At 30.5% G+C, this 56,564-nt stretch carries 65 protein-coding genes (1 of these 65 running past the window's edge); 29 read left to right on the top strand and 36 right to left on the bottom strand.

All coding sequences use genetic code 11. From position 1 onward, the window contains the following. The 4 genes from hemJ to AJ930_RS05980 form a co-directional block, all read right to left on the bottom strand. Positions 1-176, bottom strand: partial view of a protoporphyrinogen oxidase HemJ gene (hemJ, locus tag AJ930_RS05995; protein WP_002870768.1) — the beginning only. The gene continues 277 nt to the left of window position 1, outside the view; only the first 176 of its 453 coding nucleotides appear in the window; it begins with the start codon at positions 174-176; its stop codon lies beyond the left edge, outside the window. Next, positions 160-630 (bottom strand): signal peptidase II, encoded by a 471-nt coding sequence (gene lspA, locus AJ930_RS05990; RefSeq protein WP_052858530.1) that lies wholly within the window; start codon positions 628-630, stop codon positions 160-162. The genes hemJ and lspA overlap by 17 nt, the downstream gene beginning before the upstream one ends. Then, the gene (glmM, locus tag AJ930_RS05985) at positions 623-1,960 is read right to left on the bottom strand and encodes a phosphoglucosamine mutase (RefSeq protein WP_044793898.1); all 1,338 of its coding nucleotides are present in this window, start codon (positions 1,958-1,960) and stop codon (positions 623-625) included. Before glmM ends, lspA begins: the two co-directional genes overlap by 8 nt. A 93-nt stretch (positions 1,961-2,053) precedes the next feature. Continuing rightward, positions 2,054-3,079, bottom strand: a complete 1,026-nt coding sequence (locus tag AJ930_RS05980; protein ID WP_002870765.1) for a cytochrome-c peroxidase — start codon at positions 3,077-3,079, stop codon at positions 2,054-2,056. Positions 3,080-3,279: 200 nt separating this feature from the next. Here AJ930_RS05980 and plsY point away from each other — a divergent pair, with 200 nt between their 5' ends. The 5 genes from plsY (at position 3,280) to AJ930_RS05955 (ending at position 6,758) form a co-directional block, all read left to right on the top strand. After that, a complete protein-coding gene (gene plsY / locus AJ930_RS05975) occupies positions 3,280-3,888 on the top strand; it encodes a glycerol-3-phosphate 1-O-acyltransferase PlsY (RefSeq protein WP_070252428.1) in 609 nt (202 codons plus the stop codon). Then, positions 3,873-4,190: a dihydroneopterin aldolase gene (locus tag AJ930_RS05970; protein WP_002857609.1), complete on the top strand. Its 318-nt coding sequence runs from the start codon at positions 3,873-3,875 to the stop codon at positions 4,188-4,190. The genes plsY and AJ930_RS05970 overlap by 16 nt, the downstream gene beginning before the upstream one ends. A gap of 78 nt (positions 4,191-4,268) precedes the next feature. After that, positions 4,269-4,940: a homeostatic response regulator transcription factor HsrA gene (gene hsrA, locus AJ930_RS05965; protein WP_002857553.1), complete on the top strand. Its 672-nt coding sequence runs from the start codon at positions 4,269-4,271 to the stop codon at positions 4,938-4,940. Between the two features lie 112 nt (positions 4,941-5,052). Next, a complete protein-coding gene (locus AJ930_RS05960; protein ID WP_002854647.1) occupies positions 5,053-5,298 on the top strand; it encodes a YfhL family 4Fe-4S dicluster ferredoxin in 246 nt (81 codons plus the stop codon). Then, entirely contained in the window at positions 5,298-6,758 is a 1,461-nt protein-coding gene (locus AJ930_RS05955; RefSeq protein WP_070252429.1) for a Ppx/GppA phosphatase family protein, read from the top strand. The genes AJ930_RS05960 and AJ930_RS05955 overlap by 1 nt, the downstream gene beginning before the upstream one ends. On the opposite strand, the gene AJ930_RS05950 is transcribed toward AJ930_RS05955, so the two are convergent. The 9 genes from AJ930_RS05950 to AJ930_RS05910 form a co-directional block, all read right to left on the bottom strand. Further along, positions 6,755-7,552, bottom strand: a complete 798-nt coding sequence (locus AJ930_RS05950; RefSeq protein WP_070252430.1) for a hypothetical protein — start codon at positions 7,550-7,552, stop codon at positions 6,755-6,757. The two genes, AJ930_RS05955 and AJ930_RS05950, sit on opposite strands and share 4 nt — an antisense overlap. Then, on the bottom strand, positions 7,553-7,861 hold the full coding sequence (gene fliN / locus AJ930_RS05945; protein ID WP_002824739.1) for a flagellar motor switch protein FliN: 309 nt from the start codon (positions 7,859-7,861) through the stop codon (positions 7,553-7,555). Continuing rightward, positions 7,861-8,283 (bottom strand): chemotaxis protein CheX, encoded by a 423-nt coding sequence (locus tag AJ930_RS05940; RefSeq protein WP_002854524.1) that lies wholly within the window; start codon positions 8,281-8,283, stop codon positions 7,861-7,863. Before AJ930_RS05940 ends, fliN begins: the two co-directional genes overlap by 1 nt. A gap of 70 nt (positions 8,284-8,353) precedes the next feature. Beyond that, positions 8,354-9,103, bottom strand: coding sequence for a tryptophan synthase subunit alpha (gene trpA / locus AJ930_RS05935; RefSeq protein WP_053872660.1), 750 nt, complete (start codon positions 9,101-9,103; stop codon positions 8,354-8,356). Continuing rightward, positions 9,096-10,274, bottom strand: coding sequence for a tryptophan synthase subunit beta (trpB, locus tag AJ930_RS05930; protein ID WP_070274996.1), 1,179 nt, complete (start codon positions 10,272-10,274; stop codon positions 9,096-9,098). Before trpB ends, trpA begins: the two co-directional genes overlap by 8 nt. Beyond that, positions 10,271-10,870: a phosphoribosylanthranilate isomerase gene (locus tag AJ930_RS05925; RefSeq protein ID WP_002861117.1), complete on the bottom strand. Its 600-nt coding sequence runs from the start codon at positions 10,868-10,870 to the stop codon at positions 10,271-10,273. Before AJ930_RS05925 ends, trpB begins: the two co-directional genes overlap by 4 nt. After that, a complete protein-coding gene (trpD, locus tag AJ930_RS05920) occupies positions 10,857-12,458 on the bottom strand; it encodes an anthranilate phosphoribosyltransferase (RefSeq protein ID WP_070274995.1) in 1,602 nt (533 codons plus the stop codon). The genes AJ930_RS05925 and trpD overlap by 14 nt, the downstream gene beginning before the upstream one ends. After that, positions 12,455-13,705 (bottom strand): anthranilate synthase component I family protein, encoded by a 1,251-nt coding sequence (locus AJ930_RS05915; RefSeq protein WP_070239990.1) that lies wholly within the window; start codon positions 13,703-13,705, stop codon positions 12,455-12,457. The genes trpD and AJ930_RS05915 overlap by 4 nt, the downstream gene beginning before the upstream one ends. 167 nt (positions 13,706-13,872) lie before the next feature. Next, on the bottom strand, positions 13,873-13,998 hold the full coding sequence (locus tag AJ930_RS05910; RefSeq protein ID WP_044778484.1) for a hypothetical protein: 126 nt from the start codon (positions 13,996-13,998) through the stop codon (positions 13,873-13,875). Positions 13,999-14,120: 122 nt separating this feature from the next. On the opposite strand from AJ930_RS05910, the gene AJ930_RS05905 reads away from it, so the two are divergent. The 3 genes from AJ930_RS05905 to AJ930_RS05895 all read left to right on the top strand — a co-directional run bounded on the left by AJ930_RS05905 (position 14,121) and on the right by AJ930_RS05895 (position 18,252). Continuing rightward, complete coding sequence (locus AJ930_RS05905; RefSeq protein WP_002854334.1) at positions 14,121-14,906, top strand: sulfite exporter TauE/SafE family protein; 786 nt, start codon at positions 14,121-14,123, stop codon at positions 14,904-14,906. Between the two features lie 72 nt (positions 14,907-14,978). After that, on the top strand, positions 14,979-17,804 hold the full coding sequence (gene uvrA, locus AJ930_RS05900; protein WP_002854378.1) for an excinuclease ABC subunit UvrA: 2,826 nt from the start codon (positions 14,979-14,981) through the stop codon (positions 17,802-17,804). Positions 17,805-17,808: 4 nt separating this feature from the next. Continuing rightward, on the top strand, positions 17,809-18,252 hold the full coding sequence (locus AJ930_RS05895) for a YqaA family protein (RefSeq protein WP_002854339.1): 444 nt from the start codon (positions 17,809-17,811) through the stop codon (positions 18,250-18,252). Here AJ930_RS05895 and AJ930_RS05890 read toward each other — a convergent pair. After that, a complete protein-coding gene (locus AJ930_RS05890) occupies positions 18,208-19,215 on the bottom strand; it encodes a nucleoside hydrolase (protein WP_002854630.1) in 1,008 nt (335 codons plus the stop codon). The two genes, AJ930_RS05895 and AJ930_RS05890, sit on opposite strands and share 45 nt — an antisense overlap. Next, the gene (locus AJ930_RS05885; protein ID WP_044780425.1) at positions 19,212-20,573 is read right to left on the bottom strand and encodes an MFS transporter; all 1,362 of its coding nucleotides are present in this window, start codon (positions 20,571-20,573) and stop codon (positions 19,212-19,214) included. Before AJ930_RS05885 ends, AJ930_RS05890 begins: the two co-directional genes overlap by 4 nt. A 160-nt stretch (positions 20,574-20,733) precedes the next feature. On the opposite strand from AJ930_RS05885, the gene polA reads away from it, so the two are divergent. The 3 genes from polA to motB are packed head-to-tail and all read left to right on the top strand — an operon-like array spanning position 20,734 to position 24,912. Continuing rightward, positions 20,734-23,373 carry a DNA polymerase I gene (gene polA / locus AJ930_RS05880; protein WP_044780424.1) on the top strand — a complete coding sequence of 880 codons (2,640 nt, stop codon included), beginning with the start codon at positions 20,734-20,736 and terminating at the stop codon, positions 23,371-23,373. A gap of 16 nt (positions 23,374-23,389) precedes the next feature. Next, a complete protein-coding gene (gene motA, locus AJ930_RS05875; RefSeq protein ID WP_002880492.1) occupies positions 23,390-24,166 on the top strand; it encodes a flagellar motor stator protein MotA in 777 nt (258 codons plus the stop codon). A gap of 2 nt (positions 24,167-24,168) precedes the next feature. Next, positions 24,169-24,912 carry a flagellar motor protein MotB gene (gene motB, locus AJ930_RS05870; protein ID WP_044780423.1) on the top strand — a complete coding sequence of 248 codons (744 nt, stop codon included), beginning with the start codon at positions 24,169-24,171 and terminating at the stop codon, positions 24,910-24,912. A gap of 5 nt (positions 24,913-24,917) precedes the next feature. Here motB and flhB read toward each other — a convergent pair whose 3' ends face one another. Beyond that, on the bottom strand, positions 24,918-26,006 hold the full coding sequence (gene flhB / locus AJ930_RS05865; protein ID WP_044780422.1) for a flagellar biosynthesis protein FlhB: 1,089 nt from the start codon (positions 26,004-26,006) through the stop codon (positions 24,918-24,920). Positions 26,007-26,124: 118 nt separating this feature from the next. Then, positions 26,125-26,721 carry a peroxiredoxin gene (locus AJ930_RS05860; protein WP_002854219.1) on the bottom strand — a complete coding sequence of 199 codons (597 nt, stop codon included), beginning with the start codon at positions 26,719-26,721 and terminating at the stop codon, positions 26,125-26,127. 206 nt (positions 26,722-26,927) lie between these two features. Here AJ930_RS05860 and AJ930_RS05855 point away from each other — a divergent pair, with 206 nt between their 5' ends. The 6 genes from AJ930_RS05855 (at position 26,928) to AJ930_RS05830 (ending at position 30,222) form a co-directional block, all read left to right on the top strand. Then, positions 26,928-27,212, top strand: coding sequence for a DUF362 domain-containing protein (locus AJ930_RS05855; RefSeq protein ID WP_002854354.1), 285 nt, complete (start codon positions 26,928-26,930; stop codon positions 27,210-27,212). Positions 27,213-27,324: 112 nt separating this feature from the next. Then, a complete protein-coding gene (ndk, locus tag AJ930_RS05850) occupies positions 27,325-27,738 on the top strand; it encodes a nucleoside-diphosphate kinase (protein WP_044780421.1) in 414 nt (137 codons plus the stop codon). Then, positions 27,739-28,092 carry a hypothetical protein gene (locus tag AJ930_RS05845; RefSeq protein ID WP_044780420.1) on the top strand — a complete coding sequence of 118 codons (354 nt, stop codon included), beginning with the start codon at positions 27,739-27,741 and terminating at the stop codon, positions 28,090-28,092. 23 nt (positions 28,093-28,115) lie between these two features. Beyond that, positions 28,116-28,262 (top strand): 50S ribosomal protein L32, encoded by a 147-nt coding sequence (rpmF, locus tag AJ930_RS05840; RefSeq protein ID WP_002858674.1) that lies wholly within the window; start codon positions 28,116-28,118, stop codon positions 28,260-28,262. 5 nt (positions 28,263-28,267) lie between these two features. Continuing rightward, the gene (gene plsX / locus AJ930_RS05835; RefSeq protein ID WP_070274994.1) at positions 28,268-29,275 is read left to right on the top strand and encodes a phosphate acyltransferase PlsX; all 1,008 of its coding nucleotides are present in this window, start codon (positions 28,268-28,270) and stop codon (positions 29,273-29,275) included. Next, complete coding sequence (locus AJ930_RS05830; protein WP_044780418.1) at positions 29,248-30,222, top strand: beta-ketoacyl-ACP synthase III; 975 nt, start codon at positions 29,248-29,250, stop codon at positions 30,220-30,222. The genes plsX and AJ930_RS05830 overlap by 28 nt, the downstream gene beginning before the upstream one ends. Here AJ930_RS05830 and AJ930_RS05825 read toward each other — a convergent pair. The 17 genes from AJ930_RS05825 to AJ930_RS05745 form a co-directional block, all read right to left on the bottom strand. Next, positions 30,219-30,569 (bottom strand): RidA family protein, encoded by a 351-nt coding sequence (locus tag AJ930_RS05825; RefSeq protein ID WP_002854323.1) that lies wholly within the window; start codon positions 30,567-30,569, stop codon positions 30,219-30,221. The genes AJ930_RS05830 and AJ930_RS05825 overlap by 4 nt on opposite strands. Then, positions 30,566-31,642, bottom strand: coding sequence for a phosphoserine transaminase (serC, locus tag AJ930_RS05820; RefSeq protein WP_002880497.1), 1,077 nt, complete (start codon positions 31,640-31,642; stop codon positions 30,566-30,568). The genes AJ930_RS05825 and serC overlap by 4 nt, the downstream gene beginning before the upstream one ends. Positions 31,643-31,651: 9 nt before the next feature. Beyond that, positions 31,652-32,815, bottom strand: coding sequence for an exodeoxyribonuclease VII large subunit (xseA, locus tag AJ930_RS05815; RefSeq protein ID WP_044778464.1), 1,164 nt, complete (start codon positions 32,813-32,815; stop codon positions 31,652-31,654). Further along, positions 32,812-33,519: a bifunctional demethylmenaquinone methyltransferase/2-methoxy-6-polyprenyl-1,4-benzoquinol methylase UbiE gene (gene ubiE, locus AJ930_RS05810; protein ID WP_002872421.1), complete on the bottom strand. Its 708-nt coding sequence runs from the start codon at positions 33,517-33,519 to the stop codon at positions 32,812-32,814. Before ubiE ends, xseA begins: the two co-directional genes overlap by 4 nt. A gap of 2 nt (positions 33,520-33,521) precedes the next feature. After that, positions 33,522-34,718: a hypothetical protein gene (locus AJ930_RS05805; protein ID WP_002880500.1), complete on the bottom strand. Its 1,197-nt coding sequence runs from the start codon at positions 34,716-34,718 to the stop codon at positions 33,522-33,524. 45 nt (positions 34,719-34,763) lie between these two features. Then, positions 34,764-35,174 (bottom strand): peroxide-responsive transcriptional repressor PerR, encoded by a 411-nt coding sequence (perR, locus tag AJ930_RS05800; RefSeq protein WP_002861102.1) that lies wholly within the window; start codon positions 35,172-35,174, stop codon positions 34,764-34,766. Positions 35,175-35,259: 85 nt separating this feature from the next. After that, positions 35,260-37,107, bottom strand: coding sequence for a 1-deoxy-D-xylulose-5-phosphate synthase (gene dxs / locus AJ930_RS05795; protein WP_044780390.1), 1,848 nt, complete (start codon positions 37,105-37,107; stop codon positions 35,260-35,262). Then, positions 37,100-37,930 carry a flagellar assembly protein FliH gene (gene fliH / locus AJ930_RS05790; protein ID WP_002922256.1) on the bottom strand — a complete coding sequence of 277 codons (831 nt, stop codon included), beginning with the start codon at positions 37,928-37,930 and terminating at the stop codon, positions 37,100-37,102. The genes dxs and fliH overlap by 8 nt, the downstream gene beginning before the upstream one ends. Before the next feature lie 7 nt (positions 37,931-37,937). Next, on the bottom strand, positions 37,938-38,966 hold the full coding sequence (gene fliG, locus AJ930_RS05785) for a flagellar motor switch protein FliG (protein ID WP_002854670.1): 1,029 nt from the start codon (positions 38,964-38,966) through the stop codon (positions 37,938-37,940). After that, positions 38,966-40,648, bottom strand: coding sequence for a flagellar basal-body MS-ring/collar protein FliF (gene fliF, locus AJ930_RS05780; RefSeq protein WP_002861099.1), 1,683 nt, complete (start codon positions 40,646-40,648; stop codon positions 38,966-38,968). Before fliF ends, fliG begins: the two co-directional genes overlap by 1 nt. Before the next feature lie 53 nt (positions 40,649-40,701). Then, a complete protein-coding gene (gene hisC, locus AJ930_RS05775) occupies positions 40,702-41,796 on the bottom strand; it encodes a histidinol-phosphate transaminase (RefSeq protein WP_002922251.1) in 1,095 nt (364 codons plus the stop codon). Next, a complete protein-coding gene (gene pheA / locus AJ930_RS05770) occupies positions 41,786-42,859 on the bottom strand; it encodes a prephenate dehydratase (protein WP_070239982.1) in 1,074 nt (357 codons plus the stop codon). Before pheA ends, hisC begins: the two co-directional genes overlap by 11 nt. Next, positions 42,853-43,614: an HAD-IIA family hydrolase gene (locus tag AJ930_RS05765; protein ID WP_002861096.1), complete on the bottom strand. Its 762-nt coding sequence runs from the start codon at positions 43,612-43,614 to the stop codon at positions 42,853-42,855. Before AJ930_RS05765 ends, pheA begins: the two co-directional genes overlap by 7 nt. A 1-nt stretch (position 43,615) precedes the next feature. Further along, positions 43,616-44,824, bottom strand: coding sequence for a diaminopimelate decarboxylase (gene lysA / locus AJ930_RS05760; RefSeq protein WP_070274993.1), 1,209 nt, complete (start codon positions 44,822-44,824; stop codon positions 43,616-43,618). 43 nt (positions 44,825-44,867) lie between these two features. After that, positions 44,868-45,926 carry an LptF/LptG family permease gene (locus AJ930_RS05755; protein WP_044780385.1) on the bottom strand — a complete coding sequence of 353 codons (1,059 nt, stop codon included), beginning with the start codon at positions 45,924-45,926 and terminating at the stop codon, positions 44,868-44,870. A gap of 1 nt (position 45,927) precedes the next feature. After that, a complete protein-coding gene (gene pth / locus AJ930_RS05750) occupies positions 45,928-46,473 on the bottom strand; it encodes an aminoacyl-tRNA hydrolase (protein ID WP_002892865.1) in 546 nt (181 codons plus the stop codon). After that, entirely contained in the window at positions 46,470-47,006 is a 537-nt protein-coding gene (locus AJ930_RS05745; RefSeq protein WP_002791314.1) for a 50S ribosomal protein L25/general stress protein Ctc, read from the bottom strand. The genes pth and AJ930_RS05745 overlap by 4 nt, the downstream gene beginning before the upstream one ends. 131 nt (positions 47,007-47,137) lie before the next feature. Here AJ930_RS05745 and AJ930_RS05740 point away from each other — a divergent pair, with 131 nt between their 5' ends. From AJ930_RS05740 to AJ930_RS05730, 3 genes are read left to right on the top strand one after another with little or no spacing between them, the layout of a single operon-like run. After that, on the top strand, positions 47,138-47,476 hold the full coding sequence (locus tag AJ930_RS05740; RefSeq protein WP_002892867.1) for a DMT family transporter: 339 nt from the start codon (positions 47,138-47,140) through the stop codon (positions 47,474-47,476). A gap of 2 nt (positions 47,477-47,478) precedes the next feature. Continuing rightward, entirely contained in the window at positions 47,479-47,793 is a 315-nt protein-coding gene (locus AJ930_RS05735) for a DMT family transporter (RefSeq protein WP_002794052.1), read from the top strand. A 9-nt stretch (positions 47,794-47,802) separates the two neighbouring features. Continuing rightward, positions 47,803-48,408, top strand: a complete 606-nt coding sequence (locus AJ930_RS05730; RefSeq protein WP_070233671.1) for a dethiobiotin synthase — start codon at positions 47,803-47,805, stop codon at positions 48,406-48,408. Here the strand turns inward: AJ930_RS05730 and AJ930_RS05725 are convergent. Then, positions 48,395-49,678 carry an adenosylmethionine--8-amino-7-oxononanoate transaminase gene (locus AJ930_RS05725; protein ID WP_070233672.1) on the bottom strand — a complete coding sequence of 428 codons (1,284 nt, stop codon included), beginning with the start codon at positions 49,676-49,678 and terminating at the stop codon, positions 48,395-48,397. The genes AJ930_RS05730 and AJ930_RS05725 overlap by 14 nt on opposite strands. A gap of 67 nt (positions 49,679-49,745) precedes the next feature. On the opposite strand from AJ930_RS05725, the gene AJ930_RS05720 reads away from it, so the two are divergent. The 7 genes from AJ930_RS05720 to AJ930_RS05690 are packed head-to-tail and all read left to right on the top strand — an operon-like array spanning position 49,746 to position 54,919. Then, entirely contained in the window at positions 49,746-50,888 is a 1,143-nt protein-coding gene (locus AJ930_RS05720) for an aminotransferase class I/II-fold pyridoxal phosphate-dependent enzyme (RefSeq protein WP_070274992.1), read from the top strand. Next, a complete protein-coding gene (locus AJ930_RS05715) occupies positions 50,885-51,496 on the top strand; it encodes a pimeloyl-ACP methyl esterase BioG family protein (protein WP_070274991.1) in 612 nt (203 codons plus the stop codon). The genes AJ930_RS05720 and AJ930_RS05715 overlap by 4 nt, the downstream gene beginning before the upstream one ends. After that, positions 51,493-52,179 carry a malonyl-ACP O-methyltransferase BioC gene (gene bioC / locus AJ930_RS05710; RefSeq protein WP_052834192.1) on the top strand — a complete coding sequence of 229 codons (687 nt, stop codon included), beginning with the start codon at positions 51,493-51,495 and terminating at the stop codon, positions 52,177-52,179. Before AJ930_RS05715 ends, bioC begins: the two co-directional genes overlap by 4 nt. Positions 52,180-52,229: 50 nt before the next feature. After that, positions 52,230-52,979, top strand: coding sequence for a molybdate ABC transporter substrate-binding protein (gene modA, locus AJ930_RS05705; RefSeq protein WP_070274990.1), 750 nt, complete (start codon positions 52,230-52,232; stop codon positions 52,977-52,979). Next, positions 52,976-53,377 carry a TOBE domain-containing protein gene (locus AJ930_RS05700; RefSeq protein WP_070274989.1) on the top strand — a complete coding sequence of 134 codons (402 nt, stop codon included), beginning with the start codon at positions 52,976-52,978 and terminating at the stop codon, positions 53,375-53,377. Before modA ends, AJ930_RS05700 begins: the two co-directional genes overlap by 4 nt. Continuing rightward, the gene (modB, locus tag AJ930_RS05695) at positions 53,370-54,044 is read left to right on the top strand and encodes a molybdate ABC transporter permease subunit (RefSeq protein ID WP_070243313.1); all 675 of its coding nucleotides are present in this window, start codon (positions 53,370-53,372) and stop codon (positions 54,042-54,044) included. Before AJ930_RS05700 ends, modB begins: the two co-directional genes overlap by 8 nt. Beyond that, positions 54,041-54,919: a sulfate/molybdate ABC transporter ATP-binding protein gene (locus tag AJ930_RS05690; RefSeq protein WP_070243314.1), complete on the top strand. Its 879-nt coding sequence runs from the start codon at positions 54,041-54,043 to the stop codon at positions 54,917-54,919. The genes modB and AJ930_RS05690 overlap by 4 nt, the downstream gene beginning before the upstream one ends. Here AJ930_RS05690 and AJ930_RS05685 read toward each other — a convergent pair. Next, positions 54,916-55,143, bottom strand: coding sequence for a helix-turn-helix domain-containing protein (locus AJ930_RS05685; protein WP_002870726.1), 228 nt, complete (start codon positions 55,141-55,143; stop codon positions 54,916-54,918). The genes AJ930_RS05690 and AJ930_RS05685 overlap by 4 nt on opposite strands. A gap of 126 nt (positions 55,144-55,269) precedes the next feature. Here AJ930_RS05685 and AJ930_RS05680 point away from each other — a divergent pair, with 126 nt between their 5' ends. Then, positions 55,270-55,782, top strand: coding sequence for a hypothetical protein (locus AJ930_RS05680; protein WP_002861080.1), 513 nt, complete (start codon positions 55,270-55,272; stop codon positions 55,780-55,782). A 9-nt stretch (positions 55,783-55,791) separates the two neighbouring features. Further along, on the top strand, positions 55,792-56,564 hold a 773-nt coding region (traT, locus tag AJ930_RS05675; protein ID WP_070274988.1), incomplete at its 3' end, for a complement resistance protein TraT.

Here is a 56,564-nt window from a genome sequence, read left to right as displayed (position 1 = left end):
AAATAAAGTTTTCTTTCTTGAATTTTTACAATCTCGACAAAACCTTTATTGTCTTTATGTTCAGCATGATACACAAAAAGACGAGGTAAATAAAAAAGACCCGCCATCCAAGAAACAAATGCCAAATAATGCACCCATTTAATCCAAAAATAATAATCATTAATCCATTCTGTCATCTTTTTTCCTTTTTTTAAATATTTCTTGTATTAAAATCAAAGCCACACTTATATTTATCATGACATCTGCAACATTAAAAATAGCAAAATTAAACCATTTATGCCAAAAAAACATATCCACTACACCTCCATGTATAAAACGATCCAATAAATTTGAAACACCAGCACCAAGCATCATTCCAAAAGCTATACTATGAGTTTTTAAAAGTGTTTTTTGCCAAAAAAGATAAATAAAAAGCACGCCAATTAAAACAAGATGTAAATATTTTAAATTATGTTCTAAAAAACTCAACATTGAAAAAGCTACGCCTGTATTTAGAGCATAAGTTAAATCTAAGTATTCACTCTGCCATCTAAGTCCTGCTAAAGTTAAGGATTTTACCCATTGATCAAGAGTAAAAACCAAAACAAAGGCACCCCAAAAATAAAAAATAAATTTAAAAGTTTTAGCCATTTAAAGCTTTCTTAAAAAACTCCACAACATTTTTCATTTCTTTTTCTAAGAGCTTAATATCTTTAGCTTCTAGCAAAAGTCTTATCAAATTTTCTGTTCCAGAATAGCGAAATAAGGTATTAATATTTTTATTTTCTAAATCTTTTTTTAATTCTTTTAAACCTTTAATTTTATCTAAATCTTTTTTTTCTGCAATTTTAAGATTGATTAAAAGCTGAGGATAAGGTTTAACTTGACCCAAAATAGAGCTTGCAGATTTTTTCTTAGAAAGCATTAAAGCGCTAAATTGCAAAGCAGCTATCAAACCATCTCCAGTTTTTGCATAATCGCTAAAAATAATATGTCCGCTTTGCTCTCCGCCAAAATTTCCACCATTAGCTTTTAATTTTTCAAGCACATATTTATCGCCCACATTACAAGTATCAAGTTCTATGCCATGTTTATTTAAAAACTCTTTTAAAGCACCATTACTCATTATAGTAGCCACAACACTTGATTGTAATTTACCTTGTTCTTTAAGATAAAGCGCTAAAACCCCTAATAAACTATCTCCATTAGCCACTTCTCCTTTTTCATCTACAACCACCAAACGATCTGCATCACCATCAAAAGCAAAGCCCACATCTGCACGCAAACGCTTTACCTCAGCAGCTAAATTTGCAGGATGTAAAGCTCCACAATTTTCATTGATATTAAGTCCATTAGGTTTATCGCTCATTACTATAACTTCAGCACCTAATTCCTTAAAAACAGTAGGTGCTACCTTATAAGCTGCCCCATGAGCCACATCTAAAACCACACGCAAAGACTTTAAAGTAAGATCTTTTGGAAAAGAATTTTTAATAGAAACAATATACCTTCCTATAACATCATCAATTCTTTTTGCTTGACCAATTTTTTCCATATCCACCTTAGAGGCTTGTATAAGCTTATCATCAAAATAAATTTCTTCTATTCTTTTCTCTATATCTTCACTGAGTTTATTTCCATGAGCATCAAAAAATTTAATACCATTATCATAATAAGGATTGTGAGAAGCTGAAATCATAATCCCTGCATCACAACGCATATCTTCAGTTAAGAATGCAATCGCAGGAGTTGGCATAGGACCAATTTGTATAACATTATATCCTATAGAAGTAAGCCCTGAAACAATAGCATTTTCTATCATATAGCCGCTTCTTCTTGTATCTTTTCCTACTAAGATATTATTAGTAATACTTTTATCTTTAAAATAAATACCCGCAGCCATTGCTAAACGCATAGCCAAAAAACTATCTAAAAATTCACCCGCTTTTCCACGAACTCCATCGGTTCCAAAAAGTTTCATTGCAAACCTTTCTAGCAAAATTTAAAGACAATTATAACAAAGCTAAGATAAAGAAATTTAAACAAGCTCTAAAAATAGAGCTTGTTTGGAACCTTATAGTTCAGGTTTAGGAGTTTTTTCAGTAGAAATAGGAAGTTGTGGATAAACAATTGCTGGTTTTGTTCCTGTTAAAGATTTTAAGAAAGTTTCAATACTTTTTGCTTCTTTATCAGAAATTTTAATGCCAAGTTGCACACTACCCATTTCCTTAATAGCATCTTTTAGATTCCAAATAGCGCCATTATGAAAATATGGAGCAGTTTCAGCAACATTTCTTAAAGTTGGAGTTTTTACCATGCCATTTGCATCACCTTTAAAATCACCTAAATTTGCAAATTTATATTTACCAGCAACTTCAAACGCTTGCATATTGCCACCTAAATTCACACCATTATGACAAGCTACACAACCCTTGTCTATAAAAAGCTTTAAGCCTTTTTGTTCTTCTTTTGTTAAAGCTTTTTCATCGCCTTCTAAAAATTTATCAAAACGAGATGGAGTGATCAAAGTTCTTTCAAAATTTGCAATTGCATCAGCAATATTGTCAAAATTTACACCGCTTTTACCATAGATTTTTTTAAACTCACTAACGTATTCAGGCAAAGATGAAATTTTTTCTACTGCAAGTTTAGCAGGAGTTGCCATTTCAGGATCAGCTTGGATTGGACCTTTAGCTTGATCGGCTAATGTTCCTGCACGACCATCCCAAAATTGAGTATTATTTAAAACTGCATTATAAACTGTTGGTGAATTTAAATGATGAGGATTTGCTGTCCATTTATGACCTATTGCAGTACTGACTCCATCTGTTCCACCAAGTCCTACATTATGACAGGTATTACAAGAAATGATACCACTTTTTGAAAGGCGTGGTTCAAAATAAAGCTTTTTACCAAGCTCTGCTTTTTCAAGAGTAAATTCACTAGCCTTTACTCCATTTTGTTTTAAAATTTCATCAACGCCTTTTTGATCTTTTGGTAAGGCAACAAGACCTGAATTTTTAGCTTCATCTATAAGACTTGCAGCATTTAAGCTTGAAAAAGCAACTAAGGATGCAATTAGCAATGATTTTACTTTCATTTACAAACTCCTATTAAAGATAAATTAAAATAAAATAATAATCATTTAGAGCTTAAATAAAAATAAATATTATTAAAAAATATTTATAATTAATTAATACTATTTTTATCTTAAAAAATTATTTTTTGTTTATTTATTTTCACAAGATATAATTTTTAGTTATAAATCTTAAAATTTTAAGATGATTTGAAAAGGATATTATGGAAAATTTAATAATTTACGCTTTTATATATCTTTTAGGTTCAATCCCTTTTGGGCTAATCCTAGCTAAATTTTTTGCTAAAACTGATATCAAAAAAGAAGGTTCAAAAAGTATAGGGGCAACCAATGTTTTAAGAGTAGTAAAAGAAAAAAATCCCAAACTAGCAAAAAAACTTGCCATTGCTACAATAATTTTAGATTTTGCAAAAGCAGCTATTCCTTTACTAATCTTAAAATTTCTTCATTATGATCAAGCTTTGCTTTGGAGCGTGGCAGTTTTGGCTATTTTTGGACACTGTTTTTCAATTTACTTGTTATTTGAAGGAGGGAAAGGCATAGCAACAGGAGCAGGTGCTATGATAGTTTTGCTTCCATTGGAAGTGCTTACAGCATTTATTGTGTGGGCAGTTATTGGAAAAATTTTCAAAATATCTTCGCTAGCTTCTTTAGCAGCGTTACTTGCTTTTGTTGCAAGTTCTTTTATATTTAATTATGACTTAGAAATTCATACACATGCACCCGTTTTCATTATCGCTTTTATTATAGTATATAAACATCTACCTAATATTAAAAGATTGATTTTTAAAGAAGAATGCAAAGTCATATAAAAATAAAATTTCACTTTAAGTGTATCATCGGTATATTAGATTTCGAAAGAAGGAAAAAACAAAAAATTATTATCAAGCTTAAAGCTAAAGCAAATGAATTTTTAAATTATGCAGAGGTAATTACCAAAATTAAAAAATGGTATAAAAAAGAAGAATTTTACACCCTTGAAGAGTCTTTAGACTTTGTAAGCTTAAATTTAAAAAAAGATTTTCCTAATTTAACTAATCTTAACATAAAAATTTTCAAACCCCATATAATAAAAAATGCTACAGTTGGGGTTAAATTGAAAAAAAAATATTAATTTTTTTTTAAAGATATCTAAACATTTACTTAAGCTATGATATAATTCTTTAAATTTTTCTTAATAAGGATAGAACAAATGAGAATTTTAGTTATAGAAGATGAGATTAGCCTAAATAAAACAATTATAGACAATCTTAATGAATTTGGTTATCAAACCGATTCTTCTGAAAATTTTAAAGATGGAGAATACTTTATCGGCATTAGACATTATGATTTAGTTTTAGCAAACTGGACTTTACCTGATGGAGATGGAGCTGAACTTGTTAACACTATTAAGCATAAATCTCCAAGAACTTCAGTTATGATTATGTCTTCAAAAACAGACAAAGAAACAGAAATCAAAGCTTTGAAAGCTGGAGCTGATGATTTTGTTAAAAAACCTTTAGATTTTGATATTCTACTCGCAAGAATTGAAGCAAGACTAAGACTTGGCGGAACCAATGTTATTAAAATTGAAGACTTAGTTATTGATCCAGATGAGGAAAAAATTACTTATAAAGGTCAAGATATAGAACTTAAAGGAAAACCTTTTGAAGTTTTAACGCACTTAGCAAGACATTCGGATCAAATTGTATCCAAAGAACAACTTTTAGATGCTATCTGGGAAGAACCTGAGTTAGTAACTCCAAATGTTATCGAAGTAGCTATCAATCAAATTCGTCAAAAAATGGATAAACCGTTAAACATATCTACCATAGAAACAGTTCGTCGTAGAGGATACCGTTTCTGCTTCCCTAAAAAATCTTAACAATTTTGCACCTTCGGTGCAAAAAATTTATCTTTATTTCTATTTTTATATTTTATTTAAGTTTTGTTATTGTATAAACTAAAATTATTTTTTAAATTTTTGAAAGGTTATGATGTCTCTTTTAATTACAAAAGACTGCGTATGTTGTGATGCTTGCAGAGAAGAATGTCCTGATGAAGCTATTTATGAAAATAGTCCAATTTATGTAATAGACCCTGATCTTTGTTCAGAGTGCGTTAATGATTTTTCAGAGCCTGCCTGTATTGTTGCTTGCCCATATGAATGTATCATTCCTGATCCTGATAATGTAGAAACTATAGAAGAATTAAAACTCAAACATAGAGATAGAGAATTTTAATGGCAAAAAAAACAGCCGTTGTTGATCTTGGCTCAAACTCCATTAGAATGGTGATTTTTGAAAAAACTTCTAGATATGGTTTTTATACAACTTGCGAATACAAACGCAAAGTAAGACTTGGAGAAAATGCTTATAATAATGGCAAAATTCTCCAAGAAGAAGCCATGCAAAGAGCCGAAAATGCCTTAGCTTTTTTCAAACAATGTGCTTTAAAGCATAAGTGCAAAAAAATATTTATAGTAGGCACATCGGCCTTAAGAGATGCCCCAAATTCAAAAAATTTCATTAAAAGAATCAAAGATAATCTGTCTTTAAATATACGCTGTATAGATGGAAAAAGCGAAAGTTACTTAGGTGGTCTTGCGGCTTTAAATTTATTAAGTCCTTTTAAGGATGGAACCACTTTAGACATAGGTGGTGGTTCTAGTGAATTGTGTTTAATAAAAAATAATAGAATTATTTCTTGTATATCTCTTGATATTGGCACTGTTAGGCTAAAAGAATTGTTCTATGATACTGGAAAAATGGATTCTTTAGAAGAATTTATAAAACCAATTTTAGAACAAATTCCTAAAGAATTTTGCAATCAAAACCTTATTGCAATAGGTGGAAGCTTAAGAGCAATATCTAATTCCATTATGCAAAAAAATTCCTATCCACTGAAAAATTTACATGATTTTCGCTATATGCTAGATGAAGAAAAAGGACATATTTTAAAAATTTTTAATTCAAACTTAGACTCTTTAATCAATTTTGGCATAAAAAAGGATCGTTTTGATACCATTAAAGAGGGTATATTTATTTTTTTAAAGATTGCGGAAAAAATAAAAGCCAAACAAGTTATCACGAGTGGGGTTGGAATCAGAGAAGGAGTTTATTTACAAGATTTGCTTCGTCCTAAAATCACTTTTCCACCAAATTTCAATCCCAGTTTAAAATGTTTACAAGATAAATTTTTACAATCAAAACAAAAAAATAAAACTCCACATTTTGCTCTGCAAATTTTTACAACCCTTAAAAATCTTCATAAACTTAACGATAACTATAAGCATACTTTACTAAATGCTGCTAAATTATGCCATATTGGAGAATATTTAAATTTCTATTTTGCTAATGAACACTCTGCTCATTTTGTACTAGGTGGATTAAATTATGGATTTTCACATAAAGAAAAAGCTTTAATTGCTAGCATTATTAAGCTTAATGGAAAAAAAGTTAATCCTTATAATCTTGAACCCTATAAACAACTTTTACCCAATATTCATACCATTTCATGGCTTAATTTTATTTTGTGCCTAGCTAAAACTTTAAGCACAAATGAAGATAAGATTGATTTTGCTTTTGCAAACAATACTCTTTATATATATCAAGAAAACAAAATTCTTAATTTACCCAAAGATGAGCTCAAAAAAATTGCAAAACCAGCTACCATAGCATTAGCAATCAATCAAAAAATTTAAGATTTTTTACCTTTTTGACGCTGCTCTATAAGATTTTGAATTCTTTTTTTATTCTCTTCAAAAAAAGAATCAAAATTTTTCTCTGTTTTTTCTGTATGTTTTATTATTTGTTCCTCTGGAATTTCAACACTTTCTAAAAGCACATTGGAATTACCTATTATCATTGTATAACGTTTATTAGCGTGATCAAAAACAACAAGTTGATTATTTTTATCTAAAAATCTTTGGAAAATCATAGTAAAATCTCTAGAAACATTGTTATTTTTATAAACCATAGTCTTTTTAAACCACCAAAGCACTATTAACAAAATAACTAAAATCAGCATTACCAAGATATAATTTGTATAATCATACCCTTCTAAACTTGTACTTTTTGGTTTAGGCATTAATTCTTGAGAATTATTCACAGTAGTTGTAGGTACAGATTCGATATTTGCTTTTCCTTGCTCTATAGCTCGTATTCTTACTCCAAATTTATCATTGATAGAACTAAGTTCTAAATTAATATTTTGTTTGTTTTGTAGCATAATATAGGTATTATTATTTTTAGAACTAATACTAATTTTATCTACAAGTTGAGAGTTAAGTTCTTTTAATTCATCTTTAGAATACGTTAAATCACTAAAAGTTAAAAGAGTTAAATTTTTTTCTTTTTTTTGAGAAATCTTGCCATTATAAGCATTATCAAAAGAAAGCATTAAATCTACTCGGTCATTTCTATCATAGATATTATAACTAATCAACTCAACACTATATAAAGGTAAAATTAAAAAAAATAATACTAGTAATCTCATTTAAATTTCTTTTTTAAAGTATTGAAGCACAGTCTTAGAATCCAAAATTTCATTAATTCTTATAGCGAGATTTTTTTCATAAACCATAACCTCGCCTTTGCCAAAAATTCTTTTATTGATATAAAGCTCAACGCTTTCTCCAGCAGGCTTTTCAAGATCAATAACCGAGCCTACTTCAAGTTTTAAAAGCTCCGCTACACTCATATTTGTAGTTCCAAGCTCGCTTACAAAATCTACTGTAATATCTAAGATATCTTCATAAGATTGTAAAAGCCCATGATGAATATTAAACTCTATATCATCGCTCATTATTTGCAATATCCTATTCTAAAATAACAATTTTCAAATTTATAAGTTAAAGCTTCATCTAGAACTATTTCAGAAAAATCAACTTTTCCTAAATATTCCGGAATTCCGAGTTTATACTCGTCATCACCCTTGGCATCATTTAACAAATTTTTAGCATAACCTATAATCTGATTGGCGCATTCTTTAGTTAAATCGCACCAGTCATCTTCTTTAAATTTTTCATCATTAATTAAAATTTCTGCAATTTTTTTTAAAAATTCTTTTGGAAAAAATAAATAAAAATTACATTCTCCTTCGCTTTTGCCCATGATAGGAATACTCGCTCCATAAAGTTCACCGCTTATATCTTGAGCTGCTTCAATGCGAAGTCTTAAGATATGCTCGCAAAAATGAGTGATGGAATACTCAAGAATCTTTAACATAGCTACCACCTTTATAAAAAACTTAATTTAAAATTATAGTAAATATAAAATAAAAATATGTTTTAAAATTTTATTTTTTGAAAATTTCTTCAATATCTTTCATTATTATATCTAATTTTTCTTGTTTAAAACACTTTACTATACTAGTTCCTACAATCACTCCGTCAGCAACTTTTCTCATTCTTTTTACATCTTGATTATTTTGAATACCAAAACCTACAAAAATAGGTAAATTTGTAAAAGATCTGATTTCTCTTGCTTTATCTTGCAAGATTGCTTCTTCGACACTTTTTGTACCTGTAATACCTATACTTGCTAATAAATAAATAAAACCTTTAGCATGTTTTACTAACTTTTTAACCCTTTCTTTAGGGGTTGTAACGCTTACAAGTGTGATTAAAGCTATATTATATTTTTCACACTCTTTAATCAAATCATCACTTTCTTCAAAACTCAATTCAGGTACAATCAAAGCACAAATCCCTAAAGATTTTGCTTTTTTCACAAATTTTTCCAAACCATAAGAAAAAATTAGATTATAATAAACCATAAAAACCAAAGCTTTTTTAGTTTTTACTCTAGCTAAAAGCTCAAAAACACTATGAATATCTACACCTTGATCAAGAGCTATTTTTGCCGCATCTGCAATAATCTCACCATCTGCAATAGGATCACTATAAGCAACACCAAGTTCTAAAATATCAATAGGGCTTTGATCTAATCTTTGCAAAAAAGCTTCACTTGTTTGAAGATTTGGATAACCTAAAACCGTATAAGCCACATTTGCATTTTCTTTATAAAATTTTCTAAAATCAACCATAAATCACCCCTTTTTTATAATCTCTAATCATTTGCATATCTTTATCTCCCCTGCCTGAAAGATTTACTACTATCACGCTTTTCTTTTTTAAAGTTGGACAAAGTTTTTCTAAAAATGCCAAAGCATGCGAACTTTCAATCGCTGCAATAATACCTTCTTCTTTACAGAGTAATTTTAAAGCTTGCATACATTCTTCATCACTTATAGCATGATATTGTGCTCTTTTACTTTCAAATAAAAAAGCATGCAAAGGACCAATTCCTGGATAATCAAGCCCTGCAGAAACACTATACACAGGCAAGATATTGCCTAAATCATCTTGTAAAACCTTGGTTTTCATACCGTGAATAATGCCTATTTTCCCCTTATTTAAAGTCGCTGCATGATAAGGAGTATCAATGCCAAGCCCCCCTGCTTCAATACCTATAAGTTTAACATTTTCATCTTTGATAAAATCATAAAATATTCCTGCCGCATTGCTTCCACCCCCAACAGCTGCGATAATATAATCTACTTTTTTATTAAGTTTTTGAAGTTGCATTTTGCATTCTTTTCCTATAATGCTTTGAAAATGCGTTACTATTTTAGGATAAGGATAAGGACCTACCGCACTTCCAACCACATAAAAAATATTTTTAATATCTCCAACCCAAGCTTGAATAGCGGCAGTAGTAGCTTCTTTTAGAGTTTTAAGCCCGCTTTGTACTGCATGAATTTTAGCACCCAAAAGCTCCATTTTATAAACATTTAAAGCCTGCCTTTGCACATCGATTGCCCCCATATAAATTTCACATTCAAGTCCTAAAAGTGCTGCCGCAGTGGCTGTTGCAAGCCCGTGTTGACCTGCTCCTGTTTCTGCTATGATTTTTTTCTTTCCCATTTTTTTTGCTAAAAGGGCTTGAGCGATGGCATTATTGATTTTATGTGCTCCAGTATGATTTAAATCCTCGCGTTTTAAATAAATTTCATGCTGATATTTTTTGCTTAAATTTCTAGCAAAATAAAGCGGAGTAGGACGCCCCACATAAGTTTTTAAAAGATCGTTTAATTCTTTTTTAAAGAGTTTATCTTTAGAAAATTTCAAAAAAGCACTTTCTAGCTCATTTAAAGCAAACATTGCACTTTCAGGCAAAAACTGCCCACCAAAATCCCCATAATACGCTTTTTTCATTTTTTCAGCTCCTTTAAAATTTGTTTTATTTTGTTGATATCTTTTAAGCCTTTTTCATCTTCAAGTTTTGAATTAAGATCTAAAATTTTAGCTCCTGTTTTTACAGCCTTATGAATATTATCCAAACCTATGCCTCCAGCTAATGCAAAATCTTTAGTATAAGAACTTAATAAAGTCCAATTAAAACTTATTCCATTACCGCCCTTTAAAATTCCCTTAGCATCAAAAAGCACTAAATCAGCAAAAATTTCACTTTTTAAATCTAAACTATTTTCCACACTTATCACCTGCCAAACAAAAACATTTTGCACCTTTAAAATTTTAAATTCTTCTTTGGTAATAGTGCGATAAATTTGCATCCCATCAAGCTTAACTTCTTTAATACATCTTAAAATTTGTTCCAAATTTTCATCTACAAAAACACCAACAACTTTTTTATCTTTCTCATGAAAAATTGCACTTAAATTTCTTGCTTGATTTAAACTCACTCTTCTTGGACTTTTAGCAAAAATAAGTCCAAAAAAATCAATATTTAAAAAAGCTAAATCTTTAGCATTTTTTTCATCTTTAATGCCACAAATTTTAAGCTTTAGCATAAGCTTGATACTCCTTAAAATACTCTATAACTTTACCTGAATAAATGGCTTCTAAAATCATATCTTTAGCCACTAAAGGCGAACTTGCTTTATTGGCTGTATAAAGTGCAAACATAGCATTTAAAACTACTAAATCAAATTTTGCCCCTTGCATTTTACCACTTAAAATATCTTTTAAATCCTTAGCGTTTTCATATGCACTAGACCCTATGATTTCACTATGAAAAGCTCTTTTAAAACCAAATTGTTCAGGACAGATAGAATACTCTAAAATTTCTCCTTCACAAAGCTCATAAATTTTACTTTCATCGCAAATACTAAGCTCATCCATACCATCATTTCCTCTTACCACTAAAGCTTTTTTGCGTCCTAAATTTTTTAAAACCTCTATCAAAAGCCTATGCACAGGTGCGTGATAATTTCCCATAAGTTGATATTTTAACTTTAAATTAGGGTGCAATAAAGGACCTAAAACATTAAAAACCGTTCTTACTCCAAGCCTTGATCTAATCTCTTTAAGTTCTCCTACTAAAGGATGGAAAAATGGAGCATGTAAAAAACTAAGCCCTTGATTGTTTAGTTGTTTTAAAGCTAATTCTAAAGTATTTGGAGTAGGTATATTTAAAGCTTCTAACACATCTGTACTTCCACTAGAACTTGAAATGGCACGATTTCCGTGTTTGGCTACTTTTACTCCTAAAGCTGCTAAAATAAAAGCACTAGTCGTAGAAACATTGATACTTTTAAAACCATCTCCACCCGTTCCACAAATATCAATCATCTCACTCTCATCACTAAAAGTTTGAGAATATCTTAAAATTTGTCTTACAAAAGCACTTAAAGATTTTTCGTTTAAAGACTTTTCCGTGATTAAAATCAACAAAGCCACCACTTGCAAAATTTCATAATCTTTAGACATAATAATCTTACAAATTTGCTCAAAATCATCGCTTTGTAAAAAATGATTTTCACTCATTTTTTGCAAATAAAAACTTAAAGGATTTTCTTGTTTTTGTGATTTTTTTATATCTTGTTTTAAAAAATTAGAAAAAAGCTGTAAGCCATATTCACTAAAATAGCTTTCAGGATGAAATTGCACACCATAATAAGGTAAATTTTTATGTCCCAAAGCCATAATCACACCCTTTTCATCAAGGGCTAAAATTTCAAGCTCATCACTAAGCTGTTTAACCTCTAAAGAATGATAACGCATCACGCTAAAATTTGAAGGCAAATTAGAAAATAATTCATTTTCCTTGCATTGTTTTATCAAAGAATTTTTTGCATGCATAGGCTCTTGCATCTTAACCACTAAAGAATCAAAAGCTAAAGCTAAAGCTTGATGTCCTAAGCAAATGCCCAAAACAGGGATATTAAGCCTTGCTTTAAAAATTTCAAGACAAATCCCACTTTGACTGGGATGTTTTGGACCAGGGCTTAAAATAATATGAGTAGGATTTAAATTTTTAATTTCACTCAGAGAAATTTCATCATTTCTTCTTACTAAAATTTCATCATTGCTGAGTTGTTCTAACATGCTTTTAACATTAAAAACAAAAGAATCATAATTATCAATTAAAAGTATCATTGATTTTCCTTTTTTAATTTTTCAAAAGCTACCAAAAGTGCCTTGCGTTTAGCACAAATTTCTGCATATTCTTTTTGACTCTCACTTTGCAAAACAATACCCGCCCCACTTGCCAAATAAGCCTTATCTTGAGTAAAAAAAGCGCAACGGATTAAAATCGCTAAAGTTATATCTTCATTGAAATTTAAAAATCCTACCGCACCACCATAAACTCCACGATCACAATCTTCAAGCTCACTAATGATCTCTAAAGCTCTTATTTTAGGAGCTCCACTTAAAGTTCCCGCTGGAAAAACTGCTTCAATCACATCGAAAATACTCGCATCTTCTTTCATATTGGCATACACTTCACTCACTATATGCATGACAAATTTATTTTTAATAATAGAAAAAAGATTTTCCACCCTTGTTTGAGTGCCAAATTTAGAAGCATCATTTCTTGCTAAATCTACAAGCATCTTATGTTCACTAAGTTCTTTTTCATCACTTAAAAGATCTTTTTCTAAAGCCAAAAGATCGCAGTTATTTTCCAAATTTCTAGTTCCAGCAATAGGGGCTAAATAAATCTCTCTTTTTTTAATTTTTAATAAAAACTCTGGAGAAGAACCCAAAACAACACCATATTTACTTGGAAAATAAAACATATAAGCGCTTGGATTTAAAACACTTAAACTCTCATAATAATCAAAAGCATTTACTTGATGCTTGATACAAAGTTGCTTACTTAAGACCACTTGAAAAATATCTCCACTTAAAAGATATTCTTTAGCTTTTTCACACATTTTTAAAAAATCATTTTTTTCATCTTCTAAAGAGTTTAAAATTTCAAAATCATTTTTTTGCTTCGTTTTTATTGGCTCAATATCATCTTTTAAATATTCAAAATATTTTGAAGCGCCAAATTTAAAAAATATCTTACTATTTTTCTCATAAATCAAATAAGCTTTAGCATTGGCGAATAAAAATAAAGGAAAATCATAATTTTTCTTAGAAGAAAGTGGAATTTTTTCAAACAAAGATACAAAATTTGCACTAAAAACTCCAAAAAATCCAGCAAAATCGCAAATTTTATTCTTGCTTAAAGCTTCATAATATTTTGCCTTAAACTCGCTAAAGGATAATTCATTAGCATCTAAATAATCACAATCAATCCCTATAATTACCTTAGTCAAATCCTCTGCAAAATAAGAATTTTCAAATTTTTCAAGGATTTGTCTGTAATAAAAATTTACATTTTTAACAAACATAATAAACCTTTTTAAAAATTAAAATAAATTAAAATAACATTAAAGAAAAAATTTAGATAAAAAGAAGTTTAGAAACGCCAAGAGCGAAGAGTATGTGTAAGTTTTAAAATCAAAGAACTACTAAAAAAACCATTTTCACTCATCTTTTACCTTTCTTATAAAATATTTCAAAAATTAAGACTTTTATGAAAATTTTTAAAGTCTAAATTAATTTTAATCAATAAATATAAAATTTGCTTTAAATTTAAAATAAATATTATAAAATCTTTATATTTTATAATATTTTGAAACATTTTTACGATGCTTAAAGTTACCAAAAAAATATTCTATTTTTATAAAAAACTAAGATAATACTTAGCTTAATAAGATAAAATTATTCCGTATTTGAAATATTTAATATTTTTTAGGAAAAGCTATGGAAATCACAGATTTACCTTATCTAATCATAGGAATCATTTCAGGTATTGCTTCTGGACTTTTTGGCATTGGTGGAGGTATGATTATCGTTCCTTCTATGTTCGCACTTGGAGCAAGTGCTCACCATGCTATCGGAATTTCAGTATTGCAAATGATTTTTGCAGCAGTTTTTGGCTCTTATATTAATTATAAGAAAAAAAATCTAAATCTTAAAGATGGTATTATGATAGGTTTTGGAGGGCTCATAGGGGCAAGCTTTAGCGGAATGCTTTTAAAAGCTTTAAGCGATGTAGCTCTTACTAGCGTATTTTTGGCGGTAAGTTGTATATTTTTTATCAAATATGCTTTTGGAATTAAAGAAAACATTGTGCAAAATCAAAGAAGCGTTTGGGTAAAGAATGTCATTTTATTTATTGCTGGAGCTTTTACTGGTATTTTTGCTATTTCTTTGGGAATTGGTGGTGGACTTTTAATTGCTCCGATTTTAGCTTATTTTTTAGGCTATGATAGTAAAAAAGTTGTTTCTTTATCCTTGTTTTTTGTTATTTTTGCTTCAGTCTCTGGTATTATATCTTTTTCAAATTCTGGAGTTATAGACTCTGAAGTTATTCATAAAGGAATACTAGTAGGTATAGCTTCTATGGTTGGAGTTTTTATAGGAATTAAAATCATAGAAAAAATGCATATTTCAGCTCATAGAAAAATTTTACTTTGCGTATATGCCTTATCAATACTTGGAACCACCCACTCTTTACTTAATAAGCTAAATCTTATAAATTTTTAACTTGGATTTATCCAAGTTCTTTTAATATTATTATGCTAAAATCTTAAATTTATTTAATGTTTAGGAAAGACTATGAACGATACCATCAAAATCATTGGTGCAAGAGAAAATAACCTAAAAAATATCCACCTTGAAATTCCCAAAAACAAACTCATTGTTTTTACAGGACTGAGTGGGAGTGGAAAATCAACCCTTGCTTTTGGAACTCTTTATGCTGAAGGACAACGCCGTTATATAGAAAGTTTAAGCGCTTATGCTAGACAATTTTTAGATAAGGTAGGCAAACCTGATGTTGATAAAATCGAAGGTTTAACCCCAGCCATTGCTATAGATCAAAAAACCACTTCTAAAAACCCACGCTCTACCGTAGGAACCATCACTGAAATTTATGATTATCTAAGACTTTTATATGCAAGAGTAGGTATTCAACATTGTCATCAATGTGGACAAAAAATCTCATCTATGAGTGCAAGTGATATAGTCAGTGAAATTTTAAAATTTCCAAAAGGTGCAAAAATCATCATCTACGCTCCACTCATACGAGAAAAAAAAGGAACTTATGCAGATTTACTTGAAAATTTACGCAACAAAGGCTATGTAAGAGCTCAAATCGATGGAGTTTTAGTAAGACTTGATGAAGAAATTGAACTGGCTAAAACCAAAAAACACACCATTAAACTTGTCATAGATAGACTTGAAATTCAAGAAGATTTACTTTCTCGCCTTGCAAGCGATATAGAAAAAGGTTTACAAGAAAGCTTTGGAGAAATAGAAATAGAAGTTTTAAATCATGAAGAAATAAACCTTAATAAACACTATCATTTTAGCGAGCATTCAGCTTGTTTTGATTGTAAAATTTCCTTTGTTCCACTTGAACCTTTAAGCTTTTCTTTTAATTCTCCAAAAGGAGCATGTGAAGCTTGTGATGGACTTGGAATTCGTTATACTTTAGATATGAAAAAAATCATCGATGAAAATTTAAGCCTCGAAAATGGTGCTGTTAAAATCATGTATGGTTTTAACAAAAGTTATTATTATAAATTCCTAATCGCCTTTTGCGAACAAAATGAAATTCCTATCAAAATACCTTTTATGCAATTAAGCGAAGAACAAAAACGCCTTGTATTGTATGGTAATGCCAAAACTATAGAATTTCTTTGGAAAAGAAATCGTCTAAAACGCACTTTTGAAGGCGTGGTTAAAATGGCTTATGAAATGCTAAAAGATGAAAAAGATTTAGCCGAATATATGAGTGAAAAAATTTGTAAAGACTGCGGTGGGCATCGTTTAAAACCCGAAAGTTTAGCCGTGAAAGTAGCCAAAAAAGGCTTGGGTGAAATTTTAGATATGAGCATAGAAGATAGTACGGCCTTTTTTGCAGATGAGAAAAATTTTTCTTATTTAAGCGAGCAACAAAAACTTATTTCTAAACCTATCCTAAAAGAAATCAACGAAAGATTGTTTTTCTTGTATGATGTGGGGCTAGGTTATCTTTCCTTAGGGCGCGATGCAAGAACGATTAGTGGGGGTGAAGCACAAAGAATCCGCATAGCTTCACAAATTGGCAGTGGTTTAAGCGGAGTGATGTATGTCTTAGATGAGCCTAGCATAGGACTTCATGAAAGAGATACTGCAAAACTGATTAAAACTTTAAGAAATTTACAACAAAAGGGCAATACCCTAATTGTCGTAGAGCATGATAAAATGACTATAGAAGAAGCAGATTTTATTGTGGATATTGGCCCAAAAGCAGGAAAATTTGGAGGTGAGGTTGTATTTAGTGGAACTTATAAAGAACTTTTAAAAAGCAAAAGCGAAACTGCACTTTATATGAATGGGAAAAAACAAATTTCACAACTTCAAAACAGAGCACAAAAAGAATGGCTTGAACTTAAAAATGTAAATATTAACAATATCCAAGATTTAAGCGTAAAATTTCCTTTACAAAATTTAGTCGCTATAACAGGAGTTTCAGGTTCTGGAAAAAGTTCTTTGATACTTCAAACCCTACTTCCTTTTGCACAAGAGGAATTAAACCGGGCTAAAAAAGTTAAAAAACTTGGTGGGGTGCAAATAGAAGGACTTGAAAAACTTGATAAAGTTATTTATCTTGATCAAAGCCCAATTGGACGCACACCACGTTCAAATCCTGCCACCTATACAGGCGCTATGGATGAAATCAGAAATCTTTTTGCCGCCACTAAAGAAGCTAAAATGCGTGGTTATAAAGCAGGACGCTTTTCTTTTAATGTAAAAGGGGGAAGATGTGAGAAGTGTAGCGGAGATGGAGAAATCAAAATAGAAATGCATTTTTTACCTGATGTTATGGTGGTTTGTGATACTTGCGGGGGCAAACGCTACAATGATGCCACGCTAGAAATCAAATATAAAGGCAAAAATATCAGTGAAATTTTAAATATGAGTGTTTTAGAAGCGAGTGAATTTTTTACAGCCGTTCCTAAAATCAAACAAAAATTAGACACTCTAGTAAAAGTGGGCTTAGATTATCTAACCCTAGGACAAAATGCCACCACCTTAAGTGGAGGTGAAGCACAAAGAATCAAACTTGCCAAAGAACTAAGTCGTAGCGATACAGGAAAAACCCTTTATATACTTGATGAGCCTACAACAGGACTGCATTTTGAAGATGTTAATAAACTCATCTTAGTTTTACAACATTTAGTTGATCTTAAAAATTCGGTTTTTGTGATAGAGCATAATTTAGATGTGATTAAAAATGCTGATTATATCATCGATATGGGGCCTGAAGGCGGAGTTAAAGGCGGCAAGGTTATTAGCACAGGAAGCGTGGAAAAAGTCGCTAAAGAACACAAAAAAACCCGTTCTTACACAGGATATTATCTAGACTTAGAGCTTAAAAATACACAAAAATCATAATTTTATGTTTGATTTTTTATATAATGATATAAGTTATTTAGGACTTTTTATAGTGTGTTTTCTTTCAAGCACACTATTACCTTTGGCAAGCGAAGCCTTTGTTTTAGGCTTTATAAAACTTGATTTTAATCCAAATTTAGTGCTTATCGTAGCTACTTTGGGTAATACCTTAGGAAGTTTAAGTACTTATGGCTTGGCTTATCTTGGTAAGCAAAAAATTTTAGAAAAATACTTTAGCAAATCCTTGAAAAAATTAGAAAATTTCAATGCTAATTTTGCCAAATTTGGAAGTATATTTGCTTTTTTAAGCTTTTTACCTTTAGTGGGAGATCTTTTTGCCTTAGGACTTGGTTTTGCGAAATATTCTTTTTTAAAAACTATATTTTTTATCTTACTTGGAAAATTAAGTCGTTATGCTTTCATAATTTTCATAGCAAACTCCTTTTAAAAGCCTCTCTTTTATAAGTTTTAAAAGCTTTGCATTGTCTACATTTTTTAAAATTTTAACACAATTTTTAGTGCTTAAATCCATCCCCATACTCATTTTTGGTTCTTTAAAGCAACGCCAACTCATACCTCTTGCCAAAGAACTATCGCAAATAACATCAGCATAACACTCATCAAAATCTGCAATACTAGAATCTAATGCGTAAGCTATCGTTAAAGCGTCATGTATCCAAGTTCCCTTTGTACCACGTGTTTTAGAAGCATAATCAATCCAAACGCCTAAAGTTTCAACGATAAAATCGCATAAAATATTCTTAGCTTGCAACTCTTTTAAATCCTCATGAGTCAATAAAGTCTGCATGGTTACATTATAAGGTACGAGTGTAATTTTAGCTCTTGAATTTAACACTATACTAGCCGCCTCAGGATCGAAACCAAAATTTGTATCTTTAGTGTAATAAGGCATATCAAAACTACCGCCCATAATAAAAAGCTCTTTAAGATTTATATCAAAATCTTTAAAAATTTTCATAGCCATAGCGATATTTGTCAAAGGTCCTATCGCACAAATAGAAATTTCTTTAGGATTTTTACCCACCAACTCACCCATTTTAAAAATCGCATCAGGATTTATATTTTCTAAAATTTCAGGACTTTTTATATTTTCCCAAAGATATTCGAGTTTAAAATTTTTTACACTTTCATCAAGTCTTTGACGCCAAGCTTTACTTGGTTCTTTTAAGGCTTCATTCGCTCCTAAATAAACGGGGATATTTAAATTTAAACGTTTAAATAAATCCTTAGCCACGCTATAGGCAACAAGACTTGGAACATTACCGCAAATTGTGCTTAGCATTTCAAGTTTGATTTCTTTAGATGCCAAAATCAAAGCAAGCGCTAAACCATCATCGGTATTTGCTCCTGCAATAGCATTGCCTATATCCGTGTCTAAAATAAGTCTCATATCGCATCTTCTATTTTATTTAAATCTCTGCCTCTAGTTTCTGGCGCAAAAAATGTAGTCACAAAACCTATACCTGCAGTTAATACAAAATACGTTGCGATAGGCCACCAAGTGCCATAATACGCAAGCAAAGCAGAAGCCACCATAGGCGCTGTTCCTCCTGAAAGAATAGAACCTAGCTCCTTAGCAAAAGCCATTTTTGTATAACGGTTTTTTACCCCAAAAAGTTCTACACCCCAAGCCGCTTGTACACCAAAAATCCCTAAAGATGCTAAAGACATACCTACAATAATAGTTAAAATCACAATAATTTCATTTTTACTATCTAAAAGCATAAAAGCAGGAAAAGCATAAATCATCAAAAGCAAACAAAACATTCTATAAGTAATACGTCTTCCAAATCTATCACTTAAATAACCTGCCAAAGGAATAACCAAAAAACCCGCCAATGAAGCTATCATTACCGCTGTAGTGGCAACTGATTTGTCTAAAAGTAAAATTTTAGTCACATAACCTACAATAAAACCTTGCGCAAGATAAGAAGGTCCGTTTTCGCCTATTCTTAAGCCCACCATAGTCCAAAAAGCACGACTTCTTTGCCAAAAACTTCTTTCATCTTTTTTCATATGCTTTTCGTTATTAAGACGCAATTTCATCATTTCATTTTTTTGCTTTTCAAAAACAGGGGTTTCTTTGACATGAAAACGAATATATACAGCAAAAAGAGCGATTAAAATACTTCCCATAAAAGGAACTCTCCAACCCCATTCTTTAAAACTCGCTTCATCCATTTGTACCATCAAAAGCCATACAAAAGACGCAAGCAAAGTTCCGCTATTTGATCCTAAGGCAATCACAGAAGAAACAAGCCCTCTTCTCTTGCTAGGAGCATATTCTCCAAGCATAACTGTTCCACCTGAAAGTTCAGCTCCTGCGCCAAAACCCTGCATAAAACGTAATGCAACCAAACAAATAGGCGCCCAAACACCAATCACTGCATAGCTTGGAATAAAACCTATAAGAGTAGTTGAAATTCCCATTAAAGCTATTGTAGCCATCATAACATTTTTTCTTCCGTGTTTATCACCTAAATAACCAAAAAACAAAGCCCCAATAGGTCTTGCAATAAAACCTATGCCATAAGTTACAAAACTAAGCAAAAGTGCAATTACTGGAGTTTGCTCAGGAAAAAACACTTCTGAAAAAATTGTTGCAGCTGCTAAACCATAAAGTGCAAAATCTGCATATTCCATAGCAGTTCCCAACCAGCAAGAAAAAACTGCCTTTTTAAAAACTTTCCTACCTTCAGGTGTATTAAAATTCTTATCCGCAATTCCATCAATTTGCTGATTTGTCATTACATTATCCTTATATTTTAATATATTTTTTTATAAATAATTTGTAATTATGGCTAAAAATTGCAGTGTTTTTGCTTAAAGATCTTAAATTGTAGACATTTTAAGCAAAATTTTGAAATAATATAACCCAAAAATATATTTTATCAAAGAAGAAATTATTATGAAAACTTTAACTATTATTGATACTTTTGGATTTTTTTTCAGACTTTACTACGCATTAAAAGGTTTTAAAAATTCACAAGGACAAGCTAGTGGAATGATTAGCGGTTTTGCAAATTTTATTTATAGCTTAAAAAATGAACACAAAAGTGATTATATTGTTTTTGCATTAGACTCCAAAGGAAAAACTTTTCGTAGCGAAATTGATCCAAACTACAAACAAAATCGCACTCCACCACCACCTGAACTTCTAGAACAAATTCCAATTTGCATAGAGATGATAGAAAAAATGGGTTTTATAAGCGTTTCTAGGGAAGGTTATGAAGCCGATGATATCATCGCTTCTTTTGTAAGAACTTGTGAAGATAGGGATATTTTTGTACGCATTATCACTCAAGATAAAGATCTTTATCAACTCATAAAAGATGGTAAAACAAGCATTTACAGTCCTATTTCTAAAAACGACTATGATGAAGCAGCGTGTTTAGAAAAATACGGAGTAAAACCTCATCAAATCAGAGATTTTTTAGCTCTTTGCGGAGATAGTTCTGATAATATTCCAGGCGTTAAAGGTATAGGCGCAAAAGGAGCCAAAACCTTACTTGATGAATTTGGCAGCATAGAAGGAATTTATGAAAATTTAACTCTAATACGCAACGAAAGAAGTCGTAACTTGCTTTTAGAGGGTAAGGAAAATGCATTTTTAAGCAAAAAATTAGCTTCTTTGTATGACAATTTAGAAGTGCAAAATCTCATAGAAAAAGCCACTTATCCTGATGAAGAACCTCTTTTAAAAATACTTGAAATTTTAGAACATTACGAACTTAATGCTTTGCTTAAAAAACTGCGTCAAAATCCTGATAATAAAGATAAAAATTTAGGTTTTAAAGCCACTTTAATACAAGATGAAAACAAACTTTTTGAAATTTTAAATACTCTTGATAAAGAAAGTATTATTGCTTTTGATACCGAAACTACAGGACTTGATACAAAAGAGGCAAAAATTGTTGGTTTTAGTTTTTGTATGAGTGAAAACGAAGCCTTTTATGTGCCTTTAACTCATAATTATCTTGGAGTAGGTGAGCAAATCTCATTGCAAAGTGCCAAAAAAGCTATAGAACTAATCTTTGATCATTTTGTTATAGGGCACAATCTCAAATATGATTTTAAAATCATTCAAAATAATTTTGGATTAAATTTGCCTCAAAAATACGCAGATACAATGATTTTAGCATGGCTTAAAAATCCTTCTTTAAGAGTAAATATGGATGATTTAGCCTTAAGACTTTTTAATTATGAAACCTTACATTTTGAAAGTCTTGTTAAAAAAGGAGAAAATTTTGCAAGCGTAGAACTTGAAAAAGCTTGCAAATACGCAGCAGAAGATGCTTATATCACGTTAAGATTTTATCTTTATTTTTTAAAAAATCTTGAAACTCCTTTATTAGAACTTGCTAAAAACTGTGAATTTGATTTCATTAAAATCATTATGATGATGGAAGAAAATGGCATAAAGCTTGATACAAATGCACTTGAAGTCCTTATGAAAAAATTTGAAAATGAAATCAAAAATTTAAGTGAAGAAATTTATACTCTTTGTGAGGATAGATTTAACTTAAACTCACCTAAACAAGTAGGTGATATACTTTTTGAAAAACTTAAACTTCCAAGTGGAAAAAAAGGAAAAACAGGATATTCTACCGATGAAAAAGTTTTAAATGCACTTTTAGATAAACATCCTGTAATTGCTAAAATTTTAGATTATAGAGAACTTGCCAAACTTTATTCCACTTATTGCGAACCTTTGTTAAAACTAGCGTTAAAAGATAAAAATTCACGCATTTATTCAAGTTTTTTACAAACTGGCACTGCAACGGGTCGCCTTTCATCTAAAGATCCAAATTTGCAAAATATTCCTGCACACGGACAATACGCAAAAGATTATAAATCTTGTTTTGTAGCTAAAGATGGATTTAGTTTTATCTCTCTTGATTATTCCCAAATCGAACTGAGAATGCTTGCGCATTTTAGCGAAGATGAAAAACTTTTAAATGCTTTTGCCAATGATGAAGATATACATGCAAGAACAGCTATAATGATTTTTGGAGAAAGCAATTATGAAACCAGAAGTGTTGCAAAAAGTATAAATTTTGGACTTATTTATGGCATGGGCTATAAAACTTTAAGTCAAAATTTAAAAATAGAAGCTCATTTAGCCAAATCTTACATAGAAAAATATTTTGAAAATTTTACTAGCATTAAAAAATATTTTGAAACAGTTAAAAACGAAGCTAAACAAAATGGTTTTATCGCTACTTTAAGCGGTCGCAAGCGTTATTTTGATTTTGAAAATGCAAAACCTATGCAAATTGCCATGTATGAAAGAGAAAGCATTAATTCAATCTTGCAAGGTTCAGCAGCAGATGTAATCAAACTTGCAATGCTAGAAATCAATAAAGAATTAAATGAAGACAAAAAGCTTATTTTACAAATTCATGATGAATTAATTTTTGAAGTAAAAGATGATTTATGTGAAAATTTTGTAAAAAAAACTAGAGATATTATGGAAAATATAGTAAAATTAAAAGTAAAATTAAAAACAAGCTCAAGTATTGCCAAAAATTGGGGCGATTTAAAATAATCAAGGAGATATTTATATGGATCTTTCAACCATACTGGGAATGGTGCTTGCAGTTACTAGTATTTCAGTAGGAGATATACTAGAAGGTGGTAATCCTTTACATGTTATACATCTTTCTTCCTTTCTTATAGTTATGCCAACAGCTGCATTTTGTGCAATGACTTCTACACATAAAAAAATTGTAAAAGCAGCTTATAAAGAACTCAAAGTTGTCTTTAAAGGCTCTGGCGTAAATCTACCTGAAAGGATAGCCCAGTTAATAGAATTTGCTATTATTGCAAGAAGAGATGGACTTTTAGCATTAGAATCAAGAACCAATGAGATTGAAAATGAATTTTTAAAAAATGCTATGATGATGCTTGTAGACGGTAAAAGCTTTGAAGAAATTCACGAAAGCATGGAAATACAAACCGAACAACTTGAAGAGCATTATAAAGAATGCGCAGAATATTGGATAGTATTTGGAGAAACTTGCCCTACCATGGGACTTGTTGGAGCGGTTTTTGGTCTTATTCTAGCTCTTAAATTGCTAGACAATCCCCAAGCAATGGCAGCGGGTATTTCAGGTGCTTTTACAGCTACGGTTACTGGGATTTTTGGTGCTTATGCGCTTTTTGCACCTTGGGGAAGAAAAATGAAAGCTAATGGAATGGATCTTGTAAAAGAGCAAATTGTCATCACTGAAGCCATAAAAGGAATTGCAGAAGGTGCAAACCCTAGAGATTTGGAAGCTAAGCTTTTTAATTTCTTAAGTCACGATGATCCAAAAATTTCACAATTTGACAAAGGTTAAAAATGGCTAAAAAACATAAATGTCCAGAATGTCCTGCAGGTGAAAAATGGGCCGTGCCTTATGCAGACTTTCTAAGTTTGCTTTTGGCACTTTTTATTGCTCTTTGGGCAATTTCCAAAACAAATCCTGCTAAAGTAGAGGCTTTAAAAACCGAATTTGTTAAAATCTTTGATTATACCTCTACTCAAACAGTCAAAGAAGAGAGTAAAACCCAAGAAAAATATAAAGGTGCAGCAAAAGAAGAAAGTGATGAACTCAAATCGTTAAAACAAATGACTATGACACAGCAAGAAACTATCAAACGTCTTCAAGCAGCTCTAGATCAAAGCGACAATCAGATTGCTCTTAACCTTCCATCTAAAGTTGAATTTGAAAGAGGTAGCGCTCAAATTGTTTCAGCTGATATACAAGATTATTTAAAACGTATGGCTGAACTAACAACATATTTACCACCTCAAGCAAAAATAGAAATTAGAGGCTATACAGACAATAGCGACTCTATTATAAGAAGTTATGAGCTCGCCTACCAAAGAGCAGAAAATGTATTAAAATATTTTATAGAAGGTGGAGCAAATTTAAAAAATATTAGCATTAAAAGCTATGGGCTTAATAATCCCATCAATGGAAATCCGCAAGCCTTAGAAAATAATAGAGTAGAAATATATTTTAAAGTCGATACAGCAGATACAAGTACTCAAAAATCGGTTCTTGAGCTTATTAACAAAATAGGAACTAAAATACCTTAAAAGTTTTAGCTTCCTTTTTTTACTTGACCAGCTAAACGACTCTTATTATTTGTATTATAAACAAATCCTAGCACCTCAGCTACAGCTTTAAACATTTCCCTAGGAATAAGATCATTAACATCGCAAGCTTTATAAAGCTCCCTTGCTAAAGGAGGATTTTCATAAACTACAACATTATTTTCATAGGCAACTTGTTTTATGCGAAGCGCGAGAAAATCCACTCCTTTGGCAACAACCCTAGGGGCTTGTTCTTTACTTGTATCATAACGAATAGCTACGGCATAATGCGTTGGGTTTGTGATCACCACATCCGCACCTGCAACATCTTGAACCATACGACGACGCGCAGCTTCCATTTGAAGTCTACGAATTCTACCTTTAACTTGAGGATCTCCTTCCATTTGTTTATACTCATCTTTTATTTCTTGTTTGCTCATACGCAAACCTTTAAAATACTGAAAACGCACCAAAAAAACATCTAAAACAGCAATAATTAAAAAAGCAACTATAACAATAGCTGCTAAAACAATAGCTCTGTCTCTTAGCCAAGTAAGCTGTGCAACCATAGTATAAAGCTCAACTCTTGGAAGCTCTTGCATAAATTTAAGTAAAACTATAAAAGCTATAGTAAAAACAATACCCACTTTTAAAATAATTTTTATACTTTCAACAATTTTTTTCAATGAAAAAAGGTTTTTTAAACCTTTTAGAGGATTGATTTTTCCTAAATTTGGCATAATAGGTTTAGTTGTAAAAATAAAACCAAATTGCATAATATTTCCCAAAACCCCAGCAATCATAATACTTAAAACAATAGGTGCAAGAATAATTAAAACCTCAAAAATGCTTTTAATCATAATGGCTTGAATAATACGCAAATCAAATTCAACACCAATAAAACTTTGATAGTATCTATATAAATTTACAATTCTCTCGCCCATAAAACTCATCATAAGTAAAGTTATAGTTACTCCAATTATCAAAGTTACAATAGCTGCCGCATCTTGAGACTTTGGAACATTACCTTCTTTACGCGCATCTTCTATCTTTTTGGACGTGGGTTCTTCTGTTTTTTCTTGATCTTCGCCTGCCATATTTTAGCCTAAGTAAAAATTTTAATATGTGTGTAAAATTATAGTAGAAAATTTATGAATTTCAATTAAAGAATAAAAATGAAGAAAAAGCCTCATGAAGAGGCTTTATACTAAGAAATTAAAGTTTAGCTTCGTTTTTACCAAGATATTCAGCCACGCCTTTAGGGTTAGCTTTCATACCTTCATCGCCCTTATTCCATCCTGCAGGACAAACTTCACCATGCTCATTTGTAAAAAGCATAGTATCAACCATTCTTAACATTTCATCTATATTTCTACCTAGTGGTAAATCATTAACCACAGCATGGCGAACTGTTCCATCAGCATCAAGCAAGAACGAACCACGAAGGGCAACTGCTTCTGCATAAAGTACATCAAAATTTCTAGCAATCTGCTTAGTTAAGTCAGCAACAAGCGGAAATTTAACCTGACCAATACCACCTTGATTTACTGGAGTATTTTTCCAAGCAAAATGTGAAAATTCATTATCTCCTGAAATTCCAATTACTTCAATACCGCGGTTTTTAAATTCTTGATATCTTTTGTCAAAAGCTATAATTTCTGAAGGACAAACAAAAGTAAAATCTTTTGGATAAAAGAATACTACCGCTCCTTTTGGGCCTATGTTTTTGTAAAGATTAAAATCTTGAACAATTTCATTGTTTCCTAATACCGCTGGAGCAGTAAAATCTAAAGCTTTTTTAGTAACTATCATATTTTCTCCTAAATAATAAATTTTATTGATAACGAAATTATATCGTTTAAATCTTTATTTTTTTTTAAATATCCAAAATAATATTAAAAATTTAAGAAAGTTATAATTATTATCAAATAAGGTAAATTTTTGATTATCAAAATTTACCTTATTTAAGAATTTTATGCTAAAATCATTTAAATCTTATATATTAAAAAGGAGAAAAAATGGCTGTAAAAATTACAGATATATGTATTGCTTGTGGTTCTTGTATTGATGAGTGTCCAGTGAGTGCTATCGTTGATGATGCTAACAATCCAGAAGGTGAAGATAGATATTATGTTTATGCAAACAAATGCGTTGAATGCGTAGGACATAATGATCAACCAGCTTGTGCTAGCGCTTGCCCAACAGATGGATGTATAGTTTGGAGTGCTGTAGAATCAGGACAACCAAGTCGTGATAATATTGGCGCTGATATGAGAAGTGGGGACACTCCAGTTTTTGCATAATTTTAAAAAAAGAAAAAGCTAGAGATTCCTAGCTTTTTCTTTTAATTTAACTTTCTTTAAACAAATTCAAGTATAATTTTAAGCTTTATTAAAATAAGGAGTTATTACAAAGATGGAAAAAACTTTATCTATAATTAAACCTGATGCTGTTAAAAAAGGTGTTATAGGAAAAATTTTAGATCGTTTTGAAAGCAATGGATTAAGAATCGCTGCAATGAAAAAAGTTCAACTTAGCAAAGAACAAGCTGAAAATTTTTATGCTGTTCATAAAGAAAGACCTTTTTTTAAAGACTTGATTGAATTTATGATTAGCGGTCCTGTTGTTGTTTCTGTACTAGAAGGAGAAGGTGCTGTATTAAAAAATAGAGATTTAATGGGAGCGACAAATCCTAAAGAAGCTAAAGCAGGAACAATTAGAGCCGATTTTGCTGAGAGTATTGATGCTAATGCTGTTCATGGAAGCGACAGCTTGGAAAATGCAAAAATAGAAGTTGAATTTTTCTTTAAACCAAACGAAATTTGCTAAATGAAAATCCCTTTTTCTAAGATTAACATAAAGGAATATCCTTTTAAACTTAATCTTGAGAATATGATTTTTGAAGGAAATTTAGTAAAAATAAATCCTAAGCTTGTTAAAATAAATGCTATTATGCAAGGTTTTATCTATAGACCTTGTGATAGTTGTGGAACTGAGTTAGAACTTGAAATTAAAGAAAATTTAGAACTTTTTGCAAGTGATGGTATTTTTAAAGATGAAGCAAACAAATTGAGCAATACTATAGAATTTTTCGATGGACATATTGATTTAATAGAAGTTGCTATCAGCGAGCTTGAAGCTTATTTGAGTGATTATTTTTATTGCATAAATTGCAATAATTAATTAAATTTTATAAAGGAGAAAAAATGGCAGTACCAAAGAGAAGAGTGAGCAAAACTCGTGCAGCTAAACGCAGAACTCACTATAAAGTTAGTCTTCCTATGCCTATAAAAGACAAAGATGGAAGCTACAAAATGCCTCACCGTGCGAATCCAACAACTAAGGAATATTAAAATCAATGATTAACATTGCCATTGATGCAATGGGTGGTGATTTTGGAGAAAAACCCATTATAGAAGGCGTTTTAAAGGCACTAGAAGCAAAACCTTTTAACGCTATCTTAGTGGGAAATTCTAAAATTCTAAAACCTTTAATACCAAAAAAATTAGAGCAATATATACAATACGAAGAAGCTAGTGAAATTTTTTCGATGAATGAAAATGCCACAGATGCTTTAAAAAATAAAGAAACAACCATATACAAAGCTATTAATTTATTAAAAGAAAAAAAAGTAGATGCTGTAGTTTCAGCGGGTCATAGTGGAGCAAGTATGTCTTTGGCTACCTTAAGGCTTGGAAGACTTAAAGGTATTTCAAGACCTGCTATTGCCACTTTAATGCCAAATATCGTTAACAAAACTTTACTTTTGGATGTTGGAGCTAATACAGATTGTAAAGCTGAAAATTTATTTCAATTTGCCATAATGGGTGAAGTTTATGCTAAAGAAATTATGCAAATTCAAAAACCACGCCTTGCTTTACTTTCTAATGGTGAAGAAGAATGCAAAGGCAATGAACTTACCAAAGAAAGTCATCAGCTTATGAAAAAAATTCCAAATTTTATAGGCAATGCTGAAGGTAGAGATATTTTCAATGGTGAAATAGATGTTTTAATCTGCGATGGTTTTGATGGAAATGTTATTTTAAAGGCTTGTGAAGGTGTGGCAACAGCTATTTTTCAGCTTCTAAAAAACGAAGTAAAGCAATCTTTTATTTCTAAAATAGGTGCTTTACTTATGAGGCCATCTTTTAAAAAATTAAAAAAACACATAGATTGGCAAGAATATGGCGGAGCACCCCTTCTTGGAGTTAATGGCTGTGTAATCATAAGTCATGGAAAAAGCGATTCTAGAGCTATTAAAAATGCAATTTTTCAAGCTATAAATTTTAGCCAGTCTCATATCAATGAACTTATAGAAAATGAACTTGGGGAAATACAATGCTTAAAGCCAGTCTTAAAAGTATAGCTTCTTATATTCCAGAAAAAATTTTAAGCAATGCTGATCTTGAAAAGATGGTAGATACCACCGATGAATGGATCACTAGACGCACAGGCATTAAAGAAAGACGCATTGCTGGTGAAAATGAGAATGCTAGCGATTTAGGCACAAAAGCTGCATTAAAAGCCATAGAAAGAGCAAATTTAAAACCTGAAGATATTGATGCAATTCTTGTAGCCACTTTAAGTCCTGATTATTTTACTATGCCTTCAACGGCTTGTAAAATTGCTTCAAATTTAGGACTTGTAAATATTAGTGCTTTTGATATTTCAGCAGCTTGTTCTGGTTTTATCTATTTACTTGAACAAGCTAAAGCCTTAGTAGAAAGTGGTTTGAAAAAAAATGTTTTAATCATAGGAGCTGAAAAAACAAGTTCAATTATGGATTACAATGACAGAAGCATTTGCATACTCTTTGGAGACGGTGCGGGTGCTGGAGTTGTAAGTTTGGACAATGAAAATCATATCCTTGATGTACATACTGCAAGCAATGGTAATTATGGAGATCTTTTAATGACTCAAAGATCGCAAAAATCAAGCCTATGCCAAACACTTTCTATGCAAATGAGGGGCAATGAAGTTTTTAAAATAGCAGTAAACACGCTTAGCAATGATGTTGTAGAAATTTTAGCTAAAAATAACATTTTAGCACAAGAAATTGATCTTTTTATTCCTCATCAAGCTAATCTACGCATCATTAAAGCCGTCCAAGAAAAACTCAATCTAAGTGATGAAAAATGTGTGATCACTGTACAAAAATATGGCAATACTTCAGCTGCTTCTATACCTATGGCAATGAATGATGCCTATGAAGAAGGTCGACTTAAAAAAGGAGATCTGATCTTGCTAGATGCTTTTGGCGGTGGTTTTACTTGGGGATCTGCGCTTTTAAAATTTGGAGGAGAGAATTTTTAATTCTCTCTTAGCTTTCCAAAAGCTTGAATTTCTACCAAATAACCCTCTGCTAAAGCACTTCCTACACAAGCTCTAACAGGTTTAGGATAATTTTTAATCCAAGCATCATAAATTTCATTCATTGCATCAAAATCTTGCATATTAGCTAACCAGATTTGAATTTGAATCAAATCTCCTTTGTTTGCGCCTATTTTTTCAAACAAAGCATCAAGTTCTGCAAGCGCTTCTTTAGTTTGTTTTTTAATATCTCCGCTAGGTTCAAAAGCCACTTGTCCTGCAGTCTTAAAATATTTATCAAAAACAATAATTTGCGACATTCTATCGCACTCATCAAAACGCTTTATCATGCATATTTTCCTTGAAATTCTTTCATAAATTCACACAAGGTTTTTACCTGATCCAAATTAAGCACATTATAAATACTTGCACGAATTCCCCCTAAAATTCTATGTCCTTTAAGTCCTATCATTCCAGCTTCTTCGGCTTCCTTTACAAAAAGAGGCTCTAAATCTTTATTTTTAGCAATATTAAAACTCACATTCATTAAAGATCTATCCTTTTTATCTGCATGTCCTTTATAAAATCCATTGCTTAAATCAATACACTCATAAAGCATAGCAGCTTTTTGAGAATTTTTCTCATGTACTTTATCAAGTCCGCCTTGATTTAAAAGCCAATCCATTTCAAGATTAAACATATAAATAGCAAAGGTTGGAGGCGTGTTAAACAAGGACTGATTCTCAGCATGAGTCAAATAATTTAACATGCTAGGAATTTGTTTATTTTTAGATCTTTCTAACATATCTTTACGGATAAAAATACAACTTAAACCCGAAATTCCAGCATTTTTTTGCACTCCGCCATAAAAAAGAGCAATATTTGAAAAATCTACTTTTCTAGAAAAAAAATCACTCGATGCATCCACAATCAAAGGAGTTTTAGTTTTAGGATAATTTTGATATTGAGTGCCGTAAATAGTATTGTTAGAACAAATATAAGCATAATCAGCATTATCGCTAAATTCCACTCTAGGAATATGATTAAAATTACTTTCCTCGCTACTTGCTACGGTTTTAACATTGACACCTAAAATTTGTGCTTCTTTAATCGCTTTTTTTGTCCAAACTCCTGTATTTGCATATTCACAAATCCCATTTAAAGCTAAATTCATAGGAATCATAGCAAATTGCAAACTTGCTCCACCTTGTAAAAATAATACTTCATAATCATCATTTAACCCGTAAAGTTTTTTAGCTTTCTCTTGTGCTCCAAAATGCACTTCTTCAAATACTTTTGTGCGGTGAGAAATTTCCATTATAGAATAACCCCTACCCTGATAATCACAGAGTTCTTTTTGAGCTTGCTCTAAAATTTCTAAAGGTAAAGTCGATGGCCCTGCACTGAAATTGATTTTTCTCATAATTTATCCTTATAAAATTTTTGCTTCTTTTTGAGAAGTTTGAGAACTTAAAATAACGATATCATCACTCTTAAGATCTTCTAAATTTGCTATTTTACCATTTTTTCTGATACAAATAAACTTTTTGCTTTTATTAAAAAAATTCTCATGTTGCAAATAAGCATTTTGCAATTTATCTAATTTTAATTCATTATAACGCATTTGATTTGCCAGTAGATGATTTAATTGCTTTTCTATATTATGGCTTTGTTTTATTTTTTCATCTATTATTTTTGGCAAAGAATTAAATTTGAAAAATTTGCTTAAATTTAAAAGCAAATTTTCATAATTTTGTATTTTATGATTCCAAAGTTGCATTAATTTTTCTTCCATTAAATCCAAACTTTGCTCTATATCTAACTTAGAATAAAACAAAGTATCTATAGCAGCTGAGGGCGTTGGAGCTCTAAAATCTGCAACAAAATCACTAATAACATAATCAATCTCATGTCCTATGGCTGAAATGATAGGAGTTTTTGCTTTAAAAATCTCTCTTGCTAAATTTTCATCATTAAAACAAAAAAGATCTTCCCTGCTTCCTCCACCACGTGCTATAATAAGAACATCTAAATCCATATCATCGGCTTTTTTTAAAGCTTGTATAAGAGAAAAAGGAGCATTATTTCCTTGAGTTAAAGCATCAAAAATATAAATTTTTGCCAAAAAATATTCTTTTTGATGAATAAGTTTTAACATATCTTGCAAAGCAGCAGAAGTTTTTGAAGTGATAATGCCTACTTTTTTAGGAAATTTTGGCAAAGATTTTTTAAAGCGTGGATCAAAAAGTCCTTCTTTTTGCAAACGCTCTTTTAAAGCCAAAAACTGTGCTTCTAAATCCCCAAAACCTGCTTTTTTCATACTAGTAGCGATAAATTGATAACGACCGCTTTCAGGATATAAACTCACACTTCCACAAAGCTCTAAAAAATCCCCCACCGCTGGTTTAAACCCGACTTTTAAATTAGCTCCTTTAAACATAGCACAAGCAATGCTTGATCTTTCATCTTTTAAATCAAAATACCAATGCCCTGAACCATGCAAAGTAATTTTTGAAATTTCTCCACTTAAAACTATATCATCAAAATGTGTTTCTAATAAAGCCTTTGCTTTAAGATTTAATTCTGTTGGTGTCATAGTTTTTTTGCTATAAACATTGAACTCACGCCAAAGCTAAAACTTTTATAATCAAGCATTTCAAAACCAGCATTTTTAAGTTCTAAGATGAATTCTTCCTTACTTAAAAATCCTTCAATAGAGTTTGGCAAATACTCATAAGCACTTTTATTTTTACTGATTATCCCACCTATACTTGGTAAAATATTTTTAAGATAAAAATCTCTACAAGCTGCTATAAATCCACCCTTTTCTCTTTTTGTAAATTCCAAAACTACCAAAATACCATCTTTTTGAAGTACTCTAGCAAATTCACTTAAGGCTTTTTGTCTTTCTACAACATTGCGAATGCCATAACTAATGCTTAAAATATCTAAACTTTGACTTTCTAAAGGTAAATTTTGCGCCCCTGCTTCTATAAATTCGACATTTGGAAATTTTTCTTTTGCAACATTTAGCATGCCACTACTTGGATCAATACCTTTAATATTTAAAATATTTTTTTCCATTTTTAAAGCACTCTCTTGCCAAATCTCTATCATATCCCCTGTGCCACAGGCAATATCAGCGATTTTTAAATCTTTTTTTAAATACAAACTCATCACTCTTTGACAAGCTTTTTTGCGCCACGCTACATCAGCTCCAAAGCTTAAAATTCTATTCGCCTTATCATAAGTAGGTGCAATTTGATTAAACATTTCTATAATTTTTTCTTGTTTTTGCATTTTTATCCTTTGTAAATTTTCAAATTTTTACTTGATTTTTTAAGCAATTTGCAAAATTTATTTTTATTATTGATTATTTTCGAAAAAATATTTTTATCTCTATCTTTGCAATATTTTTCATAAAGTTTGTTTAAATTTTTTATCTCTAAAAAACGATAAAAATATTCTAAAAATATTGCCAATTCAAAAAAACTATTTTCAAAAAGCTCTAAATCAAAATTTTTTAGTATATTTTTTCTAAATAAAATAATTTTTTTTCTAAGTTCTAACGCAACAAGTTGTTTAAAAAACCTATCTTTGCAATCGCCTTCATAAAAAGAATTTTCCTTTATGAAAAAATCAAAATCATTAAACAAATCTTGGATTTTTTCATCGCTTAAAAATAGTAATAAATCTTGATTTGAATTTTCACTTGCTAAAATATCTTGAGTTTTTTTCGTTATATCTTTAAACTTTAAAGCCAAAATATTACTCAAATTTTTATCTAAAATAGTATTCATGCTTGATAAAACTATATACAAACTTCTTGAATAAAATAAAAATTCACATAAACTTTGCTTATCTTTTCTCTCTAAAGATAAAGTCCAATAAAATTTTAATTTTTTAAATAAATAAAATAAAAAAATCCTAAATCCATCATAAGCATTAATATAATTTGGAAAATCCAAGCTAAAATTCTGATTTTTTTCTATAATTTTAAAACATTTCTCTATATCAAACTTTTGATATTCAAAACCATATAAAACGATATGTTTAGAATTTAAATCATGATGTAATTCTTTTTGAATTTTAAAATCTTTAGGGATTTTAAATTCATTGGAACTATCCAACGTTGGAAAAAATATTTTTAAAATACAAATTTTAGGCTCTTCATAAATATCAATATAACTTTTTAAAGAACACAATTTAAATTCGAAGCGTTCTTTTTTAATGCTCTTTCCTATAATCTTTTTTCGAGCTTTTTCAAATTTTTTTTTAGAAATTTTCTCTTCTTGATTCTGTTCTAAAATTGAATTATTAAATTTTGTAATTTTATAAAATTCATTGCAAAAACTTTGAAATTTAACACTATGATTTGAAGTTATTTGAGTATAAAAAGTTTCAAATTTAGAATTTCGAAAAGGTATATTATCTTTTTTTAAATTCTCTAAAAGAGTGCAATCAGATAGTAAAAAGTTTTTTTGAATTTCATAAACCATTAAAATAACCCTTAAAATATATGGGCTATTTTAACCTTATTTTGCTTAATGACACTTTTTACAACTATCAACATAAGCACAAACGGACAGATGATTGACGAGATTGCCTATCTTTTTTTCTAAATGCTCTTGATATTCATAAAGCTTAGCATCTTTAAAACTTAAATCCTCTATACCACCACATTTGGCGCAAACTACATGAATATGTTCTTCTTCATAAATATCGTAACAAGTTTTTTGATTTAAAACATTGATTTCAACAACTAAACCTTGTTCTTGTAAAGTATTAAGATTTTTATAAACCGTCGCTAAAGAGATTGAAGGGTATTCTTTTTTAATTTCTGCATATAATTCATCAATATTAGGATGCTCATGTCTTTTTAAAATTTTTAAAACACATAGTCTTTGCGGAGTAGCTTTTAACTCATGTTTTTTAAGCATTTGTAGTAATTCCATTGTATTTATTCCTTGCTTTTTTAAGTGGAAATAATAATAAAATTTTTATTAAAAGAAGTTTATATTAAATAATATTTTTTATTATTTAATGATAAAATTTTAAAACTTTCGTCAACAAACTATTGACATCTTTTTCTAGATTTTTTTCCACCTCACTTGTTTTTCCATGTTCAATAAATTTGTCTTCATATTCAAAGCTAATAACTTTTACATGCAAATCATATTTTTGTAAAAAATTATTAATTAAACTTTCTATACCGCCAATTTTAACATTTTCACTAAAAATAAACCAAATTTTACTTTTTTTAGCAAGCTCACGCAAAAGCTCTTCATCTAAAGGTTTAGCAAAAATTAAATCGATCAAATTAGCATTATTATTCATTTCTTGCAAGGCTCTTAAAACTTGCCACGCTTTTGCCACACCTTGTCCATAACCCAAAAAAGCAATTTCACTATTATTTTTTACAAGCCATTGTGCCTTACCAAGTTTTATCTCACAAGGATTAAATTCTTTATCCAAAATAAAACTCCCTCTAGGATAACGAAAAGCAATAGGTCCTTGATGTAAATAAGCGTACTCCATTATATTTTGCATCATTTGCTCATCTCTTGGGGCTAAAAGAGTGAAATTTGGCAAAGGAGCTAAAAAACTAAGATCAAAAACACCTTGATGTGTCTCCCCATCTTCGCCTACTATCCCTGCTCTATCCATAGCAAAAACCACATTTAAATTCATAATTGCACAATCATGGATCACTTGATCATAAGCACGCTGCAAAAAGGTGCTATATATTGCAATAAAAGGTTTAAATCCTTCTTTTGCCATAGCAGCCATAGAAGTTACTGCATGCTGTTCTGCAATAGCCACATCCCAAAAACGATTTGGATATTTTTCTATAAGCTTATCAAGACCTGTTCCACTTGGCATAGCCGCCGTAACCCCAACAATATTTTCATATTTTGAGGCTAAATCAAGCAAATTTTTAGAAAAAATTTCAGTAGCAGATTTTTTAGTATCACTTTTTTTAACACTCTCTCCACTATCTATATCAAAAGCTCCTACCCCGTGCCATTTAGCATGTTTTCCTTCAGCTAAAGCATAGCCTTTACCCTTTATGGTTTGAGCATGTATCACACAAGGCTTTTGCATAGCTTTTGCTTGTTTTAATGCAGAAATAATTTCACCTAAATTATGTCCATCAATAGGCCCTATATATTCAAGCCCTAATTCTTCAAACAAAAGCCCAGGAGTAATAAGTTTAAAACTCTCTTCAAAACGCTTAGCCATATAAGTAGCACTATCAGGTAATATATCCAACATTTTAGCAATACGCTTTTTAAAACTTTGATAAAACTGTGTTGCCATAGCCTGAGAAAGATACTTTGAAATTGCTCCAATTGGTTTTGAAATACTCATTTCATTATCATTCAAAAGTATTACACAAGGAAATTTAGAATCACCCAATTCATTTAAAGCCTCATAAGCCATACCCGCACTTAAAGCACCATCTCCAATCAAAGCAACAGGAATACGCTTTTCACCCTTTAAAGCAATGGCCTTACAAGCACCTACTGCCAAAGAAATAGAAGTGCTAGAATGCCCTGCTACAAAATAATCTCCCTCGCTAGGTTTTGTATAACCACTTAAACCATTGATTTGTCTTAAAGTATCAAATATTTCTTCTTTTCCGCTTAAAAGCTTGTGTGTATAAGACTGATGTGACACATCAAAAATAAAAGGATCTTTTTTTGCATCAAAAACCAAATGCATTGCTATACTAAGTTCTACAGCACCCAAATTTGAACTTAAATGCCCACCATTTTTACTCACAACTTGTATGATTTTTTCACGCATAGATGCTGCTAAATTTTCTAATTCTTTTAAACTTAGCTTTTCTAACTCTTCTTGAGTATGGGCAAATTTTTTACTCATTATTCACCATTTTTTTAATTTTAGTTAGACGAGAGTTAAGATTGGATTCTATATTGCCTGCGTCACTTATAATAATAACACTTCCTTTGCTAATTGCATCATCAAGACTTATTTTAATATGAGCATTCTGATCAAATTGCTCTTTTAAATACTCATAATCCTCTGCATTAACCTTAAGCTCAATTGCACTAGCACCCTTAAGCTCGCCGATTAAATCTTTAGCCAAAGCATAAGCTATCTTACTTGAATTTAGTTCAAGTTCTTTTAAGATTACTTCTTTAGCGATATCTATAGCAGTATCTGCTAATTCTTTCTCGTTTTTTTCTATAAAATTTTCAAGATTTTCACAAGCATTATCGAGCTTGGCTATACTTTTTAAATACTTATCTTTAAAATCACTCAATTCCTTTTGAAATTCTTCTTTTGCTTTCTCATAACCTTCTTTGGCAAATTTTTCTTTAGCATTTTCAAGTTCTGAATTTAAGCGGTTATTAAATTCATTCTCTTGACTTTCTATTTGCATTTGAAGTTTAATAATATTGCTTGACATTTCATCTGTTTTTTTAAGCAAATCTTCAACAAAACTTGGTTGAAATGTTGGAATTTGAGTTTCCATAACAGCTTGCGTAGGGGCAATAGCATGATTTTCTTCGACTGATTTTTCATTATTTAAAGATATATTAGCATTTTCTTCATCTGGAGTTTGAGTATGTTTTTTTTCACCTGTATGATTATCAAATTCTGAAATAACTTTAAAACGATATCCTTCAACAACATGCTGATCAGAAGCCCCACCAGAAATTACATTGCTACGATTAACCATCTCTCACCTACTCTATCATTTCATCCGCATCGCCTGTTTGAACAAGACCTTGTTCTGCAAGTTTTTGCACCACTTCAACAACCTTTCTTTGTGCATCTTCAACATCTTTAACACGCACAGCACCCAAAAAACCCATTTCTTCAAGAAAAGCTTCGCTTGCACGCGTAGACATATTGGCTAAGAATTTTTGCTTTAACTCTTCACTTGCGCCTTTTAAACCTATCATTAAATCACGCTTATCAGCTACTTTTAAAATTTCTCTTATAGCTTGAGTACTAAGTTTTTGTATATCATCGAAAGTGAACATAAGCTCTTTAATAGTCTCTGCTAAGCGTTCATCACTTTGTTCAATATAAGTAATGGTTGATTTGCTTGCTTTTTGACCCAAACGATTAAGCACTTCTGCTACTGCTCTTGGGCCGCCCACTTCAACCTTATAAGAGGTAAGACTTTCAAGCTTGCTTTCTAGCACTGCAGAAACTCTTTTAATAATACTTGGAGAAATATCGCCAAGATTTGCCATTCTTATAACCACCTCAGCCCTTAATTCATCACTAAAATACTCTAAAGTTTCTGCCGCATGAATAGAATCCATATGTGCCAAAATAAGAGCGATGGTTTGTGGGTGCTCTTTAGTAATAAAGTCTGCAAGTTGCTGTGGTTTAATTTGCGCCAAATAAGCAAAATTTTGATTATTCTCCATACTTTTAGTGAGTTTTTCAAGAATTTTATTTGCAATCTCTGGCCCAAAAGTACGAAAAAGTATTTCTTTAGCATATTCCAAACCACCACTTTTAATATATTGATTTGATTGAAGCAGAGTGTAAAATTCTTCTAAAACTGCAGTAGCTACGGATCTATCAACATTTTTAGCCATAGCAATATAACGTGAAATTTCTGTAATTACATCAATTTCCATATGTGAAAACACAGAAGTTGTTGCATCTTCGCCAAGTTGTATAAGAAATATCGCCACCTTTTCAGGCATCGATAAATCATCATAGACCATTTTTTGTTCTTCACTTAGCTTTATCATCACATATCCTTTTCACCGAATTCACTATCGTTTTGAATTAAATTTTGCAAAAGTGCAGCAATTTCCTCGCTTTTATCACTTACCAAACCACGCAATTTTTCAAGCAAAACCTCATACTGGATAGAATCTTCATTGAAATTATCTCCGAAACCAAGTTGTTCTTCAACTTTTTTCCTTGCTGCATTCATTTTTTCCAAAGTATCTTCAACATCATCTAAAACAGCATTTGGACCTTGCTGCATTTCTTCTTGCGCTGCGACATCTTCAAGCATTTTTTGAGTAAATGGAGTAATAACTTTTTTGTAAAAAATAAAAAGTAAAATCGCTGCAATAAAATACTTAACCGGTGGAATAAACGGCTCAATAAAACGATTATAAAAAGTTTTAACTTTACTCTCAACTCTAATCGACTCACGATGAAATGGTAAATTTTGAACTACAACACTATCACCTCTAGTAGCACTAAAATTAATAGTATTTTTAACTATACTCTCAACACTTGCAAGCTCTTCTTTGGTTAATGGAACATATTCGCTTTTCACATCCCCATTTTCATCAACCACATCTTGATATTTTCCATCTATAGTAACAGCTGCTGAAGTGCGTAAAACTGTTGCAAATTGTTTTTTGGTATTTGTAATAGTTTTAGAAAGTTCATTATTTGTAGTAACTTGATTTTTTTTATAAGTGTCAATTTGACCCTTATTGTCAAGTCCTTCAACAGGACCTATATTAGAAACAGCACCTGGAACACCCTGAATTTCTGGATCTTTTCTACCTGTTCTTTCCTCGTTTAAAGTTTGCTCGCTACGCACTATAGGATTTGGATCATAAATTTCACTTTGAGATTCTTGCTTGGAAAAATCAAAATCTATATTTACACTCACTTTTACTTTATCCATACCACCTGCAAAAGGAGCTAAATTTTCTATAATCTTATCTTCTAAAGCTTTTTCTTGATCACTTTTAAATTTAATTTGCGCACGAACCAAATCATCTTCATATGCTTCTTGCTCATCTAAAGGCACACCACTTTGATCACTAATCTTAACATTTTCTTTAGTAAGTTTTGGAACTGCCGCTGAAACAATATTTTTTATACCATCAATTTGTTTTCTAGTAAGCTTTAAGCCTTCGCGAACATTAACAACAACTGAAGCTGTAGGCGGAATTTGCCTTTCGGTAAAAACACTATCTTTAGGAAATGCTATGTGTACAACAGCGCTACGAATAGGTTCTAAAGTCTCAATAGTTCTTGCAAGTTCGCCTTCTATGGCTCTTTGGTATTTTACCTTTTGTTCTTCATTTGTAGCTCCAAAAGCTTGAGTATCAAAAGCTTCAAAACCCACGCGACTATCTTTTATAAGACCTTCGCTTGCAATAAACATTCTTTGACGATAAACCTGATCTTGTGGAACTAAAATTTTATTTTCACTTTCTAATTTATAGGGAATATTATTTTGTTCAAGTTTAGCTACAATTGCAGCAGAAGAACTTGGGCTTACATTTTCAACTAAAACTGCATATCCATTATTTGCATTACTACCACTTCCGCGAAATAAAGCTAAAAAAACCAAAAACCCAACCACCACTACAATAGATGCAGCAATCACTATACGCTGCTTGCGAGTTAAATTTTGATAAAGTTGCCCAATTTGATGAAACATATTTTTAAAATCCATTAATTCTCATCCCTTAGTTTGGCGAATTTTACATATTTTTATTTGATTTATATCTATCTTAAAATCTTATCAAATTCTGTAAAAAATCTTTCATTTTCATAAGATGTTCCTATAGTAATGCGTATAGCATTTAAACCATAGCTTTTTAAATTTCTTATTATTATACCCTTTTTAAGCAATTTTTCAGACAAATCTGTACTATTTTTTTCATCAAAAAAATAAGTGATGAAATTTGTATAACTATCAATGATTTTGATATTATGTTTTTTAGCAAATTCTTTATAAAGCTCCATTTGAGAAAAATTATTCTCTAAAGTTTTTTCAGTAAATTCATCATCATCCATTGCTGCAACTGCTGCTTTTAAAGCAAGATTGCTCACATTAAAAGGCGCACGAAGCTTGTAAAATGCACTAATAATACTAGCATCAGCTATGCCATAACCAATGCGTAAGCCTCCTAATCCATAAAGCTTAGAAAAAGTTCCCAAATAAAGTACATTGTCAAATTCTTTAATCAATTCACAAGGTTCTAAATGTTTTTTGCTATCTTTAAAACTTGCAAATTCATTATAAGCTGCATCAATCACAACTAAACAATCCTCCTCCACACCTTTAATAAATTTGGTCACTTCACTTGCATCCAAACACTCGCCTAAAGGATTGTTTGGCAAGCATAAGAAAATGAGTTTAATTTCATCTTTGTGCGTTTCATAAAGCTTTTTAAACTCATCTAAATTATGAGTAATGCTTTGAGTTTTATAGCACTTTGCACCGCATTGTTTGGCGTAAATTTCATACATAGCAAAGGTAACTCCAGCTTGCAAAAAAGCATTTTTAGAATTTAACTTAGCATGTATAGCAAATTCAATCACTTGATCACTGCCTGCACCGATAATAATATTTTCATTTTGAACTTTGTATTTTTGAGCCAATGTGCTTTTAAGTTCTATCATACTATCATCAGGGTAAAGATGGGCTTTGTTTGCATTTTGTCTTAAACATTCTATAGCTTTTGGTGGCGTGCCAAAAGGATTTTCATTACTTGCTAATTTTATCACTTCTTTAACGCCATATTCTTTAGCAATAACTTCTATATCTTTGCCGGGTTCATAATTGCTTAAATGATTTAAAAATTCATTAAATTTCATCTTTCTCTCCTGATAAATAAGATCCAAGCCAAACAATCTCTTGTATATCTTTTAAAGCTTTTTTTACATTTTCATCATCAATATGCCCTTCAAAATCTATATAAAAACTGTGTAAAAATTCTTTTGATTTTACAGGACGAGATTCAAGCTTGGTAAGATTGATATTTTCTTTTTTAAACTGCTCTAATAAAAAGCTAAGCCCCCCAGGTTTATGTGCTGTGTGTGCTAAAATAGAAGTTTTACAATTTGGCATTTTAGGATTTTTAATATCGCTTAAAATTAAAAATCTTGTTTTATTGGCTGCATTATCTTCTATTTTATCAAAAAGCACAGGCACATTATAAAGCTTAGCCGCTATTTTAGAGCAAATTGCTGCTGCATATTTATCTTGCGAAGCTAGATAAGCCGCATTAGCTGTAGATTTTGAAGGAACAAATTCTATAGCACTAAGTTCATGACTTTCTAAAAATTTACGACATTGATTATAACCTTGTGGATGCGAATAAATACGTTTGATTTCTTTTAAATTTTCATTAATTCCCACAAAAGAATGATGAATATCCATATAAATTTCACCAAAAATTTTAAGCTCATTATACCTACCTAGACAATCTAAAGTAATACCTACTGCACCTTCGGTATTATTTTCTATAGGCACAACACCGTATTTTGCTTCTTTGTTGCTTAACTCTTTAAAAACATCTTCGATATTAGCCAAGGCTATATAACGACTCATCGCTCCAAAACGACTTCTTGCTGCTTGATGAGTATAAGTTCCTTCAGGCCCTAAATAAGCTATAGTTTGAGGCATTTCTAAATTTCTTGAAACTGCAAAAATTTCTTGATAAATTGCCTCTATGGCATTTTGATCTAAAAGTCCTAAATTTGCATTTTTTAAACGATTGATAATGGCTCTTTCGCGCTCAGGACGATAAATACTTCCCCCGCTACTTTGTTTAAGCTCGCCTATGCTTTTAACATAAGTCATTCTTTCGTTTAAAAGTTCTAAAATTTTATCATCAACCGCATCGATTTTATTTCTAAATTCTTCTAAATTTAGCATTTTAGCTCCTTTAAAAACTCAAAAACACTAGGATAAACTCCATCAAGCAAATCCGTATCAAGCCCTTTTGTGTCGCTTATTTTGCCGCTTAAAACTAGTAAGGTTTTCATGCCGAGTTCTTTTGCCTTAAGCAAATCTCCTCTAAAATCATCACTAATGATTTTAATATCTTCAAAATCGATTTTTGAATTTTGTCTTCTTATCAAATTTAAAGCTTCTTTATAAAAAGCAATGCTAGGCTTACCCACAACCTCGTATTTAAAATCAATAGCATTTTTAAGCATAGCCATAATGCTACCTACACCAGGATAAGGCCTGCCATCTTTTTTATAAATGCTAGTTTCGTGCATAGCTATAAACCTAACTTCTCTTCTAGCAAATTCTATCATACTAGCAAAATCTACAAATTTAAAATCATCATAACTAGCTACAAGCACAGCACTAGGATTTACAAAATCGAGCTCAAAACCAAGATTTTCAAGACTTTTTACAAACTCATCTGCACCAAAAGCCGCAACTTTACAAGGTTTTAAAAGGTGTTTTAAAACGCTAAAAGGATCAATATAAGCATTTTCTTTTATAGCCAATCCTTTTTGCTGTAATTTTTCTAAAAAATCAAGTTTTTTTGTATTGTTAGTAATAATAACATAAGGAAGATTTTTTGCATTTAAAAAATCGATCAATTCTTTAGCGCCATGGATTAAACTCTTATCATGATCAGAAATTAAAGTCCCTTGAACATCCAAAAAAAACATTTTAAGCCTTTAAAAATTTCTCTTCTAAAGCGATTTGATCTTCAAAATTTTCTCTTTGACGAATCAATCTTACCTGTCCTTCTTCGAGGGCTAATTCGCAAACTTTATTACGAGTATTGTAATTACTACTCATGCTAAAACCATAAGCTCCAGTATTTTTAATAACCATTATATCACCACTTTGAGTGCTGGGTAAAGACCTTGCTTTAGCAAAAAAGTCTCCACTCTCACAAATTCCGCCCACAACATCACATAAACTCTCTTGAGCTTGATTATAAGGTAAGATTATTTCATGATAAGCCTCGTATAAACTTGGGCGTATAAGATCATTCATCGCTCCATCTACTACAACAAAACGCTTGGTTTTATTTTGTTTTTCATAAAGCACCGAACAAACAAATTCTCCACTTTTAGCAACTAAATACCTTCCAGGCTCCATTCCTATAGTTAAATCAAGCCCATGAAGTTGTGCTAATATACCTTGTGCATAATTATAAAGATCAACTTCACACTCATCTTTTTCATAAGCCACACCCAAGCCACCGCCTATATCAAAAAATTTAAGATCGATTTGCAAGGCTTTTAACTCTCTTACAAGTTTTGCGACAATGGCTGCTGCTTCATGAATAGGAGAAATATCTAAAAGTTGCGAACCTATATGAAAATGCACTCCAACAGGCTCTAAAAAAGATGAATTTTTTGCATAAAGATACATTTTTCTTGCTATATCAATTTCAACACCAAATTTATTTTCATTTAATCCTGTAGAAATATAAGGATGAGTTTTTGCATCAACATTTGGATTAACACGAATACTGATTCTTGCCTTTAGATTAAGTTCTTTAGCCACACTTTCTAAAAGCATCATTTCAGCTTCACTTTCAAGGTTAATATATAAAATATCATATTCTAAAGCTTGTCTTAACTCTTCTTTGGTTTTTCCTACTCCACTAAAAATAATCTTATAAGCTTTTGCTCCTGCTTTTAAGGCACGCTTTACCTCGCCTATACTTACACAATCAAATCCACTATCTAAATTTGCAAGCATTTGCAACAAACTTAAATTTGAATTGGCTTTTACGGCGTAAAAAATTTGAGATTTTCTAGCCTTAAAAGCCTCTTTGAGATTTAAAAGACGCTCTTTTATGAAATCAAAATTGTAAATATAAAAAGGAGTATTAAATTCTTGCTTTAATTGTTTATAATCCATATTTAACCTTTAATTTTTATAATTTTACTACACAAAGCTTAATTTATCGATGCTTATAATACATATAAGCACTTAAACAACCCAAAATTATAATAGGCACTACAATGCCAATTTCACTTGCAATCACACTATTTTCGCTTAATCTAGTAAGCAAAAACAAGACTCCCCAAATCATCAAAGTCACTACAAAAGCTACAAAAGCTATAAAAGCAAGATTAAAAAATCTTGCTATTACAGGAAAAAAATAATACATAATAAGCATTAAAAATGGTGCAAAAAAAGGAGTAAAAACAAATTTATAAAGATTGATTTTAAGAGCATCTGTATTGACATTTTGTGCTTTAAAAAGCTCAAAACTTTCAAGTGCATCAGATATTGAATAATCACTATTACTAGCAACCCCTTCTATAATCTTTGGTTTAAAACCCTCAAGTGATTTAAGCTCGGAGAAATCTTGTATTTTTAAACCATCATTAGCAAGTTCATAGTTTTTAGGTAATAATGTAATATTACCATCTCGCAAAATCCAACTTTCACCTTCAAAATGAGCATTTTTAGCACTTACAAAAGAACTTAAATTTAAATCATTGATATTAAAAATTTTTATATTTTGAGCACTATTTTGTCCATTGTTTATCTTTGAAATATAAACAAAATTATTGTTAAATTTCAAAAACACTTCTCCACTTTGATTCATAATAGTGCCATTTTTTAAAATATTTCTCTTATAATCATTTGCATAAGCAAAAGAAGTAAAATTCAATCCTATATAAACACAACAAAAAAATAAAGCCCATAAAAAAGGAAATAAAATAACATAATTTCTGCTCAGTCCTAACGCATAAAGACTTACAAATTCATTTGCTCTGATCATAGAAATCAAAGAAACTACCAAGGCAAAAATCAAAGAAATGGGTAATACATAAGGCACTGCCGAGAAAGATAAAAACATAACATAAAGCAAATCAAGATTTGCGGCTTTTGGTAGATCTTTAAAATTTAAGAGCAAATCAATACCGCAATAAAAACCAAGTAAAGAAAAAAATATGATAAAAAAATTTTTTAGATAAATCCCTGAAATAAAACGAAAAAATATCCACATCTTAAGCCTTTAGGCTGTATTTAGATGATATAGCAGACAAATCATCATTTTCAATAAGCTCAAGCAAAGCTTTTTTTGTATGCTCTAAAACTTTGCTTAAAGTTATTTCTTCTTCGGCTTTAAACTTGCCCAAAACATGGGAAATCACATTTTCACCCTTTCCCACTCCTATACGCACTCTTTCATAATCATTTCCACATAAAGTATCTATGCTTTTAAGCCCATTATGTCCACCACTTGAACCGCCTTTTTTAAAGCGCAAGGCTCCTAAATTTATATCTATATCATCATGGATAACTATCATTCTTTCGCATTTATAAAAATCATTCACTGCTTTTACACTAAGTCCTGAATTATTCATATAAGTACTAGGTTTAAGAAGAAGCAAAGAAGAACCTATTTTAAAAAGTTCTCCTTTAAATTTAGAGTTTGTAAGATTTGTAAAATTGCTTTCTTTTAAAAGCAAGTCAATTAGCATAAAACCGACATTATGACGGGTATTTTCATACTCTACGCCTATATTGCCAAGCCCTACGACTAAAATCATCTAGCTTTTTCTACACCTACAACCGCTACTCTATCAGCATCAATCATAGTTACTCCCGCAGGAACTACAATATCACGAACAAGCAAAGCATCACCCACATCAAGCTTACTTACATCAAGTTCGAAGAAATTTGGCAAATTTTCAGCTGCACATTTTACTTTTAATCTTCTTTTTGATTGGATTAAAACACCTTTATTTTTAAGACCTATAGCTGTTCCTGTGATTTTAACTGGAACCATGTATTTAGAAATCACACCTTTTTGTGCAACTTTTAAATCCACATGTTTAAGTTCTGCAGTTACAGGATCTTTTTGATAATCCACAACTACAACGCTTAAAGTTTGAGAACCTACTTTTACATCAAAAATTAAAGTAGTTTTTTTACGAACTTCCTTAATAAACTCATTTACTTTAAAAGCGGCATTGATGTTTTCTAATCCTTTTCCATAGATGTTTGCGATTAGATAACCATCTCTTTTTAAAGCTTTAGCAGCTTTTCTACCGATACTCTCTCTAACGATACCTTCTAACATCTTTTGTCCTTTCTTAAAAAATGAGCTTTGATTATATCTAATTTTGGCTTATGGAAAAGTAAATTTATAGCTTCTTTTAATTTCTTTAAGATATAATTTGTTTTATAAATTATGTTAATTTAAGGCTTCATGTGAATGAAAAATTCAATATCAATATAGCTTGGTTTTTAATAATCTTAGGTGGGATTATAGAATGCTTTTGGGTAAGCGGACTTAAGTATTCTACAGAAATTTGGCACTATATTTTAACAGCCATTGGGGTTTGTATTTCTTTTACTTGCTTTTTAAAAGCTTGTGAAAGACTTGAAGTAAGTATTACTTATAGTGTTTTTGTAGGCATTGGCACTGTTGGGGTGGTTTTAAATGAAATGTTTATTTTTAACGAGGCTGTTTCTATAGTTAAACTTGTGCTTATAGCGATTTTACTTTTAAGCATTATAGCCCTTAAATGGGTAAGCAAGGAAGCTTAGTTATGGAATGGTTTTATTTGTTTTTAGCTACTGCTTGTGAAATTTTTGGTGTGGTGATCATGAAAGAACTTGTAAGCACTAAAAACAAGCTTTACCTTTTGGCTTTGATTGTGTGTTTTGGATTTTCTTTTACTTTTTTAAGCTTAAGTATGCAAAATATCGCTATGAGTGTTGCTTATGCTATATGGACAGGAGCTGGAACTGCTGGTGGGGTAATGATAGGAGTACTTTTTTATAAAGAAAGTAAAAGTTTTTTAAAACTTTTTTTAATCGCTGTGATTATTGCTTGTACAGTAGGTTTAAAATTTCTTTCTTAAGGATTTTTTGTGCAAATTTATGTGAGTGGAATACATACTGATGTAGGAAAAACACATTTTAGTGCAGCTTTTTGCGCGAATTTTAACTATGACTATTTTAAACTCATTCAAGCAGGAACTCCAACAGATAGCGATTTTATTGCAAAATTTAGCCCAAAAACAAAGATTTTTAAAGAAGGTATTTTTTTGCAAACTCCAGCTTCTCCTCATCTTGGAAAAATCAAAGAAAAGCTTGATTATAAAGCCTTAGATATCATTTTACCAAAAAGCAAAAACCTACTTATTGAGCTTGCGGGTGGGCTTTTTTCTCCTATGGATGAAAATTACACTATGATTGATTTTATGAATATTTTTAAACACCCTACGATTTTAGTAGCAAAATACTATCTTGGAAGTATTAATCATATCTTGCTTAGCATTGAAGCTTTAAAGCAAAGAAATATCAATATTTTAGCCCTTGTGATGATGGGTAAAAAAGATATCTTACAAGATGATTTTATAAAAAATTATGCAAAAATTCCTATAATCAATCTTGATTTTTTTGATGAAAATAGTATTTTAAATAAAGATTTTAAAGAACAAATGCAAGAAATTTTACAACTTAAAATTCCTTAAAAATCTGCTCTAAACTCTCTACTACATAAACGATTTGTTCTTTTGTGATGATGTAAGGAGGCATAAAATAAATCGTATTTGCCAAAGGTCTTAAAAGCAAACCTTTTTCTAAGGCTTTTTGAAATACAAAAAGCCCCACGCGTTCATATTTATAACTTAAAATATCAAAAGCACTAATCATTCCGCAAGTTCTAAAATTTCCTAAAAAATCAAATTTTTTAAGTTTTGAAAATTCTTGTTGGATAAAGGCGCTTAAAATTTGATTTTTTTCTAAAATATTTTCATTTTCAAAGATATCTAAAACCGCATTAGCCGCTGCACAAGCTAGAGTATTTCCTGTATAACTATGAGAATGTAAAAAGGCTTTTTGCTCGCTATAAGGTGCATAAAAGGCATTATAAATTTCATCCTTTGTAAGCACCACAGAAAGAGGCATAAATCCTCCTGTAATTCCCTTTGAAAGACAGATAAAATCAGGGCTTTGTTTGCATTGATGCAAGGCAAACAAAGTTCCTGTGCGTCCAAAACCCACTGCAATTTCATCAAAAATCACTTGCACATTAAAATCATGGCAAAGCTTGATCGCTTCATCGATAAAACCAACTTCATACATGTGCATATTTCCCGCACATTGCACCAAGGGTTCAAGAATAAAAGCACAAATTTCACTCGAGTGTTTTTCTAAAATATCTTTTAAAATTTCAAGCTCTTTAGTATAGTCTTTACCTTGTGGCACAGGAGTGCTTAAACACTCTAAAAGCAAGGCTTTGTAAGTATCTTTATATAGCGCAACATCGCCTACGCTTAAAGCCCCTAAGGTTTCACCATGATAGGAATTGCTTAGGGATAAAAATTTATTTTTTTTCAAACCTTTATTTAAATGATAATGAAAACTCATTTTAAGTGCTACTTCAATGGCACTTGAGCCATTATCTGCATAAAAACATTTATTAAAATCACGCCCCACTTTTTCACAAAGTCTAGCCGAAAGTTTGATGATAGGCTCATGTGTAAAACCTGCTAAAATCACATGTTCAAGCTCATTAACTTGTTTTTTAATGGCATTTGCGATTTTTTCATTACAATGACCAAAAAGATTTACCCACCAAGAACTCACACAATCCATATAAGCTTTATCATCAAAATCATAAAGCCACACGCCTTTTGCTGTTTTTATAGGGATTAAAGGTAAAGTTTCGTGATCTTTCATTTGTGTGCAAGGGTGCCAAATGTGTTTTAAATCGAGATTTTTTAAGATTTGATTTTGCATCATAACTTCTTTTTTAAAAATATTTTGGCAAAATAATACTTTAAATTTTTAAATTTACAGGAAAAAAATGAAGCTTGAAAAAATTTTGCAAGATCTAGAGCAAAATCACAATCTAAGAACTCTAACGCCTTTAAAACATGAAAATAAATTTGTTTATAAGCAAGATCAAAAACTTTTAAATTTAGCAGGAAATGATTATCTTTATTTGGCGTCTTCTAAAGAGTTAAAAGCTGAGTTTTTGAACACCTTAAAAGAGCAAGATTTATTTTTTTCAAGTTCGAGTTCAAGAAGTTTGAGTGGAAATTTTGAAATTTATGAAGAATTAGAAAGTTTTTTAAAGACTAAATTTAAAGATAAGGAAATTTTACATTTTAATAGTGGTTATCATCTAAATATCTCTTGTATAGCAGCACTTTCTAGCGTTTCTAAGACGCTTTTTTTAACCGATAAATTTATTCATGCAAGTATGATTGATGGTTTAAGACTTGGCGGAGCTGATTTTTTTCGTTTTCATCATAAAGATATGAATCATTTAGAGAGTTTAATCCAAAAACATTATGATAAATATGAAAATATCATCGTTTTAAGCGAAGCTTTGTTTAGTATGGATGGAGATTTTAGCGATTTTAAAACTTTGTGTGAGCTTAAAAGACGTTATGATAAAATTAAGCTTTATATAGATGAAGCACACAGCGTGGGTTGTTTTGATGAAGAAGGTTTGGGGCTTGTTAAAAAACTAGCCTTGGAAAATGAAGTGGATTTTTTGGTTTTTACCTTTGGTAAAGCCATTGCTTCCATAGGTGCTTGTATAATATGTGATGAAAAATATAAAAAATTTTTCATCAACAAAGCTAGAGCTTTTATTTATTCTACAGCCTTGCCACCTATTAATGTAGCTTGGACGCAATTTATTTTTAAAAAAATGCCTTATTTTAAGAAAGAAAGAGAAAAATTAGAGTTTTTAAGTACTTTTTTTAAAAGTAAATTGCAAGAAAAAAATCACACTGTTTTAGGCGATGCTTATATTATTTGCTTGCTTTTAGGTGAAAATAAAAAAGCCTTAGAAATTTCACAAAAACTCCAAAAAGCTGGATTTTTTGCTCCTGCGATCAAAGAACCTACCGTGCCAAAGAATAAAGCCAGAATTCGTTTTTCCTTACATGCAGGACTTAACACAGAAGAACTTGAAAGGATAATAGAGCTTTTATGAAATATGAATTTTTATGTAAAAATCCTGATTCAAAAAAACTTATAGTGATATTTGGGGGATTTTCTTCACATCCTAGTCATTTTTCGCATTTAAAAAGCAATAAAAATGTGATTTTATTTTATGATTATGAAAATTTTGATTTAAATTTTGATTTCAAAGCTTTTGATGAACTTTTTTTAATCGCTTTTTCTATGGGGGTTTGCGTAGCAAATAGACTTTTAAAAGAGCTTAATTTTAAACAAAAAATAGCCATAAATGGCACAAATTTAGGTATAGATAAATCAAAAGGAATTCATCCTACAATTTTTAAAAAAACCCTGCAAAATTTTAAATTAGAAAATTTCAAAGAAGTTTTATTTGAAGAACGCAAAAGCTTAGTCAAAGATTTTATTTTTAAAGATGAAAAAGCTTTAAAAATAGAACTTGAAAAACTTTTTGACTTTGCTTTAACAAAACAAGAAGAAAATTTGCTTTGGGATAAGGTTTATTCAAGTAAAGAAGATAAAATTTTTCCACCAAATACTTTAAAAAATGCTTTTTCAAAACTTATTTTTTTAGATGAACCGCATTTTGCTTTTTTTGATTTTAAAACTTGGGATGAAATTTGAATTTTTTAAAAGCAAAAGATTATGAAAAACATGCAAAAGTGCAAGATTTTATGGGTTTAAAACTTTGTGAAATTTTAAAAGATTTAAAAATTTCACATTTTGAAAAAGTGTTTGAATTTGGTTGCGGTAGAGGTGAATTGAGCAAAAAACTTCAAAATTTCATTACTTTTGATGAATATTTAAAAAACGATATTTTAGATTTTAAAGAAAATTCTAATATTTTAATTTTTGATATGAACGAAATTGCAAAACAAGATTTAAGTAAAGAGAAATTTGATCTTATTGTTTCAAATGCAACTTTGCAATGGCTTGATTTAAAACGCATTTTACCAAGTCTTAGGGATATGCTAAATCAAAATGGGATTTTACTTCTTTCTACTTTTGCAGAACAAAATTTAAAAGAAATCAAGCAAAGCACGGGTTTTGGTTTAAATTATTTTAGCTTAAATGAATTAGAGCAAATTTTTAAAGTCTATTTTAATGAGGTAAAAATTACTCAAGAACTCATAAAATTAAGCTTTGATAATGCTTTAGATGTTTTTAGGCATTTAAAATTAAGCGGTGTAAATTCTTTAGGATTTTATCCTTTAAATAAAAGTTTTTTAAAAGAATTTGAAGAAAAATTTCAAAACAAACTCACTTATCATCCTGTATTTATTTTATGCAAAAATGATATAAAATGAATTTTTTGTGTTATAATCCAAAAATTAAATTTTTACACAAGGAAAACTAAATGAAAAAGTTTATAGTATTTTTTGGGATTTTGTTTTTTGTTTCGTGTTTAAATGCACAAAATTTAAACATTTTCGTGGCTTCTTCAGCTTCAAAGGCGATGAGTGAAGTTAAAGATGAGTTTTTGAAAACACATCCAGAAGATAAAATAGAATTGGTTTTTGGTGCTTCTGGAAAATATTATGAGCTTTTAAAACAAGGAAGAGAATTTGATCTCTTTTTTTCAGCGGATACTAAATATGCTAAGGCTATTTATGATGATGAAAATGCTTTAATAAAGCCAAAAGTTTATGTTTTGGGAGTTTTGGCTTTATATAGCTTGGATGAAAATTTACTCCAAGGAGGTGTTGAAAATTTAAAAGAAAAGGCGGGTAAAATCACGCATCTAAGCATAGCCAATCCTAAAGTAGCTCCTTATGGAGTAGCAGCTAAAGAAGTGCTTGAAAATTTGGATTTAAATGAGCTTTTTAAGGATAAAATCGTTTTAGGTGAAAATATCTCAGTGCCCGTTTTACATGTAGATAGTAAAAATGCAGATATAGCTATAGTAGCTTATTCTTTAGTTTCTTCTATCAATCATCCTAAGGGCAAGGCTGTTATAATTGATGCAAAGTATTTTAGCCCTTTAGAGCAAAGTTATGTTATCACAAAATACGCTAAGGATAAAAAATTAGCCTTTGAATTTAGCGAATTTATTGGCTCTTCAAAAGCAAAAGAAATTTTCAAAAAATACGGATTTAGCACACCATGAACCTTATAAAAGGACAAATTTGTGAGCTTTTAAATCAAGAGGATATAGTTATTGTTAAAATACTTTCTAAAGAAGTGATTTTTAGTGTTTTAATGCTTGAATTAAAATCTTTAGAAAATTTAAAAATTGGTGTGGGTGTAGAACTTCTTTTTAAAGAACATGAACTTTGCTTTAGCACAAGTAAAACTCTTTTAAGTGTTGAAAATTCTTTTTTGGCCAAAATTACAAAAATTAAAAAAGGCGAACTTTTGTATCAGGTATTTTTTGATTTTAAAGGTAATGAGCTTTCTAGCATCATCACCAAAGAAAAAGCCTTAGAACTTGAACTTTGTGAAAATCAAGAATGGCTTTGCTTTGTAAAAGCAAATGATATTGTATTAAGGAGTCATAGTGCTTGATTCAGCTTTTTTACAAACCCTTTATCTTACTTTTAAACTTGCTTTTATCACGACTTTTATTCTTTTTTTTATTGGTGTATTTTTAGCTTATTTGTTAAGTTTTGTGCGTTTTCCTTTTAAAACAATCCTTCAAAGCTTTATTTCTTTGCCTTTGATTTTACCTCCTAGTGTTTTGGGATTTTATTTGCTTGTAACTTTTTCGGCTAATAGTTTTTTAGGGCAAGTTTTAAAAGAATATTTTAATCTTTCTTTGGTTTTTAGTTTTGAAGGTCTTGTTTTTGCTTCTTTGATTTTTTCTTTGCCTTTTATGGTAAATCCTTTGCAAAGTGCCTTTTCATCGATCAATCCAAATTTGCTCGATGCTTCTTATAGTTTAGGTAAAAGTAAAATTTATACTCTTTTTAGAGTGATTTTACCTAATTCTAAAGCAGGAATTTTTAGTGCTTGTGCGATGAGTTTTGCCCATACTGTGGGTGAATTTGGAGTCGTGATGATGATAGGAGGACATAAACAAGGTGAAACTTTAGTAGCTAGTATAGCTATTTACGATGAACTTGAAATCTTAAACTATAGCTTGGCACATCAATATGCTTTTATATTGTTTATTTTTTCTTTTTTGGTGCTTTTTAGTCTTTATTTTGTCAATAAAAAAATGAGTTTTCAATGATAAAAATTGATATCAATCATCCTATGAATACCGCCAAAGGAAGGCTGGATTTAAATTTTAAAAAAGATATAGAATCAGGAAAAATTACTGCACTTTTTGGCGAAAGCGGAGCAGGAAAAACCACTCTTTTAAAAATCATAGCAGGACTTATAAAACCTGAATTTGGACGTATAGAAGTAGATAATGAACTTTGGTTTGATTCTTCAAAAAATTTTAGTTTAGCTTTGCAAAAAAGAAAAATTGGTTTTGTTTTTCAAGATTATGCGCTTTTTCCAAATATGAATGTAAAAGAAAATATCGCCTATGCCGCTAGTTCTAAGGCAAAGGTTATGGAACTTCTAGCCTTAATGGATCTTGAAAATTTGGCTAAAATTTATCCTAAACATTTAAGCGGAGGACAAGCACAAAGAGTAGCTTTAGCAAGAGCTTTAGCAAGGGAACCAAAAATTTTGCTTTTAGATGAGCCTTTGAGCGCTTTGGATTTTAAAATGCGCGCCAATTTACAAGATGAATTGGCTAAAATTTTAGAGTATTTTAAGATAAGTACTTTATTGGTAAGTCATGATTTAGCTGAAATTTATAAGTTAAGTCATAGAATTTTAGAGCTTAGGAATGGAAAAATCATTAAGGATTTTCCTAAAAATGAATTTTTTACTCATTCAAGTATTAGTGCAAAATTGCGTTTAAGTGCAACTTTGTTAGAAATTAAAAAAAGTGATATTTTAGTGGTTTTAACCTTGCTTTTAAATCAAGACATTATTAAAATTACTCTTAGTGAAGAGGAATTTTTAAAAGCTTATCAAGATATAAAAATAGGCGATACTCTCATACTTTCAGTAAAAGCTTTTAATCCTATTATTGTTGGAAAAATTTAAGGCATTAAGTCTTTGATGTCTATACCAAATTCTTTAGAAATTTGATAAAGATGAGCAAGATTATAATTTGCTCCATGTTTTCTAGTTTCTATTTTTGCAATATAATTTGGTGATTTATGTCCTAAAATGCTAGCAAGCATTAGCTGAGATATTTTTCGCTTTTTTCTTTCTTTTTTAACTTTTTCTACAATTTTATTAAAAAAAATATCTAATTCTTGTTCCAATTTGAATACCTAAATTGTTATTTTTAGAATGATAAAAAAGCAAGTGTAAAATAACAAACACTTATAAGTGTTTGTTAAGCTTTAAGTCTTTATAATTGATTTTTCATTTTTAAAAAGGAGTTAATTGTGAAAAAAATATTTTTATTTTGCATTTTTTACACTACTGTTATATTTGCAAATCCCATGCCTTTTGGCTTAGAACTTGGTAAAGCTAATTTCGATGAAGTTGTAAAAAAATATCCGAACTTTTCAAATGCTGGTACTAGTATTTACACAGGGGGTAAGATTATTGAAGTAAGTTCAAGTGATTTTGAGCTTGAGGGTTTAAAAGATAAAGTTCTTTTTATTTTTGATAAAGAAAATAGATTAACACTAGTGCAATTAAAATTTCATAAAGATCGTTTTAATGATATTTTATCTTCGCTTTCAAAATATAAAATTATCAAAAAAGAAGTACCTTATGTAGGTAATCGTTATGTAAAATTACAGGATGGAGATTGTAAAATAGAACTTGAATCACCTCATTTAAGTTTTGAGATGTATTTAACTTATAAAACTAATCAATTTGAAAAACTTTATAAAGACTATATCAAAAAAGAAGAACAAGAACGCAAAAATAAACAAAATTCTATACTTTAAGGAGAAATCATGAAAAAATCAATTTTTAAAATCACATTAAGTAGTGTTTTGGCAGCTAGTTTACTCACAGGTTGTTTAACAACTACTTTACAAACTAATGCAACAATGAGTCAAAGTATTTTTCTTGATCCTGTGGCTAAGGAAAAAAGAATTGTATTTTTAAATATCAAAAATACAAGCGGACATGATGTAAATTTAGAACCTAAATTAAGAAGTGCTTTGGAAGCTAAAGGATATAAAGTTATAGATGATCCTGATAAAGCAAATTATATTTTAAGTACCAATATTTTATATTGTGATAAAAAACAAGAAAATAATGCTGTAGGCGGTGCTGTTGCAGGAGGTGCTACAGGTGTGGCAGTTAGTGGCTATAATGGCGGCGGTGCAGGAGGTATGGTTGCTGCAGGTGCTGCAGGTGCTTTAGTAGGAGGACTTTTAGGAAAACTTACCGAAGATACAATTTGGCAAATGCAAGTAGATATTAATATCAAGCAAAAAGCTGATGGTAAAGTTTTAACTTCTAGTGGTAATGTTAGCGGACAAGCTAGCGTAAGAGATTCCCAAAGCTCAGGCTTTTTAAATAGCTTTGGCGGAAATGTTCGCAGTGATAAAGTAGGACATTTAAATTCAAATCAAATCAATAATACACAACAAACTTATGAAGGCAAATATATAGAAAAAAATACTATTATTTTTGCAGAAGCTGTGAAAACAGGACTTAAACTTCCTGAAGCTACGCCTATTTTAGAAGATAAAATTGCAAATCAGATTGCAGGATTATT

The organism is Campylobacter sp. BCW_6871 (genome assembly GCF_001762325.1).
In the GTDB taxonomy this organism is placed as follows: Bacteria; Campylobacterota; Campylobacteria; order Campylobacterales; family Campylobacteraceae; genus Campylobacter_D; species Campylobacter_D jejuni.
This window is presented reverse-complemented; position numbering and strand designations above follow the sequence as displayed.

Excerpts from the sequence above, each read along its gene's own strand:
- lspA (WP_052858530.1), bottom strand. The coding sequence starts at position 630 with ATGGCTAAAACTTTTAAATTTATTTTTTATTTTTGGGGTGCCTTTGTT.
- glmM (WP_044793898.1), bottom strand. The coding sequence starts at position 1,960 with ATGAAACTTTTTGGAACCGATGGAGTTCGTGGAAAAGCGGGTGAATTT.
- AJ930_RS05980 (WP_002870765.1), bottom strand. The coding sequence starts at position 3,079 with ATGAAAGTAAAATCATTGCTAATTGCATCCTTAGTTGCTTTTTCAAGC.
- plsY (WP_070252428.1), top strand. The coding sequence starts at position 3,280 with ATGGAAAATTTAATAATTTACGCTTTTATATATCTTTTAGGTTCAATC.
- AJ930_RS05970 (WP_002857609.1), top strand. The coding sequence starts at position 3,873 with ATGCAAAGTCATATAAAAATAAAATTTCACTTTAAGTGTATCATCGGT.
- hsrA (WP_002857553.1), top strand. The coding sequence starts at position 4,269 with ATGAGAATTTTAGTTATAGAAGATGAGATTAGCCTAAATAAAACAATT.
- AJ930_RS05960 (WP_002854647.1), top strand. The coding sequence starts at position 5,053 with ATGTCTCTTTTAATTACAAAAGACTGCGTATGTTGTGATGCTTGCAGA.
- AJ930_RS05955 (WP_070252429.1), top strand. The coding sequence starts at position 5,298 with ATGGCAAAAAAAACAGCCGTTGTTGATCTTGGCTCAAACTCCATTAGA.
- AJ930_RS05950 (WP_070252430.1), bottom strand. The coding sequence starts at position 7,552 with ATGAGATTACTAGTATTATTTTTTTTAATTTTACCTTTATATAGTGTT.
- fliN (WP_002824739.1), bottom strand. The coding sequence starts at position 7,861 with ATGAGCGATGATATAGAGTTTAATATTCATCATGGGCTTTTACAATCT.
- AJ930_RS05940 (WP_002854524.1), bottom strand. The coding sequence starts at position 8,283 with ATGTTAAAGATTCTTGAGTATTCCATCACTCATTTTTGCGAGCATATC.
- trpA (WP_053872660.1), bottom strand. The coding sequence starts at position 9,103 with ATGGTTGATTTTAGAAAATTTTATAAAGAAAATGCAAATGTGGCTTAT.
- trpB (WP_070274996.1), bottom strand. The coding sequence starts at position 10,274 with ATGAAAAAAGCGTATTATGGGGATTTTGGTGGGCAGTTTTTGCCTGAA.
- AJ930_RS05925 (WP_002861117.1), bottom strand. The coding sequence starts at position 10,870 with ATGCTAAAGCTTAAAATTTGTGGCATTAAAGATGAAAAAAATGCTAAA.
- trpD (WP_070274995.1), bottom strand. The coding sequence starts at position 12,458 with ATGATACTTTTAATTGATAATTATGATTCTTTTGTTTTTAATGTTAAA.
- AJ930_RS05915 (WP_070239990.1), bottom strand. The coding sequence starts at position 13,705 with ATGTTTGTTAAAAATGTAAATTTTTATTACAGACAAATCCTTGAAAAA.
- AJ930_RS05910 (WP_044778484.1), bottom strand. The coding sequence starts at position 13,998 with ATGTTTCAAAATATTATAAAATATAAAGATTTTATAATATTTATTTTA.
- AJ930_RS05905 (WP_002854334.1), top strand. The coding sequence starts at position 14,121 with ATGGAAATCACAGATTTACCTTATCTAATCATAGGAATCATTTCAGGT.
- uvrA (WP_002854378.1), top strand. The coding sequence starts at position 14,979 with ATGAACGATACCATCAAAATCATTGGTGCAAGAGAAAATAACCTAAAA.
- AJ930_RS05895 (WP_002854339.1), top strand. The coding sequence starts at position 17,809 with ATGTTTGATTTTTTATATAATGATATAAGTTATTTAGGACTTTTTATA.
- AJ930_RS05890 (WP_002854630.1), bottom strand. The coding sequence starts at position 19,215 with ATGAGACTTATTTTAGACACGGATATAGGCAATGCTATTGCAGGAGCA.
- AJ930_RS05885 (WP_044780425.1), bottom strand. The coding sequence starts at position 20,573 with ATGACAAATCAGCAAATTGATGGAATTGCGGATAAGAATTTTAATACA.
- polA (WP_044780424.1), top strand. The coding sequence starts at position 20,734 with ATGAAAACTTTAACTATTATTGATACTTTTGGATTTTTTTTCAGACTT.
- motA (WP_002880492.1), top strand. The coding sequence starts at position 23,390 with ATGGATCTTTCAACCATACTGGGAATGGTGCTTGCAGTTACTAGTATT.
- motB (WP_044780423.1), top strand. The coding sequence starts at position 24,169 with ATGGCTAAAAAACATAAATGTCCAGAATGTCCTGCAGGTGAAAAATGG.
- flhB (WP_044780422.1), bottom strand. The coding sequence starts at position 26,006 with ATGGCAGGCGAAGATCAAGAAAAAACAGAAGAACCCACGTCCAAAAAG.
- AJ930_RS05860 (WP_002854219.1), bottom strand. The coding sequence starts at position 26,721 with ATGATAGTTACTAAAAAAGCTTTAGATTTTACTGCTCCAGCGGTATTA.
- AJ930_RS05855 (WP_002854354.1), top strand. The coding sequence starts at position 26,928 with ATGGCTGTAAAAATTACAGATATATGTATTGCTTGTGGTTCTTGTATT.
- ndk (WP_044780421.1), top strand. The coding sequence starts at position 27,325 with ATGGAAAAAACTTTATCTATAATTAAACCTGATGCTGTTAAAAAAGGT.
- AJ930_RS05845 (WP_044780420.1), top strand. The coding sequence starts at position 27,739 with ATGAAAATCCCTTTTTCTAAGATTAACATAAAGGAATATCCTTTTAAA.
- rpmF (WP_002858674.1), top strand. The coding sequence starts at position 28,116 with ATGGCAGTACCAAAGAGAAGAGTGAGCAAAACTCGTGCAGCTAAACGC.
- plsX (WP_070274994.1), top strand. The coding sequence starts at position 28,268 with ATGATTAACATTGCCATTGATGCAATGGGTGGTGATTTTGGAGAAAAA.
- AJ930_RS05830 (WP_044780418.1), top strand. The coding sequence starts at position 29,248 with ATGCTTAAAGCCAGTCTTAAAAGTATAGCTTCTTATATTCCAGAAAAA.
- AJ930_RS05825 (WP_002854323.1), bottom strand. The coding sequence starts at position 30,569 with ATGATAAAGCGTTTTGATGAGTGCGATAGAATGTCGCAAATTATTGTT.
- serC (WP_002880497.1), bottom strand. The coding sequence starts at position 31,642 with ATGAGAAAAATCAATTTCAGTGCAGGGCCATCGACTTTACCTTTAGAA.
- xseA (WP_044778464.1), bottom strand. The coding sequence starts at position 32,815 with ATGACACCAACAGAATTAAATCTTAAAGCAAAGGCTTTATTAGAAACA.
- ubiE (WP_002872421.1), bottom strand. The coding sequence starts at position 33,519 with ATGCAAAAACAAGAAAAAATTATAGAAATGTTTAATCAAATTGCACCT.
- AJ930_RS05805 (WP_002880500.1), bottom strand. The coding sequence starts at position 34,718 with ATGGTTTATGAAATTCAAAAAAACTTTTTACTATCTGATTGCACTCTT.
- perR (WP_002861102.1), bottom strand. The coding sequence starts at position 35,174 with ATGGAATTACTACAAATGCTTAAAAAACATGAGTTAAAAGCTACTCCG.
- dxs (WP_044780390.1), bottom strand. The coding sequence starts at position 37,107 with ATGAGTAAAAAATTTGCCCATACTCAAGAAGAGTTAGAAAAGCTAAGT.
- fliH (WP_002922256.1), bottom strand. The coding sequence starts at position 37,930 with ATGGTTAATCGTAGCAATGTAATTTCTGGTGGGGCTTCTGATCAGCAT.
- fliG (WP_002854670.1), bottom strand. The coding sequence starts at position 38,966 with ATGATAAAGCTAAGTGAAGAACAAAAAATGGTCTATGATGATTTATCG.
- fliF (WP_002861099.1), bottom strand. The coding sequence starts at position 40,648 with ATGGATTTTAAAAATATGTTTCATCAAATTGGGCAACTTTATCAAAAT.
- hisC (WP_002922251.1), bottom strand. The coding sequence starts at position 41,796 with ATGAAATTTAATGAATTTTTAAATCATTTAAGCAATTATGAACCCGGC.
- pheA (WP_070239982.1), bottom strand. The coding sequence starts at position 42,859 with ATGCTAAATTTAGAAGAATTTAGAAATAAAATCGATGCGGTTGATGAT.
- AJ930_RS05765 (WP_002861096.1), bottom strand. The coding sequence starts at position 43,614 with ATGTTTTTTTTGGATGTTCAAGGGACTTTAATTTCTGATCATGATAAG.
- lysA (WP_070274993.1), bottom strand. The coding sequence starts at position 44,824 with ATGGATTATAAACAATTAAAGCAAGAATTTAATACTCCTTTTTATATT.
- AJ930_RS05755 (WP_044780385.1), bottom strand. The coding sequence starts at position 45,926 with ATGTGGATATTTTTTCGTTTTATTTCAGGGATTTATCTAAAAAATTTT.
- pth (WP_002892865.1), bottom strand. The coding sequence starts at position 46,473 with ATGATTTTAGTCGTAGGGCTTGGCAATATAGGCGTAGAGTATGAAAAT.
- AJ930_RS05745 (WP_002791314.1), bottom strand. The coding sequence starts at position 47,006 with ATGTTAGAAGGTATCGTTAGAGAGAGTATCGGTAGAAAAGCTGCTAAA.
- AJ930_RS05735 (WP_002794052.1), top strand. The coding sequence starts at position 47,479 with ATGGAATGGTTTTATTTGTTTTTAGCTACTGCTTGTGAAATTTTTGGT.
- AJ930_RS05725 (WP_070233672.1), bottom strand. The coding sequence starts at position 49,678 with ATGCAAAATCAAATCTTAAAAAATCTCGATTTAAAACACATTTGGCAC.
- AJ930_RS05720 (WP_070274992.1), top strand. The coding sequence starts at position 49,746 with ATGAAGCTTGAAAAAATTTTGCAAGATCTAGAGCAAAATCACAATCTA.
- AJ930_RS05715 (WP_070274991.1), top strand. The coding sequence starts at position 50,885 with ATGAAATATGAATTTTTATGTAAAAATCCTGATTCAAAAAAACTTATA.
- modA (WP_070274990.1), top strand. The coding sequence starts at position 52,230 with ATGAAAAAGTTTATAGTATTTTTTGGGATTTTGTTTTTTGTTTCGTGT.
- AJ930_RS05700 (WP_070274989.1), top strand. The coding sequence starts at position 52,976 with ATGAACCTTATAAAAGGACAAATTTGTGAGCTTTTAAATCAAGAGGAT.
- AJ930_RS05690 (WP_070243314.1), top strand. The coding sequence starts at position 54,041 with ATGATAAAAATTGATATCAATCATCCTATGAATACCGCCAAAGGAAGG.